The organism is Pseudomonas segetis (genome assembly GCF_900188155.1).
Taxonomy (GTDB): Bacteria; Pseudomonadota; Gammaproteobacteria; order Pseudomonadales; family Pseudomonadaceae; genus Aquipseudomonas; species Aquipseudomonas segetis.
The window spans coordinates 57,333-115,003 of the sequence record NZ_FZOG01000004.1; the positions used below are offsets into that span (position 1 = coordinate 57,333).

At 56.8% G+C, this 57,671-nt stretch carries 44 protein-coding genes and 2 tRNA genes (2 of these 46 cut by a window edge); 18 read left to right on the forward strand and 28 right to left on the reverse strand.

What is annotated here, in order from left to right; genetic code table 11:
* On the reverse strand, positions 1-1,714 hold the 5' portion of the coding sequence (locus CHB79_RS14190; protein WP_089360410.1) for a circularly permuted type 2 ATP-grasp protein. 782 nt of this gene lie to the left of the window's left edge; only the first 1,714 of its 2,496 coding nucleotides appear in the window; its start codon is at positions 1,712-1,714; its stop codon lies beyond the left edge, outside the window.
* A gap of 204 nt (positions 1,715-1,918) precedes the next feature.
* Positions 1,919-5,227, reverse strand: a complete 3,309-nt coding sequence (locus CHB79_RS14195) for a transglutaminase family protein (RefSeq protein ID WP_089360411.1) — start codon at positions 5,225-5,227, stop codon at positions 1,919-1,921.
* Positions 5,228-5,565: 338 nt separating this feature from the next.
* Here CHB79_RS14195 and CHB79_RS14200 point away from each other — a divergent pair, with 338 nt between their 5' ends.
* The 16 genes from CHB79_RS14200 (at position 5,566) to CHB79_RS14275 (ending at position 27,422) form a co-directional block, all read left to right on the forward strand.
* On the forward strand, positions 5,566-5,742 hold the full coding sequence (locus tag CHB79_RS14200; RefSeq protein ID WP_003244646.1) for a hypothetical protein: 177 nt from the start codon (positions 5,566-5,568) through the stop codon (positions 5,740-5,742).
* Complete coding sequence (locus CHB79_RS14205) at positions 5,726-8,680, forward strand: sensor histidine kinase (protein ID WP_029529543.1); 2,955 nt, start codon at positions 5,726-5,728, stop codon at positions 8,678-8,680. Before CHB79_RS14200 ends, CHB79_RS14205 begins: the two co-directional genes overlap by 17 nt.
* A gap of 34 nt (positions 8,681-8,714) precedes the next feature.
* Entirely contained in the window at positions 8,715-10,151 is a 1,437-nt protein-coding gene (locus CHB79_RS14210) for a sigma-54-dependent transcriptional regulator (protein ID WP_089360412.1), read from the forward strand.
* Positions 10,152-10,846: 695 nt separating this feature from the next.
* Positions 10,847-12,253 carry a polynucleotide adenylyltransferase PcnB gene (locus tag CHB79_RS14215; RefSeq protein WP_010487594.1) on the forward strand — a complete coding sequence of 469 codons (1,407 nt, stop codon included), beginning with the start codon at positions 10,847-10,849 and terminating at the stop codon, positions 12,251-12,253.
* Between the two features lie 6 nt (positions 12,254-12,259).
* Positions 12,260-12,766, forward strand: a complete 507-nt coding sequence (folK, locus tag CHB79_RS14220) for a 2-amino-4-hydroxy-6-hydroxymethyldihydropteridine diphosphokinase (RefSeq protein ID WP_089360413.1) — start codon at positions 12,260-12,262, stop codon at positions 12,764-12,766.
* Between the two features lie 239 nt (positions 12,767-13,005).
* Positions 13,006-13,806 (forward strand): 3-methyl-2-oxobutanoate hydroxymethyltransferase, encoded by an 801-nt coding sequence (panB, locus tag CHB79_RS14225; protein WP_010487590.1) that lies wholly within the window; start codon positions 13,006-13,008, stop codon positions 13,804-13,806.
* Positions 13,803-14,663 carry a pantoate--beta-alanine ligase gene (panC, locus tag CHB79_RS14230; RefSeq protein WP_089360414.1) on the forward strand — a complete coding sequence of 287 codons (861 nt, stop codon included), beginning with the start codon at positions 13,803-13,805 and terminating at the stop codon, positions 14,661-14,663. The genes panB and panC overlap by 4 nt, the downstream gene beginning before the upstream one ends.
* 225 nt (positions 14,664-14,888) lie before the next feature.
* Positions 14,889-16,553, forward strand: a complete 1,665-nt coding sequence (gene pgi / locus CHB79_RS14235) for a glucose-6-phosphate isomerase (protein WP_089360415.1) — start codon at positions 14,889-14,891, stop codon at positions 16,551-16,553.
* 171 nt (positions 16,554-16,724) lie between these two features.
* Entirely contained in the window at positions 16,725-18,662 is a 1,938-nt protein-coding gene (gene acs / locus CHB79_RS14240; protein ID WP_089360416.1) for an acetate--CoA ligase, read from the forward strand.
* Positions 18,663-18,769: 107 nt separating this feature from the next.
* On the forward strand, positions 18,770-19,642 hold the full coding sequence (locus CHB79_RS14245; RefSeq protein WP_089360417.1) for an oxygenase MpaB family protein: 873 nt from the start codon (positions 18,770-18,772) through the stop codon (positions 19,640-19,642).
* Between the two features lie 142 nt (positions 19,643-19,784).
* The gene (locus tag CHB79_RS14250; protein WP_089360418.1) at positions 19,785-20,966 is read left to right on the forward strand and encodes an acetyl-CoA C-acetyltransferase; all 1,182 of its coding nucleotides are present in this window, start codon (positions 19,785-19,787) and stop codon (positions 20,964-20,966) included.
* A 91-nt stretch (positions 20,967-21,057) separates the two neighbouring features.
* On the forward strand, positions 21,058-22,074 hold the full coding sequence (locus CHB79_RS14255; RefSeq protein ID WP_089360419.1) for a class I SAM-dependent rRNA methyltransferase: 1,017 nt from the start codon (positions 21,058-21,060) through the stop codon (positions 22,072-22,074).
* 102 nt (positions 22,075-22,176) lie between these two features.
* Positions 22,177-25,269: a DUF748 domain-containing protein gene (locus CHB79_RS14260; protein ID WP_089360420.1), complete on the forward strand. Its 3,093-nt coding sequence runs from the start codon at positions 22,177-22,179 to the stop codon at positions 25,267-25,269.
* Positions 25,270-25,280: 11 nt separating this feature from the next.
* Positions 25,281-25,568, forward strand: coding sequence for a DUF2845 domain-containing protein (locus tag CHB79_RS14265; RefSeq protein ID WP_010487574.1), 288 nt, complete (start codon positions 25,281-25,283; stop codon positions 25,566-25,568).
* A 32-nt stretch (positions 25,569-25,600) separates the two neighbouring features.
* Positions 25,601-25,900, forward strand: coding sequence for a DUF2845 domain-containing protein (locus CHB79_RS14270; RefSeq protein WP_010487572.1), 300 nt, complete (start codon positions 25,601-25,603; stop codon positions 25,898-25,900).
* A gap of 58 nt (positions 25,901-25,958) precedes the next feature.
* Complete coding sequence (locus CHB79_RS14275; RefSeq protein ID WP_176443192.1) at positions 25,959-27,422, forward strand: rhomboid family intramembrane serine protease; 1,464 nt, start codon at positions 25,959-25,961, stop codon at positions 27,420-27,422.
* A 51-nt stretch (positions 27,423-27,473) separates the two neighbouring features.
* Here CHB79_RS14275 and CHB79_RS14280 read toward each other — a convergent pair whose 3' ends face one another.
* The 4 genes from CHB79_RS14280 to CHB79_RS14295 all read right to left on the reverse strand — a co-directional run bounded on the left by CHB79_RS14280 (position 27,474) and on the right by CHB79_RS14295 (position 31,175).
* On the reverse strand, positions 27,474-27,671 hold the full coding sequence (locus CHB79_RS14280) for a CsbD family protein (protein ID WP_010487568.1): 198 nt from the start codon (positions 27,669-27,671) through the stop codon (positions 27,474-27,476).
* A 122-nt stretch (positions 27,672-27,793) separates the two neighbouring features.
* A complete protein-coding gene (locus CHB79_RS14285) occupies positions 27,794-28,162 on the reverse strand; it encodes a BON domain-containing protein (protein ID WP_010487566.1) in 369 nt (122 codons plus the stop codon).
* A 206-nt stretch (positions 28,163-28,368) separates the two neighbouring features.
* Positions 28,369-29,787 carry a tetratricopeptide repeat protein gene (locus tag CHB79_RS14290; protein ID WP_089360422.1) on the reverse strand — a complete coding sequence of 473 codons (1,419 nt, stop codon included), beginning with the start codon at positions 29,785-29,787 and terminating at the stop codon, positions 28,369-28,371.
* Positions 29,788-29,897: 110 nt separating this feature from the next.
* Positions 29,898-31,175 carry an MFS transporter gene (locus CHB79_RS14295; RefSeq protein WP_089360423.1) on the reverse strand — a complete coding sequence of 426 codons (1,278 nt, stop codon included), beginning with the start codon at positions 31,173-31,175 and terminating at the stop codon, positions 29,898-29,900.
* A gap of 73 nt (positions 31,176-31,248) precedes the next feature.
* Here CHB79_RS14295 and CHB79_RS14300 point away from each other — a divergent pair, with 73 nt between their 5' ends.
* A complete protein-coding gene (locus CHB79_RS14300) occupies positions 31,249-31,938 on the forward strand; it encodes an ArsR/SmtB family transcription factor (protein ID WP_010487560.1) in 690 nt (229 codons plus the stop codon).
* A gap of 97 nt (positions 31,939-32,035) precedes the next feature.
* On the opposite strand, the gene pnp is transcribed toward CHB79_RS14300, so the two are convergent.
* From pnp to rlmE, 15 genes are all read right to left on the reverse strand, one after another.
* Positions 32,036-34,141: a polyribonucleotide nucleotidyltransferase gene (pnp, locus tag CHB79_RS14305; RefSeq protein ID WP_089360424.1), complete on the reverse strand. Its 2,106-nt coding sequence runs from the start codon at positions 34,139-34,141 to the stop codon at positions 32,036-32,038.
* A gap of 235 nt (positions 34,142-34,376) precedes the next feature.
* Positions 34,377-34,646: a 30S ribosomal protein S15 gene (rpsO, locus tag CHB79_RS14310; protein WP_010487557.1), complete on the reverse strand. Its 270-nt coding sequence runs from the start codon at positions 34,644-34,646 to the stop codon at positions 34,377-34,379.
* Between the two features lie 199 nt (positions 34,647-34,845).
* Positions 34,846-35,763 carry a tRNA pseudouridine(55) synthase TruB gene (gene truB / locus CHB79_RS14315; protein ID WP_089360425.1) on the reverse strand — a complete coding sequence of 306 codons (918 nt, stop codon included), beginning with the start codon at positions 35,761-35,763 and terminating at the stop codon, positions 34,846-34,848.
* A 4-nt stretch (positions 35,764-35,767) separates the two neighbouring features.
* Positions 35,768-36,169 carry a 30S ribosome-binding factor RbfA gene (rbfA, locus tag CHB79_RS14320; RefSeq protein WP_089360426.1) on the reverse strand — a complete coding sequence of 134 codons (402 nt, stop codon included), beginning with the start codon at positions 36,167-36,169 and terminating at the stop codon, positions 35,768-35,770.
* A gap of 110 nt (positions 36,170-36,279) precedes the next feature.
* On the reverse strand, positions 36,280-38,781 hold the full coding sequence (gene infB / locus CHB79_RS14325) for a translation initiation factor IF-2 (protein WP_089360427.1): 2,502 nt from the start codon (positions 38,779-38,781) through the stop codon (positions 36,280-36,282).
* A 25-nt stretch (positions 38,782-38,806) separates the two neighbouring features.
* Positions 38,807-40,288 (reverse strand): transcription termination factor NusA, encoded by a 1,482-nt coding sequence (gene nusA / locus CHB79_RS14330; protein ID WP_010487553.1) that lies wholly within the window; start codon positions 40,286-40,288, stop codon positions 38,807-38,809.
* 47 nt (positions 40,289-40,335) lie between these two features.
* Complete coding sequence (gene rimP / locus CHB79_RS14335; protein ID WP_010487552.1) at positions 40,336-40,794, reverse strand: ribosome maturation factor RimP; 459 nt, start codon at positions 40,792-40,794, stop codon at positions 40,336-40,338.
* Between the two features lie 133 nt (positions 40,795-40,927).
* Positions 40,928-41,004, reverse strand: a tRNA-Met gene (locus CHB79_RS14340).
* A 98-nt stretch (positions 41,005-41,102) separates the two neighbouring features.
* Positions 41,103-41,188, reverse strand: a tRNA-Leu gene (locus CHB79_RS14345).
* 10 nt (positions 41,189-41,198) lie between these two features.
* Complete coding sequence (gene secG / locus CHB79_RS14350) at positions 41,199-41,582, reverse strand: preprotein translocase subunit SecG (protein ID WP_010487551.1); 384 nt, start codon at positions 41,580-41,582, stop codon at positions 41,199-41,201.
* Between the two features lie 3 nt (positions 41,583-41,585).
* Positions 41,586-42,341 carry a triose-phosphate isomerase gene (gene tpiA, locus CHB79_RS14355; RefSeq protein ID WP_089360428.1) on the reverse strand — a complete coding sequence of 252 codons (756 nt, stop codon included), beginning with the start codon at positions 42,339-42,341 and terminating at the stop codon, positions 41,586-41,588.
* A 64-nt stretch (positions 42,342-42,405) separates the two neighbouring features.
* The gene (gene glmM, locus CHB79_RS14360) at positions 42,406-43,743 is read right to left on the reverse strand and encodes a phosphoglucosamine mutase (protein ID WP_089360429.1); all 1,338 of its coding nucleotides are present in this window, start codon (positions 43,741-43,743) and stop codon (positions 42,406-42,408) included.
* Positions 43,744-43,763: 20 nt separating this feature from the next.
* Positions 43,764-44,615 (reverse strand): dihydropteroate synthase, encoded by an 852-nt coding sequence (gene folP / locus CHB79_RS14365; RefSeq protein WP_089360430.1) that lies wholly within the window; start codon positions 44,613-44,615, stop codon positions 43,764-43,766.
* A gap of 159 nt (positions 44,616-44,774) precedes the next feature.
* A complete protein-coding gene (ftsH, locus tag CHB79_RS14370) occupies positions 44,775-46,700 on the reverse strand; it encodes an ATP-dependent zinc metalloprotease FtsH (RefSeq protein WP_089360431.1) in 1,926 nt (641 codons plus the stop codon).
* A 241-nt stretch (positions 46,701-46,941) separates the two neighbouring features.
* A complete protein-coding gene (gene rlmE, locus CHB79_RS14375; protein WP_010487545.1) occupies positions 46,942-47,565 on the reverse strand; it encodes a 23S rRNA (uridine(2552)-2'-O)-methyltransferase RlmE in 624 nt (207 codons plus the stop codon).
* A 101-nt stretch (positions 47,566-47,666) separates the two neighbouring features.
* Between rlmE and yhbY the strand changes: the two genes are divergently transcribed.
* Positions 47,667-47,978, forward strand: a complete 312-nt coding sequence (yhbY, locus tag CHB79_RS14380; RefSeq protein ID WP_010487543.1) for a ribosome assembly RNA-binding protein YhbY — start codon at positions 47,667-47,669, stop codon at positions 47,976-47,978.
* 49 nt (positions 47,979-48,027) lie between these two features.
* On the opposite strand, the gene CHB79_RS14385 is transcribed toward yhbY, so the two are convergent.
* The 7 genes from CHB79_RS14385 to dnaK all read right to left on the reverse strand — a co-directional run.
* Positions 48,028-48,429, reverse strand: a complete 402-nt coding sequence (locus CHB79_RS14385) for a DUF4149 domain-containing protein (RefSeq protein ID WP_089360598.1) — start codon at positions 48,427-48,429, stop codon at positions 48,028-48,030.
* A gap of 43 nt (positions 48,430-48,472) precedes the next feature.
* Complete coding sequence (gene greA, locus CHB79_RS14390; RefSeq protein ID WP_010487541.1) at positions 48,473-48,949, reverse strand: transcription elongation factor GreA; 477 nt, start codon at positions 48,947-48,949, stop codon at positions 48,473-48,475.
* Positions 48,946-52,167, reverse strand: coding sequence for a carbamoyl-phosphate synthase large subunit (gene carB, locus CHB79_RS14395; protein WP_010487540.1), 3,222 nt, complete (start codon positions 52,165-52,167; stop codon positions 48,946-48,948). Before carB ends, greA begins: the two co-directional genes overlap by 4 nt.
* Positions 52,168-52,205: 38 nt before the next feature.
* Positions 52,206-53,354 (reverse strand): glutamine-hydrolyzing carbamoyl-phosphate synthase small subunit, encoded by a 1,149-nt coding sequence (carA, locus tag CHB79_RS14400; protein WP_089360432.1) that lies wholly within the window; start codon positions 53,352-53,354, stop codon positions 52,206-52,208.
* A 218-nt stretch (positions 53,355-53,572) separates the two neighbouring features.
* Positions 53,573-54,376 carry a 4-hydroxy-tetrahydrodipicolinate reductase gene (gene dapB / locus CHB79_RS14405; protein ID WP_010487538.1) on the reverse strand — a complete coding sequence of 268 codons (804 nt, stop codon included), beginning with the start codon at positions 54,374-54,376 and terminating at the stop codon, positions 53,573-53,575.
* Positions 54,377-54,510: 134 nt separating this feature from the next.
* Entirely contained in the window at positions 54,511-55,653 is a 1,143-nt protein-coding gene (gene dnaJ / locus CHB79_RS14410) for a molecular chaperone DnaJ (RefSeq protein WP_089360433.1), read from the reverse strand.
* A 205-nt stretch (positions 55,654-55,858) separates the two neighbouring features.
* Positions 55,859-57,671: the 3' portion of a molecular chaperone DnaK gene (dnaK, locus tag CHB79_RS14415; RefSeq protein ID WP_010487536.1), read on the reverse strand. It continues 104 nt past the right edge of the window; only the last 1,813 of its 1,917 coding nucleotides appear in the window; the start codon falls outside the window, past its right edge; its stop codon occupies positions 55,859-55,861.

A 57,671-nucleotide genomic window follows, 5' to 3' on the forward strand; every position in this document is an offset into this window, starting at 1 on the left:
TCTGGCCGCCCTCCCCATCCGGCAACAGGCCAAGGCGCTCGCCCAGGCTCAACACGGCCTCAAGCGCGCGCGGGTCATCGTCATCATCGACATAGCGCGACAGCATGATTCGCAACAACCGTGCATTGCCCTCACAGCGAGAGCTATAACGCCCGAACCAGAACAGGTTTTCGACGATTCGCGACGGGAGATACGGGTCACTGCGGACCAGGTCGGCAACGCCCAAAGGTCGCATGCCCTGCCAGGACTCACTGCCCGTACTACGACTGCCCAGTACCCAAGTGTCTTTACTGGCGCCGCCGCGCTGCATCGAAACGACTTCCGCATCAGCTTGCGCGGCAACTCGGGTCAAGCCTCCCGGCATAACCCGATATCCATTTGGCCCGGCAACCGCAAACACCCGCATGCCAATGGCGCGCGGCGCCAAGCAGCGCTTGTCACTCTGCCAGACCGGGGCCTGCGACAACTGCGCAACTTCTTGCGCAACATAGGCGTAAGGTCGATTCCTAAGGCGCTGCTCCAGGGCTTCGCGCTGCGGTTCGTCGAGGTCACGGGCGAATACCGGATCAAAACTTTGCGAGGGGAAACTCGGGCGAATCAACAGCTCAGGTAATTTGCCAAGCGCCTCCTCCAGCACTGGCGGCTCTCCGCACCACCAACTGGCAATACTCGGCAACAGCAAAGGCTCGCCCAGCAGTTTTTCACTGATAGCGGGCAAGAAGCCAGAGAACCCCGGGGACTCAAGCACGCCACTACCCAATGCATTGGTGACCAGCACCCGCCCCTGGCGCACGGCATCGAGCAGGCCAGGTACGCCGAGCGCCGAGTCGATACGCAACTCCAGCGGGTCGCAGAAATCATCATCCAGACGCCGTAAAATCGCATGAACCCGGCGCAACCCGGCGAGGGTTTTAAGGTACACCGTGGCATCTCGGACGGTTAAATCGGTACCCTCAACCAATGGATAGCCCAGTTGACGGGCCAGATACAGGTGCTCGAAGTAGCTTTCGTTGAGGCGCCCCGCCGTCAGCACCACGACCAGCGGTGTCTCGCCGTCGGCAGGCGCTTGCCTGGCAATGGTTTCTTGCAGTGTGCGGAAGAAACCAGCGAGATGCTGCACCCGCATGTCACGGTAAAGATCCGGAAAGGCGCGTGAAACAATCTGCCGGTTTTCCAAGGCATAGCCCGCGCCAGATGGCGCCTGGGTTCGGTCTGCGGTGACCCACCAACGTCCATCGGGAGCACGCGCCAGGTCAACCGCATAAATATGCAGGTAGGTTGCGCCTGGTACCTCGATGCCCTGGCAGGGCCAGAGAAAATTGTTGTGTCCAAAGACCAGCTCAGCGGGCAGCAAGCCATCAGCGAGCAAGGTTTGCGGCCCGTACAGATCCGCCAGCACCTGATTGAGCAACTCGGCGCGCTGGGCGACCCCTTTGGCGATCACCTGCCATTCATCCGCAGCAATTACATTTGGCAGCAGATCCAGCTCCCACGGGCGATCGGCGCCTTCCGGGTCGGCATAAACGTTGTAGGTAATGCCATTTTCCTGGATTTGCCGCGCCAGCAAGTCCTGGCGCAGTTGCAACTGAAACGGCGTGTTACGCTGCAATTGCTCGACAATCCGCCGCCAATGAGGTCGTACCTGCCCGTCGGTGTCGAGCAGCTCGTTGTAGGCAGCATCATTGAGCGAATAGTCGGCAAGCAGGTCAGCCATCAAAATCTCAGACAGTCATTAACATGCGCGAACTTTAGCATTTGCGCGTAGGTATTTTTGAAGCATATCCGTAAATGCACCACCGGCCAGCCCTCGCTCGACAGCGAATACAGGCTGAGCCCGGAGCTCCACTGGCGCAATAACCCAAGCCATGGTTGCTGATTCGGGTTATTGCGCGCGGATAAGGCGCCATCAAACTCAAGGTTAGTCTTTGCGACCAGAAGGGCTCAGACGCAAGTCCAGCGTCATCGGCAATTCACCATTTGCAATCACCGCCCCTGGCGCGCGCTTGCCTGGACTGTGGCCGAGCCTGAAGAAGCGCGCCAAACGCCGACTTTCAGCCTCATAGGCATTAACCGGCAGGGTTTCGTAATTGCGCCCGCCAGGATGCGCAACATGGTACTGGCAGCCACCCAGAGAGCGGCTCATCCAGGTATCCAGCACATCAAACACCAAGGGCGCATGCACGCCAATGGTCGGTTGCAGGCAGTTGGCGGGCTGCCAGGCACGATAACGAACCCCTGCAACGAACTCGCCCACCTTGCCGGTCGAATGCAAAGGAACGGGCACGCCATTGCAGGTAATCACGTAGCGATCCGGCGCCATGCCGCGCACCTTGATCTGCATGCGCTCAAGGGATGAATCGACATAGCGAACAGTACCGCCTGCCGTGCCTTCCTCACCGAGCACATGCCAAGGCTCAAGCGCCTGGCGCAACTCCAGGTCGATGCCTTTGACATTGAAATCACCGGCTTTCGGGAAGCGGAACTCAAAGTGCGGCGCAAACCACTCGGCGCGAAACCTGTAACCCTCGGCGTTCAACTCCTGCAAGACATCATTGAAGTCCTGCTCGACATAATGCGCGAGCATGAACCGATCATGCAGTTCGGTGCCCCAGCGCACCAACCTCGCGGGTTGATAGGGCTGTTTCCAGAAACGTGCGATCAGCGCACGCAGCAACAGCTGTTGAGCCAGGCTCATTTGCGCATGTGGTGGCATTTCAAAGGCGCGCAGCTCAAGCAAGCCAAGCCGCCCCGAGGCTGAATCCGGTGAATAGAGTTTGTCGATGCAAAACTCGGCACGGTGCGTATTACCGGTAACGTCAACCAGCAAGTTACGCAGCAAGCGATCGACCAGCCACGGCGCGCACTCCTTGCCGGGTTCAGGCATTTGTGCAAAGGCCACTTCCAGTTCATAGAGCGCATCGTTGCGAGCTTCATCCACGCGCGGGGCTTGCGAGGTCGGGCCAATGAACAGCCCTGAAAACAAATACGACAGCGACGGATGATTGTGCCAATAGCTGATCAGGCTGCGCAGCAAATCTGGCCGCCGTAGAAAAGGTGAATCCGCCGGTGTCGCGCCACCGAGCACGAAATGATTACCGCCTCCAGTTCCGGTATGGCGACCATCTATCATGAATTTTTCACTGCTCAGGCGGCACTGCCGGGCAGTTTCATAAAGAAACTCGGTACGCTCGACCAATTCATCCCAACTCGCGGATGGGTGAATATTGACCTCAATGACCCCCGGGTCGGGCGTAACCCTGAAAAACTGCAGGCGCGGATCGCGCGGTGGCTCGTAACCTTCGAGCAACACCGGGCAATCCAGCTCAGCGGCAGTGGCTTCAATGGCGGCAACCAGCTCCAGATAATCTTCCAGGCGGGCCAGGGGCGGCATAAATAGATACAAGCGACCTTCGCGGGGCTCAGCACATAAAGCCGTACGCACAATGTCCTGGGCGGATGTGTGCAATGGCATTGGCTTTGCGGGTGTTCTTTGATTGCCTTGCCAGACGCCACGCACCTGATTTTGAACCTGGGTAGCTTGCGGCAACGGCGCCATTGGCTGTGAAGGATCGACCGGGTTGACGTAGGGATAATCTGCTTTGCTGACCCAAGGCTGGGACTCCAGGGGCAAGCGATAGCCCAACGGCGAATCACCTGGAATCAGCCAGCAATGCTCATCGCGCAGCTGCCAACTGCCGGTCTGCCACTCGGTTTCAGCGGCGTTACGCGCCAAGGGCAAGACATGGCCAATAATCTTATCCAGCCCCTGCTCGAAGACCTTGCGCAGGCGTGCGCGATCCAGTGGGTCGGCCAGGCGCGGATCATCCGGGGTCACGTTGCTGGGTAATTTGCGCTCACGCCACAGGTAGTAAAAGCTATCTTCATAGGCGGGAAAGCGGTGCTGCGCTGACAGCCCCAGGCGCCTGGCGAGGGTGTCGAGGAATGTGGCGGCCAAAGCTTCATCGGCGCCGTAATCATTGTGTTCATCGGCATACAATCTGGCATCGCGCCAGATTGGCTGGCCGTCACGCCGCCAGAAGCAGTTCAACGACCAACGCGGCAACTGCTCGCCGGGGTACCACTTGCCCTGGCCAAAATGGACCAGGGCATTGGGCGCGTAATGCTCGCGCAAACGGTGAAACAAATCAGCGGCCAGCAACCGTTTGTTCGGCCCCAACGCCGCAGTATTCCACTCGGCATCGTCGGGGTAATCAAGCGCCACGAATGTTGGCTCACCGCCCATGGTCAAGCGTACATCCGCGTCTTTGAGCGCTTGATCGATCTGTTTGCCCAGGCTGTTGATCGCCAGCCACTGCGCTTCGGTATAGGGCTTGGTGACACGTGGTGCCTGCCAGATACGTTCAACGCGCATTTCGTGAGAAAACTCGCATTCACACTCATCAACTCCACCACTGATTGGCGCAGCCGACGAAGGCTCGGGGCTGCAGGCCAGCGGAATGTGACCTTCGCCAGCAAATAAGCCACTGGTAGGATCCAGGCCAATCCAACCTGCGCCAGGCAAATAAACTTCGCACCAGGCATGCAGGTCCGTGAAATCGACATCGGTGCCCGAGGGGCCATCCAGCGATTTCACATCAGCCGTCAGTTGAATCAGGTAGCCAGAGGCGAAACGCGCGGCCAGGCCCAGCTGACGTAACAGTTGCACCATCAGCCAGGCGGTATCGCGGCATGAACCCGATGCATTCTCCAGGGTTTGCTCAGGGGTCTGTACACCTGGTTCCATGCGGATCAGGTACTTGATATCGCCCGCCAGGCGCTGGTTGATCGCCACCAGAAAATCAATGCTCGGCAATGGCTCGCGGGAAATACCTGCCAGGTACTTCGCAAATAATGGTGTGCTTGGCAAGGTCACCAAATAAGGTGCCAGCTCGCGCTGCTCGCTTTCGGTGTACTTGAACGGGATTTTTTCCGCGTAGGGTTCCAGAAAGAAATCGAACGGATTGAAGACCGCCATCTCCGCAACCAGGTCGACCTCGACTTTCAGCTCGCGCGTTTTTTCCGGAAACACCAAACGCGCCAGGTAATTGCCCTGCGGGTCCTGCTGCCAGTTGATAAAGTGCTCGCCAGGCTCGACGTTCAGCGCATAGGAAAGCACCCGGGTGCGGCTATGCGGAGCTGGACGTAAACGCACAATCTGCGGGCCCAGGTTAACGGCCCGGTCATACCGGTAATGGGTAACATGATGTAATGCGATATGGATCGACACAGCGGGCCTCCTGCTAGCCTGAGCGATAAACATGCTGCGCAAAACTTATGCCAGGGCCCTACTCCGTGGGTGTTCGAACCCAGGGCCAAGCGTTGAAGCACCAGAATCGCGCAGCCACGCATCTGCCACCGATCATACGCACAAAATAAGGTCCACAACCGGCGACTTGGCTCGAAACACAAGATTGGCTGATGGCCATTGCAGTTTAAAGATACAACCCAAGCTGTTATTCGTATCAGGCTGGCGCGCCTTGACGATGTTAACCATCAAGCATTCGCAAACTACGCAGCCGCGCACGCATCCGGTAACATCAGCAGACTCACGAAAAGAGATGCGGCATGTATATCTATCGACTCGTGCTGATTCTGGTGGTGGGAATTTACCTGTTTTCCCCGGCCATCATGGATTGGTGGATTGACCCCAACGGTGCCTGGTACCGACCTTATCTGCTTTGGCTGATTCTGATCGTGGTGACATTTATTCTGCAGAGTCAACGAGATGCCGATGAGCTTTAGTCTTGGCCAGCTGATACTCATCAGTGCCGCTTACCTGCTCATGCTGTTTGGCGTGGCCTGGGCCAGCGAGCACGGTTTGATCCCGCGTAAAATCATCCGCCATCCGCTGACCTATACCCTTTCCCTGGGTGTATACGCCAGCGCCTGGGCGTTCTATGGCACGGTTGGCCTTGCCTACCAATATGGCTATGGTTTTCTCGCCAGCTACCTGGGGGTTTCGGGCGCCTTCCTGCTGGCGCCGGTGCTGCTCTACCCGATATTACGTATCACCCGGACCTACCAGCTATCCTCGCTTGCCGACTTGTTTGCCTTTCGCTTCCGCAGCACCTGGGCCGGCGCGCTGACCACCATTTTCATGTTTATTGGGGTATTGCCGCTTCTCGCCCTGCAGATCCAGTCAGTGGCCGACACCATCAGCATTCTTACCCACGAGCCCATGCAGGCACGTGTTGCGATCAGTTTCTGCGTGCTGATCATCCTGTTTACCATTCTCTTTGGCGCACGCCACATCGCAACGCGAGAAAAGCATGAAGGCCTGGTTTTCGCCATTGCGTTCGAATCGGTGGTCAAGCTGGTGTCGATCAGCGCCATCGGTCTCTATGCACTCTATGCGGTATTTAACGGCCCCCACGATCTGGAACAGTGGCTGGTGCAGAACCAGGCAGCCCTGACCAGCCTGCATACACCGCTGCAGGAAGGCCCTTGGCGCACCTTGCTGCTGGTGTTTTTCGCCTCTGCGATCGTAATGCCACACATGTACCACATGACCTTTACCGAGAATATCAACCCACGGGCAATGGTTAGCGCCAGCTGGGGCCTGCCGCTGTTTCTACTATTGATGAGCCTGGCCGTCCCCCTGATTCTCTGGGCGGGACTCAAGCTCGGTGCGACCACCAATCCCGAATACTTCACCCTTGGCCTGGGCATGGCGGTCAATAGCCCGACACTGGTACTGATCGCCTATGTCGGTGGTTTATCAGCCTCCAGCGGCCTGATCATTGTCACCACCCTGGCGCTCTCGGGCATGCTGCTCAACCATGTGGTGCTACCGCTGTACCAGCCCCCGGCCGAAGGCAATATCTACCGTTGGCTGAAATGGACCCGACGCGCCCTGATCGTCTTGATCATCATGGCCGGCTACGGTTTCTACGCCCTGCTGCGTGCCGAGCAAGACCTGGCCAACCTGGGCATAGTGGCCTTTGTCGCTACCCTGCAGTTTCTTCCGGGGGTGCTCTCGGTTTTGTACTGGCCAACGGCCAATCGACGCGGTTTTATAGCCGGGTTGCTGGCAGGCATCATCGTCTGGGCCGTCAGCATGCTGATGCCATTGCTCGGCAACCTGCAGAACATCTACCTGCCTGTCGTAGAAATAGTTTATGTGCTCAACGACAGCAGCTGGCACCTTGCCGCAACCGGCTCACTCGCCGCCAACGTGTTGGTCTTCACCCTGGTCTCGCTGTTCAGCGAAGCCAGCGAGGAAGAAAAAAGTGCCGCACAAGCCTGCGCCGTGGATAACGTACGCCGTCCACAGCGCCGTGAACTGCTGGCTGCATCACCACAAGAATTTGCCACACAGCTTGCCAAGCCCCTCGGTGCCAAGACTGCTCAACGGGAAATCGAACAGGCGCTGCGCGACCTGCACTTGCCCTTCGACGAAAGCCGCCCGTATGCCCTGCGCCGATTGCGTGACCGTATCGAAGCGAACCTGTCAGGCTTGATGGGGCCCAGCGTGTCACAAGACATAGTCGAAACTTTCCTACCCTTCAAAAGTGGCAGCGAAGCCTATGTGACCGAAGACATACACTTTATAGAGAGCCGCCTTGAGGACTACCACTCACGCCTGACCGGTCTTGCAGCAGAGCTTGATGCACTGCGCCGCTATCACCGCCAGACCCTGCAGGAGCTGCCAATGGGGGTGTGTTCGCTGGCAAAGGATCAGGAAATCCTGATGTGGAACAAAGCCATGGAGGAACTGACAGGAGTGCCCGCACAGCGCGTGGTTGGGTCACGCCTGGGCACCCTGGGCGAGCCTTGGCGCAGCCTGCTGATGGACTTCATCGAATTGCCCGACCAGCACCTGCACAAGCACCGCCTGAGTGAAGACGGCATGATTCGCTGGCTCAGCCTGCATAAAGCCGCCATTATCGAACCCCTGGCGCCCGGCAACAGCGGGCTGGTGATTTTGCTCGAAGACATGACCGACACCCAGGTGCTCGAAGACAAATTGGTGCACTCCGAACGTTTGGCCAGTATTGGTCGGCTCGCCGCCGGCGTGGCCCACGAAATCGGCAACCCGATCACCGGCATCGCCTGCCTGGCGCAAAACCTGCGCGAAGAGCGCGAGGAAGACAGCGAGCTGACCGAAATCAGCCAGCAAATCATCGAGCAAACCAAACGCGTATCGAGAATTGTCCAATCGCTGATGAGCTTTGCCCACTCGGGCTCCCATCAACACGCCGATGAACCGGTGTGCCTGGCTGAAGTGGCACAAGATGCCATTGGTTTGCTCTCTTTAAACAGGCAAAGTGTCGAAGTACATTTTTATAATTTGTGTGATTGCGATCACTGGGTCGTGGGCGACCCGCAACGTTTGGCACAGGTGTTGATCAATCTGTTGTCCAATGCCCGCGACGCTTCATCCGCGAATACTGCCATCCGGGTCAAGAGCGAGGCTTTCGAGCATACCGTTGACCTGATTGTAGAGGACGAAGGGAGCGGCATTCCCAAGGCGATAATGGACCGTTTATTCGAGCCGTTTTTCACCACAAAAGATCCTGGCAGTGGAACCGGACTCGGCCTTGCGCTGGTCTATTCCATCGTGGAAGAGCATTATGGACAAATAACAATCGACAGCCCGGCTGATACCGAACTGCAACGGGGCACCCGAATCAGGGTGACATTGCCGCGGCATGTTGAAGCGACGTCAATAGCGACTTAAACCAGCGACCTGAGACCGTCGAGAGACCGAATTAATGCCTCATATTTTGATCGTCGAAGACGAAACCATTATCCGCTCTGCCTTGCGCCGCCTGCTTGAGCGCAACCAGTACGAAGTAAGCGAAGCCGGATCCGTACAAGAAGCCCAGGAGCGCTTCAGCATCCCCGGCTTTGACTTGATCGTCAGTGACTTGCGCTTGCCTGGCGCGCCCGGCACCGAACTGATAAAGCTCGGTGAAGGCACGCCTGTACTCATCATGACCAGCTACGCGAGCCTACGCTCAGCCGTGGATTCGATGAAGATGGGCGCAGTCGACTACATTGCCAAACCATTCGACCATGATGAAATGCTTCAAGCCGTTGCCCGCATCTTGCGCGACCATCAGGCCCTCAAGAGCAACCTAGGTGCAACTCCTGAACACACAACTGGTGCGCAACCGGTCAGCGACAAGGCAACCGACACCAGCAACGGCGAGATCGGCATCATCGGCTCATCACCGTCAATGCTTGAGCTTTACAGCAAAATCCGCAAAGTCGCGCCTACAGACTCCAATGTCCTGATTCAGGGTGAGTCGGGAACCGGTAAAGAGCTGGTAGCCCGAGCACTGCACAACCTCTCCAAGCGCGCGAAAGCGCCACTGATCTCGGTCAACTGCGCTGCAATTCCGGAAACCCTGATCGAATCCGAGCTTTTTGGTCACGAAAAAGGTGCCTTTACCGGTGCCAGTGCTGCACGCGCGGGCCTGGTTGAAGCCGCCGATGGCGGTACCTTGTTTCTTGATGAAATTGGCGAGTTGCCACTCGAAGCGCAAGCGCGACTGTTACGCGTATTGCAAGAAGGTGAAATTCGACGGGTTGGCTCGGTGCAATCACAAAAAGTCGATGTCCGCCTGATTGCCGCCACCCACCGCGATTTGAAAACCCTGGCCAAAACAGGGCAATTCCGTGAAGACCTTTATTACCGCCTGCATGTAATCGCGCTCAAGCTTCCAGCCCTGCGCGAACGCGGCAAGGACGTACTGGAAATTGCCCAGGCATTTCTCCAGCGTCAATCGGCGCGCATTGGCCGTAGCGACCTGCACTTCGCCGCAAATGCCGAACATGCAATTCGCCAGTACCCCTGGCCGGGTAATGTGCGCGAACTTGAAAACGCCATCGAGCGTGCGGTGATCCTGTGCGAAAGCCCGCTGATTACCGCCGAGCTGCTGGGTATAGATGTTGAGCTCGATGATATGGAGGACGATGACTTCGACAGCAGCATGTCGAACAGCGCCCAGACCAGCAACAACAGCCATGAGCCGACCGAGGACCTGTCGCTGGAGGACTACTTCCAGCACTTCGTCCTCGAGCACCAGGACCATATGACCGAAACCGAGTTGGCGCGCAAATTGGGCATCAGTCGCAAATGCCTGTGGGAACGCCGCCAGCGCCTGGGGATTCCTCGGCGCAAATCCGGTGCGGTCAACGGCTAAGCGCACCAGGCCTGGAGAGACATTCGAAGGCTGACGGGGTTCCACAGACTGTTACCGTTTCAATACTTAGTAACAAAAGCCGGGAGTTACGGTAACGTCACCCCGGCTTTTTTGTATCTGCCCATGACCCTCAATAATCGTAAGTCGTTGATTTTAAAGGATTCACAAAAGCTGGCACGGCAAATGCTTTATCTATTGCACAACAACAATAACAAGCAGCAAAAAAGATAATAAAAATAAAACGTAACGACTCCAGTACAACAAAAACAACAGGACAGGAGGCGCAGAAAACTGATTCTTTTGGAGAGGATGTGCTTTTGGGGCTTGCCCCGCGACCAGGTAGAGAACAACAAAACTGCTTATAAGCAGCACCTGAACTGGTTGGATCACGGAACGATCATTGCAATGTCAGCATCCAAAGAAATCCGTTTGCTACTAACTCCCGACTTGGGAGATTTTCCTAAGGCCTCAGGCCAAAAGGAACGGGCAATTGAACAAAAACAACAAGCCCGAAATAATAATAACAATAAAGCACGTAACCATTTAAGAGGGAGCTTCGGCTCCCTCAGTGCTTTACGCATTTCGACAATGATTCACCTCCCTCCTACACCATATCCCCGCATAATGCTAGAATCCGCGCCAATCCTGCGGTCAACATTAATTCTGGCCGGCCATTTCGCTATACAGTGCATCCCATGCTGAAAAAGCTGTTCAAGTCGTTACGCCCTCCTGTACGCAATGCAAAGCATGCGCACAGCACTCCTGTTGTGCTCAATAGCAACCAACACCCTATCCAGCGCGGGCAAATCAGTCGCTACGCCATAAGTGTCGTCGAGCGCCTACAAAACGCTGGCTATCAGGCATTCCTGGTCGGCGGCTGTGTCCGTGACCTGCTGCTCGATGTCGAACCGAAAGACTTCGACGTCTCGACCAGTGCCACGCCTGAACAGGTACGCGCCGAATTTCGTAATGCCCGGGTTATCGGGCGCCGCTTCAAACTGGTGCATGTGCATTTTGGTCGCGAGATCATCGAAGTTGCGACCTTTCGCGCCAACCACCCACAGGGTGATGAAGAAGAAAACAGCAACCTGTCTTCACGCAACGAGAACGGTCGGATCCTGCGCGACAACGTATACGGCAATCTGGAAGACGATGCCCAACGCCGCGACTTCACCATCAATGCGCTGTACTACGATCCATCCAACGAGCGCATTCTTGACTACGCCAACGGTGCCCACGATATCCGCAACAACCTGGTACGCCTGATCGGCGACCCGACCCAACGCTATCAGGAAGACCCCGTGCGCATGCTGCGGGCGATTCGCTTCGCGGCAAAGCTCGACTTTGACATTGAGAAACACAGCGCTGCGCCAATCTACAAGCTGGCGCCGCTGTTGAATGAAATTCCTTCTGCCCGCCTGTTTGATGAAGTGCTCAAACTGTTTCTCGCAGGCTATGCGGTCTACACCTACGAACTGCTGGTCGACTACGGCCTGTTTGGCCAACTGTTCCCTGCCTCAGCTGCCGCACTCAAGCAAAACCCGGAGTACACCGACGACCTGATCCACAATGCCTTGGTCAACACCGACCAGCGCATCAAGCAGGGCAAGACCGTAACCCCGGCGTTCATCTTTGCCGCGCTGCTCTGGCCTGCACTGCCCGCCCGGGTTCTTCGCTTGCAGGAACGCGGTATGCCGCCGATCCCGGCCATGCAGGAAGCCGCGCACGAATTGATTGCCGAGCAATGCCAGCGCATCGCTATTCCCAAGCGCTTTACCATGCCTATCCGTGAAATATGGGACATGCAGGAACGTTTGCCGCGCCGCAGCGGAAAACGCGCCGATGCACTGCTGGACAACCCTCGCTTCCGTGCCGGTTATGACTTCCTGTTACTGCGTGAAAGTGCTGGCGAACAAACCAATGGCCTCGGCGATTGGTGGACTCTCTACCAGGACGCCAGTGACAGCGAGCGCCGCAACATGATTCGCGACCTCAGCGCCAAAGATGACAGCGCAGGCGCACCGCGCAAGCGTCGCCGGACCAACAATCGCCGCAAACGCAACCCGGCGGCCGACAACAGTCCCGCCCAAAGCAACGACTAACGACTAATGACACGCGTCTATATTGGCCTGGGCAGCAACCTGGCAACGCCGCAACAGCAACTCAATGTAGCGTTGGCGGCGCTCGCCAGGATTGAGCAAACGCAGCTGGTCGCACAATCGAGCTTCTACGCCAGCGACCCGCTGGGCCCAGCAGATCAGCCACGCTACCTCAATGCAGTGGCAGCGCTCGACACTCAACTGAGTCCGCTGCAGCTACTGGACGCCTTGCAGGCCATAGAGCTCGAACAGGGTCGTGAACGCAAAGATCAGCGCTGGGGGCCTCGAACACTCGACCTGGACATCCTGTTGTTCGGCCAGCAAAGGCTCAACGAACCCCGCCTGACCGTGCCGCACTATCATATGCATGCGCGAGCCTTTGTCCTGTATCCGCTCGCCGAGCTTGCCCCTGAGCTGCAATTGCCGGATGGTCGATCCTTATCCACCTTGCTTGCCCAGTGCCCATTCGAAGGCCTTGAACGCCTGCCAGGCACAGGCCAGTCGTCACCGAAGTAACACCTCTTGATAGCGAGCAAAATCGCAGCTTGGAGGCAGTGTTTACGGGCCCGGCAAGCCATCGAGACCGACATCGCAATACAACCTCGGTAACAAGCGGGTAACACCTGCAATTGACTTAGGGCTTCGTCATCAGGACTATAGGCGTCCCGTTGCCCAGCACCGGTGCAAACCGAGGCCAATGCAGGCCAAATTAGAGCAGCTATCTGCTTGATAATGCCTGAGTGAGGACAATCTAAATGCCTGATATCACCCTGACTACTCTGCAAAGCCTCAAGCAAAGCGGCGAAAAGATCGCCATGCTGACCAGTTACGATGCCACCTTCGCCCATGCGGCCAGCCAGGCTGGTGTGGATGTGATACTGGTTGGCGATTCGCTGGGCATGGTCCTACAAGGCCACGACAGCACACTGCCCGTAACCACAGCTGAAATGGCTTATCACGTGGCCTCTGTCAAACGCGGCAACCAGGGCGCGCTTATCGTTGCTGACTTGCCATTCATGGCCTACGCGACCACTGAACAAACCATGAGCAACGCCGCAAGCCTGATGCAGGCCGGTGCGCACATGGTCAAGCTCGAAGGTGCGCTCTGGCTGGCTGAACCCATCCGCCTGCTGGCCGAACGTGGCATCCCGGTGTGCGCGCACCTGGGCCTCACACCCCAGGCTGTAAATGTGTTGGGTGGCTACAAGGTACAAGGCCGCCAGGAGGCCCAGGCCCGACAAATGCGCGCCGACGCCATGGCCCTCGAACAAGCTGGAGCGGCCATGCTGCTTCTCGAGTGTGTGCCGAGCGAACTGGCGACTGAAATCACCCAGGCGGTCAATATTCCAGTGATAGGTATCGGCGCCGGTGGCGGCACAGACGGCCAGGTACTGGTGGTCCATGACATGCTGGGCCTGTCACTCACTGGCCGTGCGCCCAAATTCGTGAAGAACTTCATGGTCGGACAAAATAGCATCCAGGGTGCCCTGACTGCCTACGTCAGGGCCGTCAAAGACCAAAGCTTCCCAGCTGCCGAACATGGATTCTCTGCATGAACACGGTTAAAACCGTTCGCGAATTACGCGCTGCTGTTGCGGCCGCCCGTGCCGAAGGTAAACACATCAGCCTGGTCCCGACCATGGGCAACCTCCATGCAGGGCACGTGGCACTGGTCGAGAAAGCCGCTCAACGCAGCGACTTCGTGGTGGCGAGCATATTTGTAAACCCGCTGCAATTCGGGGCCAATGAAGACCTCGACAAATACCCGCGCACCTTGGCTGCCGATCAAGAAAAACTGATCAAGGCCGGTTGCAACCTGCTCTTCACCCCTAGCGTTGAAGAGATGTACCCACAAGGCATGAACGAACAAACCCGGGTCAGCGTCCTCGGTGTTTCCGAAGGCCTGTGCGGCGCCAGTCGCCCTGGCCACTTCGACGGCGTGGCGACTGTGGTCAGCAAGCTGTTCAACATGGTCCAGCCTGACCTGGCGATCTTCGGCCAAAAGGACTTCCAGCAACTGGCCGTCATCCGCACCCTGGTCAACGACCTGAACATGCCAATCCAGATTATTGGCGAACCGACGGTCCGCTCGGCCGACGGTTTGGCGCTGTCGTCTCGCAACGGTTACCTGAGTGACGAGCAACGCAAGGCCGCAACCGTTCTGTACCGCTCGTTGCAGGAGATGGCCGCGGCACTCAAAGCCGGCGAGCGCGACCTTGAAAAGCTGATCACTCATGCACAAAGCCAGCACACAGCGGCTGGCTTTCGCCCGGACTACCTTGAAGTGCGTGAGGCCAATACTTTGCGCCCGGTCACCGCAGAAGACCGTCATCTGGTTATTCTGGTTGCAGCCTTTATCGGTAATACCCGACTGATCGACAACCTGTTGGTCGATCTCGACACGCCCGCATAAGCATCCCGCTCATGGATGAGCCTACCCCTGCATCAGTGGCGGGTCTCTAGACAAGTTGCCAGGATAAGCGGCTAAGCTAAAAGCTGCTTGTGCGGCTGGTAACAAGGCCCGTTCTAGCAGTAACGTAGCAACTTGCAGTTGGCTGGGGTCAACGCAGGATGCAATGAACCTGTGACCGCAACCCTGGACAAACCTACAATTCTCCATAAAAGGAAGCCCGCGCCAATGCCGTATTACCAGCAGCCTCTCGATGTTACTGCCCAGCCCATTTGGCAAGCGCTCCAGGCACATCGAACCAGCTTGCAGAACTTCAGCATGCGCGAAGCATTCGCCAACGACCCCCAGCGTTTCTCGACTTTCAGCCTGAGCGGTTGTGGCCTGTTCCTCGACTATTCGAAGAACCTGATGACCACTGAAACCCGCGACCTGCTGGTCAAGCTGGCACGCGATGTTGACCTGCAAGCCGCCATCGATGCCATGTTCCGCGGCGAACACCTCAATGCCTCCGAAGGCCGTCCCGCCCTGCATACCGCCCTGCGCCGCCCTATCGGCGACAAGGTGCTGGTCGAGGGCGTCGATGTCATGCCTCAGGTCCAACAGGTACTCAACAAGATGACCGCTTTGGTTGGCAGCGTGCATGACGGCCTGTGGCGCGGTTACACCGACAAGCCAATCACCGACGTGGTCAACATCGGCATCGGTGGCTCCTTCCTCGGCCCGCAACTGGTCTCCGAAGCCTTGCTGCCCTTTGCCCAGCGCGGCGTACGCTGTCACTACCTGGCCAATATCGACGGCAGCTCATTTCACGACCTTGCAGCCAAGCTGCGCGCCGAAACCACACTGTTTATCGTCTCGTCAAAATCGTTCAGCACCCTGGAAACCCTGAAGAACGCGCAAGCGGCGCGGGCCTGGTACCTGGCCCAAGGCGGCAGCGAGGCGGAGCTCTACCGCCACTTCATTGCGGTGTCGAGCAACACCACGGCCGCCGTGGCCTTTGGCATTCGCGAAGAAAACATCTTCCCGATGTGGGATTGGGTAGGCGGTCGTTACTCGCTGTGGTCGGCGATTGGCTTGCCGATTGCGATGACCATCGGCATGTCCAACTTCAAGGAATTACTCTCCGGTGCCTACAGCATGGACCGGCACTTCCAGACTGCGCCGTTTGAACAGAACATGCCGGTTCTCATGGCGTTGCTCGGTGTCTGGTATGGCAACTTCTGGGGTGCCCAGAGCCAGGCGATCCTGCCGTACGACCACTATTTGCGCAACATCACCAAGCACTTGCAGCAGCTCGACATGGAGTCCAACGGCAAGTCGGTGATGCAAGATGGCAACCCGGTGAACTGTGCGACAGGCCCGGTGATCTGGGGCGGCGTCGGCTGTAATGGCCAGCATGCCTATCACCAACTATTGCATCAGGGCACCCTACTGATTCCGGCAGACTTCATCGTGCCAGTGGTCAGCTATAACCCCGTGGCCGACCATCACCAATGGCTGTACGCCAACTGCCTGTCGCAAAGCCAGGCACTGATGCTCGGCAAGAGCTTTAGCGAAGCCCAGGCCGAGCTGCGTAACCAGGGCATGGATGAGGCTAAGATCGCCGAACTGGCGCCGCACAAGGTGATTCCCGGCAACCGCCCCAGCAACACCTTGGTGCTGGAGCGTATCAGCCCACGTCGCCTCGGCGCGCTGGTTGCCTTGTATGAACACAAAGTCTTCACCCAAAGCGTTATCTGGGGCATCAACGCCTTCGATCAGTGGGGTGTGGAACTGGGCAAGGAACTGGGCAAGGGGGTTTATTCGCGCCTGACGGGCACCGAGCAGAATGGCGCAGAAGACGCCTCGACCCAAGGCTTGATCGACTTCTTCCGCGCCAGGCATCGCGGCTAAATGCGTCTTGCAGCTCCCCATAGACCCCGGCAATTGCCGGGGTTTTGCTTATCCGCACAAAGATTGTATGCAGAGGTTACCGCCTGGCCTTGAGCGCCATACCTATCGACAATCACTGCTCATGGGGTGCTAACCTAAAACAATCGCGGATAAAAAAATAAGGAGCCCGCCATGTTTGAAGTCACTCGCCACCCGGTTGCCGATGATGTTCGCCAGCGCGCGCACATCAATAACGACGACTACTTGCGCCTGTACCAGCAATCGATCGAGCAGCCTGAAACCTTCTGGGCCGAACAGGCCAAGGCATTCCTCGACTGGTTCGAGCCCTGGCAAAGCGTGCGCAAGGTCGACATGCGCAAGGGCCATGCGAGCTGGTTCAAGGGCGGTAAGCTCAACGTCAGCTTCAACTGTATTGATCGTCACCTTGCCGAGCATGGCGAGCAAATTGCGCTGATCTGGGAGGGTGACAACCCGGCAGAGTCGGCCAACATCACCTACTCCAAGCTGCACCACAACGTATGCCGCCTGGCCAACGTGCTGAAAAGCCGTGGCGTGGAAAAAGGTGATCGGGTCTGTATCTATATGCCAATGATCCCGGAAGCCGCCTACGCCATGCTGGCCTGCACACGCATTGGCGCCGTGCACTCGGTGGTGTTCGGTGGTTTCAGCCCCGATGCCCTGCGTGACCGGATTCTCGACGCAGACTGCCGCACCGTGATCACCGCCGATGAAGGGGTACGCGGCGGAAAGTACGTGCCGCTCAAGGCCAATGTCGACAAAGCACTGCAAAGCTGCCCGAACGTCTCCACCGTGATCGTTGCCCAGCGCACCGAAGGGGACGTGCAATGGGTTAAAGGTCGTGACATCTGGTATCACGAAGCCATGCACGACGCGAGCGCCGACTGCCCGCCAGAGCCGATGGATGCCGAGGATCCGTTATTCATCCTCTATACCTCCGGCAGTACGGGCAAGCCCAAAGGCGTATTGCACACCACCGGCGGCTACTTGCTGCAGGCCGCAATGACCCACAAATATGTGTTCGACTACCATCCGGACGATGTCTACTGGTGCACAGCCGATGTCGGCTGGGTCACGGGCCACAGTTATATCGTGTATGGCCCACTGGCCAATGCCGCAACCAGCCTGATATTCGAAGGCGTGCCCAATTACCCTGATGCCTCGCGTTTCTGGCAGGTGATCGACAAGCATCAGGTCAATATCTTCTACACCGCACCAACGGCCCTGCGCGCGCTAATGCGTGAAGGTAACGACTTGGTCAAAAGCACTTCGCGCAGCAGTCTAAGGTTGCTGGGCAGCGTCGGCGAGCCGATCAACCCGGAAGCCTGGGAGTGGTATTTCAATGTGGTCGGGGACAGGCGTTGCCCGGTGGTGGACACCTGGTGGCAGACCGAGACAGGCGCCATCATGATAACCCCACTGCCAGGTGCCACTGACCTGAAGCCCGGTTCAGCCACTCGCCCATTCTTTGGCGTGCAACCGGTGCTGCTTGATGAGCAGGGCAAGGAAATCGACGGCGCCGGCTCGGGTGTCCTGGCGATAAAAGCCAGTTGGCCAAGCCAGATCCGCAGTATCTACGGCGACCACCAGCGCATGATTGATACCTATTTCTCGGCCTACCCCGGCTATTACTTCAGCGGCGACGGTGCACGCCGTGATGAAGATGGTTACTACTGGATCACCGGACGGGTCGATGACGTCATCAATGTCTCCGGCCACCGCATTGGTACCGCAGAAGTCGAAAGCGCGCTGGTGCTGCATGACGCGGTCGCAGAAGCCGCAGTTGTCGGCTACCCGCATGACCTCAAGGGCCAGGGCATCTATGCCTTCGTCACGCCAATGAATGGGGTGGAAGTCAGCGACGCCCTGCAACAGGAACTACTGGCGCTGGTCAGCAAGGAAATTGGTAGTTTTGCCAAGCCGGAGTTAATGCAGTGGGCGCCCGGCTTGCCGAAAACCCGTTCAGGCAAAATCATGCGCCGCATCCTGCGCAAAATTGCCTGCAATGAGCTCGACACATTGGGCGACACCTCAACCCTGGCGGACCCATCGGTAGTCGACGATCTAATCGACAAGCGCCTCAATCGCTAAAGGTCAGGCGCGCGCCCCGTTGAAACCCATTGCCAGGTTTTAAGGGGGCCAAGCGCCATATTGCCGTCTATCTTGTAGCCCTGGCGGATAAACCGCACACTTGCGCCATGGAATATATTCGCCGAAAAATCGAAACTCAGGTTCTAGGGCTCAGCGGCATAGCGCTGGGGCAAATCGACTTTGAGAATCCCAAGGGCGACCCCGGCCTATTTGGCCCCGAATCGATCAGCTGGCAGGTGCATGGCGACTTCACCAGCATGCTGGTCGGCGGTATCAGTGCCCTGTTATTGCAGGCGCTGCATCCATTGGCCCTGGCTGGGGTGTGGGATCATTCGAACTTTCGTGAAGACTTGCTTGGCCGCTTGCGACGTACCGGCCAGTTCATATCCGGCACCACCTTCGGCGCCAAGGCCGATGCCGACTGGTTGATCGAAAAGGTCAAGACCATTCACTTGCACGTCACAGGTGTTGCCCCCGACGGACGCCCTTACGCGGCCAGCGACCCGCAGCTTCTGACCTGGGTTCACGTGGCCGAAGTGCACAGTTTTCTGCAGTCGCACCTGCGCTACCGCAACCCGTATTTATCCGGCGCGGACCAAGACCGCTACTACGCCGAAGTGGCACTGATTGCCGAACGGCTGGGCGCAACCGAGGTTCCGCGTTCACGTGCAGCAATTACCCAGTACCTCGAAGACATACGACCGCAGTTACTGTGCGATGAGCGCTCACTGGAAATTCTGCGAATCCTGCTCAATGCCCCCGCGCCAAGCGTGCTCGCGGGATTTGCCGCAAAGCTCTTTATGCAAGGCGGCATTGACCTGCTGCCGGGCTGGGCCCAGGACATGCTGGGACAGTCAGTCAGCAAGCGACGAAGCCGCCTGATTCGTCTGGGCATCCACCGCCTTGCGCCTCTGCTGCGCTGGGCTGTACGCAACGGTTCGATACATCGCGCGCGCCGCCGCCTGGGCATTGCCAACTAAGCTCAAGGCTGGTCGCACTTCCAGGCGATGTGCCAACATAGGGCCCATCCACGCACCAGCGCCCACTACGGCACATGCGTAAATCCGAAATTACGGTGAACAAGCCTCGCCTTGTTCACCCTTTGGAAATGAGGACAGAACCATGCAAGAAGTCGTAATTGTCGCCGCCACACGTACAGCCATTGGTAGCTTTCAAGGTGCGCTGTCGGGCATTCCAGCGCCAGAACTGGGCGCAGCAGTGATCCGTCGCCTGATCGAGCAAACCGGACTGCCCGCCGCAGAAGTCGATGAAGTCATCCTCGGCCAAGTGCTGACCGCAGCCTCGGGGCAAAACCCCGCCCGCCAGGCCGCGATCCTTGCCGGGCTGCCAAATGCAGTACCGGCGCTGACCCTGAACAAGGTCTGCGGCTCTGGCCTCAAGGCCCTGCATCTGAGTGCCCAGGCGATTCGCTGCGGTGATGCCGAGGTGATCATTGCCGGCGGCATGGAAAACATGAGCCTGGCGCCGTACGTCATGCCGGGCGCTCGCACTGGCTTGCGCATGGGCCACGCAAAGATTATCGACAGCATGATTACCGACGGTCTTTGGGATGCGTTCAACGACTACCACATGGGTATCACCGCCGAAAACCTGGTCGAGAAATATGACATCAGCCGCGAGCAGCAAGATGCGTTCGCTGCCGCGTCGCAACAAAAAGCAGTGGCGGCCGCCGAAGCCGGACGCTTTGAGGCTGAAATCACTCCGATCATGATCCCCCAGCGCAAGGGCGATCCAATTGCCTTCGCCAAGGATGAAGGCCCGCGTGACGGAGTGACTGCCGAATCACTGGGCAAACTCAAGCCCGCGTTCAAAAAGGACGGCACGGTAACAGCAGGCAATGCCTCGAGCCTCAACGATGGCGCGGCAGCGGTCATGTTGATGAGTGCTGACAAAGCCAAGGCACTGGGCTTGCCTGTGCTGGCACGTATCGCCAGCTATGCCAATGCGGGTGTAGACCCGGCGATCATGGGCATAGGCCCGGTTTCGGCCACCCGTCGCTGCCTGGAGAAAGCCAACTGGGCAATTGAAGACCTCGACCTTGTCGAAGCCAACGAGGCCTTTGCCGCGCAAGCCCTCTCGGTTAACAAGGAGTTGGGCTGGGATGCACAGAAGGTCAACGTTAACGGTGGCGCCATTGCCCTCGGCCATCCGATTGGTGCATCCGGCTGCCGGGTGTTGGTGACCTTGCTGCACGAAATGATCAAGCGTGATGCCAAAAAAGGCCTGGCCACCCTCTGCATTGGTGGCGGCCAGGGTGTTGCCCTTGCCATTGAACGCGATTAAGTAACACCCTTCGCCTAAATGCCGGTGCTGTTGCTCAGCACCGGCATTTTTATTGATAAACTAGCCTACTTCCCTTCTTGAGTCGTCGCGCATGTCCGCTCTCACATTGGCGCTGCGCGCCGCACTGGCAACCCGCCAACCCTTGATCGAACAGCTGCACAGCCAGGGCACCGACTGTTATCGCCTGTTCCACGGCAGCCAGGAAGGCGCCGGTGGCTTGACAATAGACCGCTACGGCCCGCAACTGTTGGTTCAGAGCTTTCATCAGAGTCTGGCGACAGAAGAACTCCTGCAGCTCGCGGATACGTGCAATGAGTTTCTCGACCAGCCGCTACTGCTGGTCTACAACGACCGCTCGAAGGGTAATTCGCGGATCGACCGCCAGGACCCGGTATATAAGGCCCAAGACGCAGCACTCGAAGATCTGATCGGTCACGAATGGGGGCTTAACTACCGGGTGCGCGGACGCCACGCCGGGCAGGACCCGCTGCTGTTTCTCGACCTGCGCAACACGCGCGGCTGGGTCAAGCAACACAGCGCAAGTAAAAGCGTGCTCAACCTCTTCGCCTACACCTGTGGCGTTGGCTTGGCTGCAGCCGCTGGCGGGGCTAAAAGCGTTACCAACCTGGACTTCGCCGAAGGCAACCTGGCCGTTGGCCGTGAAAATGGTGCGCTCAACCCGCAGTTGCTGCCCATGCAGTTTATTCAATCGGATTATTTCCCGGCTATCCGCCAGCTCGCAGGCTTGCCTATTGCCCAGCGCCGTGGACAAAAACTGCCAAGTTATCCGCGACTCGCCCCACAACAATTCGACCTGGTCTTGCTTGATCCTCCCGCGTGGGCCAAAAGTGCGTTCGGCACGGTCGACCTGCTGCGCGATTACCAAAGCCTGCTCAAGCCTGCGATCCTGGCCACTGCCGACAATGGCGTTCTGATCTGCTGTAACAATCTGGCCAAGGTGGCGATTAGCGACTGGCGCGAGCAAGTGCTGCGTTGCGCAAACAAACTGGGGCGCCCCGTGCGTGACTGCCAAGTAATCAGCCCTGCAGCGGACTTTCCATCGACTGACGGCCAGCCGCCCCTGAAAACCCTGATCCTGCAGTTTTAAGCCATCGGCCGGTGCGGGCGAAAAGACGCACCGATTTCATTGAACCCATTCAGGCGTGCCATACTCATAAGCATTTCTTGACGGGACAGATGACGCTTAGCTATGTACAAAGGACTGAAATACACCGCTGGCACCCTTATCTTTGGCATCGGCCTGTATGCCTTGCTGGGTTTTTTGATCATTCCGGGCGTCGGCCTGCGCGTGATCAATCAACAGCTGGCACAGTACGCCACCCAACCGGCCAAGCTCGAACGCATGCAGTTCAACCCCTTCAGTCTGGAACTGAAGCTCTGGGGCATGAGCATTGGCGCCGGAGAAACCAAGCACATTGCCTTCGAGCGCCTGTATGCCAATGTCGAGACCGACAGTGCCTGGACCAAAGCCCTGCACCTGGCTGACATTGAACTGGACAAAGCCCACAGCGAAATTCTTTTCGACAAGCAAGGCGGGCTGAACCTGACCCAATTGTTCAAGCTGCCGGAAAGCCAACAGCCTGAAGTTCAAGAGCCGCCCAGCGAACCCTTTCCAGTGCGTATCGACAGGATCAAGCTGGTTGACGGCTACCTGCACTTCCAGGATCTGCGCCCCAGCGAGCCGATCAATTTCGTATACGATGCGCTAAACCTTGAGCTGAACAACCTAAGCACCCTGCCCGATGACAACGCCGCGATGACCCTCGCGGCCACTGGCCCGCACGGCGGGCGTATCGACTGGACCGGAAAAGTCAGCCTGGTGCCGATCACATCAACCGGCAGCATCAAGGTCACCGATGCTCAGATGCAAGGCTTCTGGCCCTATGTGCGCGATGCCGTGCCGCTTGATCTTGAAAAAGGCGTGCTCAGCCTGTCGAGCGACTACAGCCTCGACCTGTCCAAAAGTACGGAGCTGCGCCTGGACAAGATCAAGCTGAAAGTCTCACCCTTCGCCATCAAGGCGCCAGACGGCCGTCCACTGGTTAACCTTGAAAACCTTGAAGTCAGCGATACAACCCTCGACCTGGCAAAGCAGGAAGTTGTAGTCGGCAAGATTCGTAGCCAGAAACTTGAAACCTGGGCCAGCCGCGAAGCCGATGGCGAGCTCGATTGGCAAAAACTCTTTGCCAGCCAGCCTGCGCTGAAGAAAACCCCGGAAAAACCAGCAGCTGCGCCAACCGCCGAACCAACTGACACGGCGGCGAGCAAGGCAGAAACCGCACAGTCCGTGGCCGAAGTTGCGCCAAGCAGCGAACCCGCCCCGGCAGACAAGGATGCAGCGAAATCCGCCAACACGCCTGCCACCACAGACAAAGCCAGCCAAGGTGAACAGCTTGCTTCCACCCCGCAAACCAAGCCCGCTGCAAAGGCTGACACCCAGCCCGAAGCAGGCAAGCCCTGGATCGTGCTGCTCAAGGATGTGCAGCTACGCGACTATCAGGTGCATCTGGCCGACAAAGTGCCTGAAAAAGACCTGGCCCTCGAGCTTGGCCCGCTCAATCTGGACATCAAGAACTTCAACAGCCAGGGCACCACGCCGTTCGATATCAAGCTCGACACCGGCATAGGCAAGCAAGGCAAGCTCCAGGCAGAAGGTAAGGTTCAGCTGACGCCAACCACCGCCAACCTGAACGTCACCACCAACAATATCGACCTGCGCGTGGCGCAAGCCTACATGGACCCATTTGTGCGCCTGGAACTGCGCAGCGGCATGCTTGGCAGCCAGTTGAATGTTGCGCTGACCAGCACCGACCCATTGCAACTGAGCGTTACCGGTAACGCCCAAGTGACCCAGCTGCACACCCTCGACACCATCAAGCAGCGCGACTTTGTGCGCTGGAAAACCCTTGATCTTACCGGTGTTAATTATCAGCACGGCGACAGCCTGAGCATCGACAAAGTCAGCCTGGACAACCCTTATGCGCGCTTTTTGATCAACGAGGACCTGACCACCAACGTCGGTGAACTGGTGATCCCACAACCTGCTGATCCCAATGCCAAAGCCGAACCGGCAGGCAAACCGCTGGGTATCCATATTGGCGCAATCAATATTGCCGATGGCTCGGCCAACTTTGCCGACTTCAGCCTGACACCCAACTTCGCCACAGCTATCCAGCAACTCAACGGCCAGATTGGCACCATCGATAGCCGGGCGCCCAAACCTGCAAAAATCAATATTGCCGGTAAAGTCGACAAATACGCCCCCGTTAGCATCAAAGGCAGCCTGAATCCTTTTGATCCGCTGGCCAGCCTCGATATCGCGACCCAGTTCAAGCGCGTCGAGCTCACCACGCTTACGCCCTACTCCGGCAAGTTTGCCGGTTATCGCATTCGCAAAGGCCGGCTCAACCTGGACCTGCATTACAAGATCAATAACGGCAAGCTCAATGCCGAAAACAGCGTGGTCGTAGAGCAACTGCAACTGGGTGAAAAAGTAGACAGCCCAAGCGCCGTGGACCTGCCGATCAAACTGGCGGTGGCACTGCTCAAAGACAGCGATGGCAAGATATCCCTGGCACTACCGGTTCAGGGCGATCTCAATAACCCGCAGTTCAGTGTGATGCCCATCGTCTGGCAGACCCTGCGCAACCTGGTGGTTCGCGCGGCAACTGCGCCCTTCAAGTTCATTGGCGGCCTGGTTGCCGGCGGCAGTGACGTCGACCTGAGCAATGTGCAGTTTGCCGCAGGCAGCAGCAAGCTCGACAAGTCCGCGAAAAGCTCCCTCGACACCCTGATCAAGGCCCTCGGCGAACGCCCTGCCTTGCGCCTGGAAGTGGAAGGCATGAGCGCGCAAACCGCTGACGGCCCTCTGCTGGCCGAACAGCGGCTGCAAAGAGAATATCAATCGACTTACTACAAAATGCTCCAGCGCCGCGGTGATACCGTGCCTGCCGATCCCGACGAGCTTGAGGTGCCAGATGACATCAAAGGCCCCATGCTCGAAGGCATTTACCGGGCTCGCCTGAAAAAGCAGCCCCCCGCGCAGTGGGCTGAACTGGATGACGAACAGCGCACCAAGATGCTCAGCGACGCAGTTCTCGCGCAATGGAGCACCAGCGAATTGTTGCTGCGCAAACTGGCGCAAGAACGCGCGGCTAGCATCAAGGATTACCTGGCCCAGAACGGCCTGAGTGATGAGCGTATCTATCTGCTGGACGTTAGCTTGGGCAGTGCCGAAGCAGACGGCCGTGTAGCCACACCACTGCAACTGGGTAGCGAATGACTGGAAAGTTGATGCAAAGCCTGATTCTGTTGGCGCTTGCGCTCAGCGCGGGTGTCGTCCATGCCGACGACACCATGCGTTGCGGCAGCCAATTGATCAGCACCGGGGACCGCGCATTCGAGGTCGAGAGCAAATGCGGAGCCCCGGCCTTTCGGGATGTAGTCGGCTACACCCTGGGCCCTTATGAGCGCCGCGAGATGAAAATCGAGGAATGGGTCTATGGCCCCAACAACGGCGTAAACAGCATCCTCACATTCGAGGGCAGCCGCCTGCTGCGTATTGAGCGCAAGCGCCAATAGAACTGCGCCCAATTTCTGGACAAGGAATAGATGTGAAGCGATTTCTGGCAGCCTCGGTGTTACTCAGTTGCAGCAACCTGGTCTTGGCCGACAGCCTGCGTTGCGGCAGCGCTCTGGTCACCACTGACGACACGACCAGCGAAGTCTCCGCCAAGTGCGGCGAACCTGTCAGCCGCGACTTTCTCGGCTATAAACAAATCGTCGACTCATTCGGCTATACCAATGAGGTGGCCATTGAGGAGTGGGCTTACGGGCCGCGCAGCGGCATGTATCATTTTATTCGTTTTGAGGGCAACCGCTTAAAACGCATCACCAGTAAACGCGGTAACTGACAGCATAAACAGCGGGTGCTAGGCTCCAAGCCAAAATGCCATCACGGATCGATTGCTGATGCTAATACTCCCCGCTGAGCACCCGCTGGACTGGAAAAAACCTCCGGTCATGACCTTGCTGCTTATCGCCCTTAATGTGCTGATTTACTTCGGCTACCAAGGGGGCGACAGCGCTCGCGAAGCCAAGGCGGTCGACAGCTACCTGCAAGCAGGCTTGCTGAGCCGTGAGCGTCCACTTTTTGTTGAATCTTTCAGTGCCCGGCATGAACTGAGCGCCAGCGAAACCACACAACTCGAACGCGTACGCCGCAGCCAGATGGCGCGCATGGTGCTCTACGACCTTCAGTTTGAAAACGCTATTCACCACAACCCTGACTATCTGGCCGACAGCAACTGGCAAGCTCAACGCAGCAAGGTCGAGCAACTGCGCGACCAAATCAGCAGCATGCGTTTCGGCTTTATTCCAGCGCGCTTTAGCCTTGAAGGCCTGTTCGGCGCCATGTTCCTGCACAGCAGTTTTTCTCACCTCGCGGGCAATATGCTGTTTCTGTTTATCTTCGGCTTTGCCCTGGAGATCGCCCTTGGTCGCTGGCTCTATCTTGGCCTTTACCTGACTTGCGGCGTCGCCTCCCACCTGCTCTGGTGGATCATGGACCCGGCGTGGGTCACCGGTGTTGGCGCCTCCGGAGCGATTTCAGGCTTGATGGGCATGTACCTGGCAATCTACGGCCTGCGCAGGATCAACTTTTTCTACTGGCTGGGGCCATTGTTTGGCTATTTCCGAGCGCCCGCACTGTGGATTCTACCGGTGTGGATGGGCAAGGAACTCTATGGCTTGCTCATGGCCAACGACAACACCAACTACTACGCACACCTGGGCGGGCTGGGCGCGGGCTTTCTGGCCATCTACCTGAGCCAGATGGGCGGTAAACTCAGGGTTGATCAAGACTACCTGAATAAAACCGATCCAGACGCACAGTTCAAACGTGAGCTGGGCAGCCTCGACAAGCTCATTGCCGACTTTGAACTGGAACGCGCCAGCACCCGGGGCCTGACACTTGTCGAGCAGTATCCTAACCGCCCCCAATTGCTCGAAAAGCTGTACGCACTGGCTCTCACCCGCCAGGATAAAACCTTGCTCAGCGCCGTACTGAAGCAGGCTTTCAAACTGCCTGACTCAGCGCAGAGCCTGGCACTCTTCAAGCGGATGGTGGCTGATAGCAGTGGCACGCAACAGCGCTTGCTCAGGCATCCAAGCGTGCAACTGCATATATTGCAGCGGCTTCTTCGTGTGGATCAAGGCCCTTGTGCTCTTGGCCCCTGGCGCCTGCTTAGTCAAGCCAAGCAACGCCCACCCATGCTGCCGGCGATGACCCTGCAACTGGCAAAACAACTGGGTCGCCACCAGGACCTCAAGGCACTGGCCGAAGTCTCGCAGTTTCTTAATCGTGTCTACCCCGATGCCGAACAAACAATGCAAGTGCATATCTATCGCCAGCATCTGAATAACCAGCCGAGCTGAAACGACAAAGGCCCAGGGCATTCAACCCTGGGCCTTTGTCGCTAGCCTGACTTACAGCTTGTCGCTGAAGTCACGCAATTCTTGCTGAGCTTTTTCCTTGGTCCAGCCATAACGCTCTTGCAGCTTCCCTGCGAGGTATTCGCTGTGACCTTCAGCTACATCAAGATCATCATCTGTCAGGTTGCCCCAACGCTCTTTGATGCGGCCATTGAGCTGCTTCCACTTACCTTTGATTACATCAGAATTCATGGTGTGCTCCTGTTCGAGACCGCTGAAAAAGCGGCTGCACTCCCTGCAGCTCCAGAGGTCTCTAAATTGCGAACATTAACTAGCGTTGAAGACAATTGCACTTGGCAACCTGGCAAGCTGAATTAGTCAGCTGTTTTCAGGCCATCAGCCGAAACGTCTTTAACACCGTTGATTTCCTTGGTTTTGGCCACTGCCAGATCACGCTCTGCATCGCTGGCCACGACGCCGGACAACGACACAACACCTTTGTTGGTCTCGACCTTGATATCCAGGGCGCTGAGGCTATCGTCAGCCAGGAAGGTCGACTTAACTTTGCTGGTGATCCAGGTATCGGTTACAACTTCACCGGCTTGGTCCATGGTGTCGTTGGCGGCCAGCATGGTTGGCTGCATGGCGCTTGAGGTATCGGCAAATGCGGTACCCGCCAGCGGCAAGCTCAGGGCGGTCGCGGTGATAGCGGCAAAGGCGAACTTATTAATTGGCGTTTTCATGGGTATCGCTCCTGTACATTTTGATTATTCTGCATGCCAGATCCTAGCTGCAGTCTCACCAGTACTATTGCAGGCCCTGTGCCAACTTTTTAAACAGATAAAAACCCTTTTAAATCATATACTTAACAATCAAACCAATTTTCAGCTTTCGTGCAATGCGCATGTTCGATCAAATTCTACCGGGCATATTGCACGATATAATCGGATCAACCCGGCATGCCGGATAATTTGGCCAGGGTCGCCTCCAGGTTGGCCACCTCGCCGAGCAAGGGCGACTGTGGATAGCGCAGGCGAACGAACTGCAGCAATTTTTGCGCTTGCTCAACCTGCCCAAGCCCTTCGGCAAAAATGCGTGCCGCCAGCAGATAAGCCCGCGGAATTTGTGGGTAATCAGGTGCCCGTTGATGCAGGTTACGTAGCAGGCTCAAGGCCTCACGATTCTTGTGGCGCATAGCCAGGGCCTCGGCAATACGCTCACAGACCAGAGGATCATCAGGCAGGTAATCGGCCTTGAACCGACGGGCATTAAGCAAGGCCGTCGCTCCCAGTGCCGGGTTAAGCCGCGCAGCCAGCGGCATATAATGCTGAAGATGGCGCAAGCAGCGCTCGCCTGAATTGAGATTGAAAAGCAGTTGGTGAAATCGCTCATTGAGCTTGAGATCGTCAGGATGCTTCTCAAGTGCCGCGGTCAGCGTTTCAAGAGCATTATCACTCTGCCCTTCCTTCAAGCGGATCTCGGTTTCAGCCAGCGCCTTGCGCCGCTGGTATTCATCTGCCGCAAACCCTGCCTGGCTATCTTCATCGACGATCACGTAGCCCAATGCACCTTGGTACTGGAACACGACGTAGCCCATCATCGCGCACATCACCACGCCGAAATAGGCGAAGGCAAAGGCCATGACCGGCAGCAAGATCACTCGGGGCAAGCCATGTGCCAGCATATAAGCGACCCAGCCCGGTGACTGCCAGAGGATGAACAGGAATGCGCAAAGAATCAGATAGCGCCAGCCCATGGCGGTGATGACCTGCCCGACCTGCTCCGGACTCAATGCCGAAGAGAGGTCCTTATCCAGCGCCAAACGTATGATGCTCGCGGGCATAACCAGCAACAGGCCGATGTTCACACACCAATAAAGCGCTTCGCTGTTGAAGTCCGCCGCGAGCCAAAGGATCGCAAAAGCGATGAGGAATACCGCCAGCTGCTTGAAAAACAGGCTGAAGCCCTCGCCAGTAAAAGCACTGGTCAAACTTGGCGCAGCCTTTACCGCAAGGCTGTTGGCCTCAATGACGCTGTGAAAATACTTGGTGGCGATACTGAACAGAATCACCCACAAGATAATCGAACGCGGCATAAAGATGCTGGCAACAGCCAACAGCGCGGCAAATGCCAGCGGCCCGGGCTGCAAGGCGTAGAGGAAAAATGCTGGCAAACGCTGCCAAAACGGCTGCGCAGTATTGGCAGCCCCCAGAAACTCCAGCTGGCTGCTGCACATGGGACAACGTGGCGCGTCATCCGGCGCATCCATATTCAACGGAATACAACAATCGCCATAGCTGCGCTCGCACGAGCGACACAACCAGGTCGCTGGCTGTTCGGGGTGATAGCGGCAAGCGGTCTTGTCCATAAGTTATATTCCTGAGAGCTCGATATGTACTTAGCCATCCACCGCGATAGCCTAATGCCAGCGGGTATTATCTGCACCTGGAAAACACCAGAGCCATGCAGCGCATCACGCTAGGCACTTGGGTTTGCCCCATTACTGCCTGGTGACTTGAACATTATTCCTGATTGTTCTGAACCTTTGCTCCCGACAAACAGGGCGAATATTGCAAGACCTTGAAAGCATCCAGCCATAGCCAGTATGAACAACTCCCCCGCTTCCCCTGCAAACAATGATCTGGCCCCGCCAAAAACTACCGGAGCGAAAGCGTAGCAACCTTGTGCAGTCGCAACGATCAGCGTCACCACCCGTTGAATCTGCTGGCGAGCAAACTCTGACTGAGCAATAAGCGGTGGCAAGGACGTTGCATTACCAATGCCCAGGCCGAAAAGGACCATGCCGACCCAAAGCAGCTCTGGAAAAGCACCTATGCCCATCAAGCTCAAGCATCCGGCGAACTGGCAGCCATAGCTCATGCCAGCAACCCTACGGCGACTTGCGCTTGGCGATAGCAGCCAGCTGGACAAAAACCTGCCCGCTATCGCGCTTACCGTTGCCAGCCCCATTGCCAACCCCGCCTGTTGTTCCGCGACGTGACCAACCAATAGCAAGAACAGCTGGCTGATCAGCCCAATCTGAGCGAACAGCCCGAGTGACATTGCCACCGTTAACGTGAGGAACTGCCTATTGTTCCATAGTGATATCACTGCCGGGCTTGACGATTGGGCCTGCTCAATTGGCGCATAAGACTCACCATCCGGGTATTGGCCTATCTGTCCAGGCCGAACCCTGAAAACGTAAAAGCAGAGCAGTGCGATAACGAACACCGACAGAACCCCGACGCCAATTGAGGCCTGTGAAAATCCAAACCGGCCAATTAGATAGACCCAAACAGATGAAAAGATGACACCACCGATGCTCGCGCCGTTGTAGGCCATTGCCAAGGCACCTGGGCGCTTGCTGACGAACCAGGGGGCAATAATTGCATTAACCGCTGCAGCGCCCATGGTGACCCAACCGAACCCGCTGAGGATTGCGGCTATGAACAACTGATACGGCTGGCTGGCTATCGACCACCCGTACACACCCAAAGCAAGGGTCATCGCGCCGAAAAGCGTCGTTAAGGGAATACCTGCACGTTTATATAGAACAGGTAGCTTCACGACTACCAAGGTGCCTGCCAGAAAGTGCAGGGTCACAGCTGCCGAACACAGCGCCAAGGACCAGCCTGTCCTCTGCATCACGGCATACATGAATATCGGCGGGCCATAAAAACCAATACCCCAGCCGAAGACAGCCATCAAAAAAGTTGCAGCCACTACCTTTTTGCCAAAAAAACTTGATGCGTTCATCAACCTGTTCCTTCCTATGCTTTTGCCGAAGTATGATGATTTCGCACATGGACACTTCGGGAAAAGCTGAACTATGGATGCTGAATCTGCAGATCTTTCTCTGGCGGCGGTAGCAGGTGCAATCGCTGACCCTGCCCGCTCAAAAATGCTTTGCGCGCTACTGGACGGCTGTGCTCGCACGGCGACTGAACTGGCCGCGCTGGCCGATGTTGGCGCCTCGACAGCAAGCGCTCACTTTGCGCGACTTCGCGAGCAGGGCTTGGTAGAGATGCATGTTCAAGGTCGCTATCGTTATTACCGGCTAAGCAATGCCCAGGTGGCCAAAGCGTTGGAGTCGTTATTGTCGATAACGGATCACCAGGCAATGAGGTTCAAACCCAGCACGCCTTCAGCCTTGAGGCATGCGAGAACCTGTTATGACCATTGCGCAGGCGAGATTGCGGTCGGGCTGCACGATGCACTGCTGAATGAGGGCTGGATTTATCTACAAGACAAGGATTACTGCCTGAGCGAACAAGGAGCAGACAGCCTTGCCCGACTGGGGCTTGATGTAGACAGCGCATTAAGCCAACGCAGGCGTCTGGCCTATCCCTGCATGGATTGGAGTGAGCGCTCTCCACACATCGGCGGTGCATTGGGAGCAGCATTACTTAACTTGATGCTTAAACAAGGCTGGATGAGCCGTCACCTCGACTCCAGGGCGCTCACCTTGACCCCAAAAGGGGCCGCCAAGCTGAGCAAAACATTTGGCATTCAATGCTGAGCAGCCGCGCCCACCCGACACAATCAAAACCACAATTATCACAGCGCAAAAAAAAGGGCCCGCAAGGGCCCTTTTCTAGACTACAGACAGCTCGCGATTAAACGCCCGATGCCTTGGCAGCGGCAACGTCCTTGATCGACAGCTTGATACGGCCGCGGTTGTCCACGTCCAGTACCAGCACTTCAACTTCCTGACCTTCCTTCAGAATGTCGGTGACCTTCTCAACGCGAGCATCGCTCAACATCGAGATGTGCACCAGGCCGTCTTTGCCCGGCAGGATGTTTACGAAGGCGCCGAAGTCAACAATACGCTCAACCTTGCCGACATAGATCTTGCCGATTTCAGCTTCTGCGGTGATGCCCAGGACACGCTGCTTAGCGGCTTCAGCTGCGTCCTTGGTTTCGCCGAAGATCTTGATCGAACCGTCGTCTTCGATATCGATCGAGGCTTTGGTTTCTTCACAGATCGCACGGATGGTCGCGCCGCCTTTACCGATCACATCACGGATCTTGTCCTGATCGATCTTCATCGCGATCATGGTTGGGGCATTTGCCGACAACTCAGTACGCGACTGGGCGAGAACCTGGTTCATCTGGCCGAGGATATTCAGGCGCGCTTCCAGGGCTTGGCCCAGAGCGATTTCCATGATTTCTTCGGTGATGCCCTGGATCTTGATGTCCATCTGCAGCGCGGTAACGCCTTTGTCGGTACCCGCTACCTTGAAGTCCATGTCGCCCAGGTGATCTTCGTCGCCGAGAATGTCGGTCAGGACTGCAAACTTCTCGCCTTCCTTAACCAGACCCATGGCGATACCGGCAACCGGAGCCTTCATCGGAACACCGGCATCCATCAGCGCCAGGGAAGCACCGCAGACCGAAGCCATGGAGCTGGAACCGTTGGATTCAGTGATTTCCGATACCACACGGATGGTGTACGGGAACTCATCGGCGTTTGGCAGCATGGCGGCAACCGAACGGCGTGCCAGGCGGCCGTGACCGATTTCGCGACGACCCGTAGCGCCCATGCGGCCACACTCGCCAACCGAATACGGTGGGAAGTTGTAGTGCAGCATGAACGGGTCTTTACGCTCGCCTTCAAGGGTGTCGAGCAACTGTGCATCACGGGCGGTACCCAAAGTGGCCACGACCAGCGCCTGGGTTTCGCCACGGGTGAACAAGGCCGAGCCGTGGGTCTTGTCCAGAACACCGACTTCGATGTTCAGGCCACGCACGGTACGGGTGTCACGGCCATCGATACGCGGCTGACCGTTAACGATGTTCTCGCGTACGGTGCGGTATTCGATTTCACCGAAGATGTCTTTGACTTCGCCGGCAGTCGGCTGGTCTTCTTCACCGGAGAACTTGGCAACGACTTCATTGCGCAACTCGCCCAGGCGCGCATAGCGCTCGTGCTTGACAGTGATGGTGTAAGCCTGGGAGATAGCATCGCCAAACTCGCTACGAATAGCGTTAAGCAGTGCAGTGTTCTCGGCTTTCGGCTGCCAGTCCCAGGTTGGCTTGGCGGCTTCTGCGGCCAGTTCGGCAACAGCGTTGATCACGACCTGGAATTCATCGTGGGCAAAGAGCACAGCGCCCAGCATCTGGTCTTCGGTCAGCTCTTTGGCTTCCGACTCAACCATCAGTACGGCGTCTTTGGTACCGGCTACAACCATGTCCAGGCTCGAAGCCTTGAGCTGCTCGTAGTTAGGGTTCAACAGGTAGCCTGTTTCCGGGTGGAAAGCCACGCGCGCAGCACCGATTGGGCCGTTGAACGGGATGCCCGAAATCGCCAGGGCAGCCGAAGTACCGATCATCGCAGCGATATCCGGATCAGTTTTCTTGCTGGTGGAGATAACGGTGCAGATTACCTGCACTTCGTTCTGGAAGCCTTCTGGAAACAGCGGGCGGATCGGACGATCGATCAGGCGCGAGGTCAGGGTTTCTTTCTCGGAAGGACGTGCTTCACGCTTGAAGAAACCACCAGGGATTTTACCGGCAGCGTAGGTCTTTTCCTGGTAATGCACGGACAGTGGGAAAAAGCCCTTGCTCGGATCAGCGGTCTTGGCGCCAGTTACAGCAACCAGGACAGTTACGTCGTCATCAACTGTGACCAGCACAGCGCCGGAGGCTTGACGGGCGATACGGCCTGTCTCGAGGGTAACGGTCGATTGACCGAATTGAAATTTCTTGATTACCGGGTTCACGGTGTTTTCCTTCTCTATATTGCCTTGGGGGAAACCTGAAGGGGCTGCGAAAAGCGACGGCGTCAGACACGCACATGGGGCTTTGCGAAACCACCTGAATGTTGCATAAAACAATTCGTGGGCAGCTGCGGGAGTCGGCCCGAGACTGTCCAAAATGCATGTAGCTGAAACACAAAAGCTGGAAGTGGGGTAAACCCACTTCCAGCTTCAGCATTCAGCTACGCGCAAGCATCGCTTAGCGACGCAGACCCAGGCGACCGATCAGGGCGCTGTAACGGCTAACATCTTTACCCTTCAGGTAGTCCAGCAGCTTACGACGCTGGTTAACCATACGGATCAGACCACGACGCGAGTGGTGATCTTTACCGTTGGCCTTGAAGTGGCCTTGCAGCTTGTTGATGTTGGCAGACAGCAGTGCAACTTGCACTTCCGGGCTACCAGTATCAGTTTCAGCTTGCTTGTAGTCGTTTACGATTTGGGCTTTTTCTTCAACGCTGAGTGCCATGTTGGCTTCCTCTCATTCAAGCAACCGCAGAGCGGTCGCAATAGGCTGGGAACTGCTTCCCATGTTTTAAAGTGAGGAGTGACCGTGCCTATTAACAGCCATCCTCGGTGTGAGAGCCCCTTATAGCTAAGCAGCTCTCAAATTCTGTCTCAAACTTAGATCACTAAATTCTCTGGCCGCGCATTCTACTACGGTTTGTTCACTCAGCGCGAATCAACCGACGTGGTGCAATACGGCCATCTTCGCTGACTTCGCCAATCCCGATGAAGCGACCGTTGTGATCCTGAACCCGAACCATGCCGAACTTTGGCGCATCTGGAGCGCGTACCGCCTGGCCCTGTAACCAGTAGAACGCGCTGTGCTCGGAAAACTGCAACAGCGGCCAGTGCTCCAGACCGCTATCGACTGGCTGCAAGAAGCGGTCAACGGCTTCATTACCGCCATCTGCATGGACAGCTTCAAGCTCTTCCAATGTGACGGTTTGAGTCAGATTGAACGGGCCGGCCTTGGTTCTGCGCAATTCGGCAACATGAGCGCCACAGCCCAGCAGATGGCCGATATCCTCGACCAATGTGCGGATGTAGGTGCCCTTGCTGCAATCGACAGCCAGGCGCGCAACTTCTGCCTCGCAGGACAACAACTCCAAGTGGGAGATGGTCACGTCACGCGGTTCACGCTCGACGACCTCACCGGCACGAGCAAGCTTGTACAGCGGCTGGCCATCACGCTTGAGTGCCGAGTACATCGGTGGAATCTGCTTTATGTCACCGCGAAACTGCGGCAATAGCGCTTCAATATCGGCGCCTTGGACATTAACCGGCTTACGCTCGATGACTTCACCCTCGGCATCGGCCGTGGTGGTGGTCACACCCAGTTGCATCAGGGTTTCATAACCCTTGTCGGCATCGAGCAAATACTGCGAAAACTTGGTCGCCTCACCAAAGCACAAGGGCAATACACCCGTAGCCAATGGATCAAGACTGCCGGTGTGGCCAGCTTTCTCGGCATTGAGCAACCAGCGCACCTTTTGCAGGGCTGCATTGGAGCTAAAGCCCTTTGGCTTATCCAGCAGGATGATGCCGTTGACCTTGCGGCGAATACGCTTTACCTGAGCCACGCACTTACTCCTTGGCGTCAGTTGCTTCGTCATCGTGCTGACGATCTTCAGTCACGGCACGCTCGATCAACGCCGACAACTGGGCACCACGAATGACGCTTTCGTCATAGTGGAAGCGCAGGTTTGGCACGCTACGCAATTTCATTGCCTTGCCTAGCTGCATCCGCAGAAAACCGCTGGCATCGTTAAGCACCTTGACGCTCTGACGAATGCTCTCGGCATCGATCTCGGCGCCCATCACAGTGACAAATACCTTGGCGTGGCTTGCGTCGCGGCTTACCTCGACGGCGGTCACAGTCACCAGGCCACTGACGCGGGGGTCTTTGACTTCGCGAAGAATTAACTGCGCCAGCTCACGCTGCATCTGGTCGCCGATACGCTGGGCACGGCTGTATTCTTTTGCCATTTTTACTACCTAATTACCCGCCTGAGGCCACATAAGCATCAGACTCAAAAGCGGCAAACGCCCGGCCGTGCTTGAGCAGGGCCGGGCGTTGCATGTTGCAGCAGGCTGCCTTACAGGCTGCGAGCCACCTGGACTTTCTCGTACACTTCGATCTTGTCGCCGACCTTGACGTCGTTGTAGCTCTTGACGCCAATACCGCACTCCATGCCGTTACGCACTTCGGCCATATCGTCTTTGAAGCGACGCAGCGACTCGAGTTCGCCTTCGTAGATCACCACGTCGTCACGCAGTACACGGATTGGACGGTTACGGTAAACAACACCTTCAATAACCATACAACCGGCAATGGCGCCGAACTTAGGTGAACGGAACACATCACGCACTTCGGCAGTACCGAGGATATTCTCGCGAACATCGCTGCCGAGCATGCCGGTCAGGGCCTTCTTGACGTCTTCGATGATGTCGTAGATCACGTTGTAATAACGCATATCCAGCGACTCTTGCTCGACGATCTTGCGCGCACCTGCGTCGGCACGCACGTTGAAGCCGAACAGTACCGCGTTGGAAGCCAGCGCCAGGTTGGCATCGCTCTCGGTGATACCACCGACGCCGCCACCTACTACACGCACTTGCACTTCGTCGTTACCCAGGCCGCTAAGCGAGCCTTGCAAGGCTTCCAACGAACCACGAACGTCAGACTTGAGGACGATGTTAAGCGTCTTCTTCTCTTCCTGGCCCATGTTCTCGAAGATGTTTTCCAGCTTGCCTGCGTGAGCACGCGCCAGTTTCACTTCGCGGAACTTGCCTTGACGGAACAGAGCCACTTCACGGGCTTTCTTCTCGTCAGCAACAACAGTCATGTCGTCGCCAGCTTCAGGAGTACCGTCGAGACCAAGGATCTCAACCGGAATCGAAGGACCTGCCTCCTTAATCGATTTGCCGTTCTCGTCGATCATGGCGCGAATGCGGCCGTAGTTCGAACCGACCAGAACCATATCGCCCTGACGCAGCGTACCGTCCTGTACCAGCACGGTTGCAACTGGACCGCGACCTTTATCAAGGCGCGATTCAACCACTACACCGCGACCTGGAGCCGACGGAGTTGCCTTGAGTTCCAACAGCTCGGCCTGCAGCAATACCGCTTCAAGCAGCTCATCGACACCAGTACCTTCTTTAGCCGAAACCGGCACGAATTGAGTGTTGCCACCCCACTCTTCCGGCACAACTTCACGGCCTGCAAGGTCGTTCTTGATACGATCAAGATCAGCGCCCTGCTTGTCGATTTTGTTGACGGCTACAACCAATGGGACGCCAGCAGCTTTAGCGTGCTGAACAGCTTCCTCGGTTTGTGGCATTACACCGTCGTCGGCAGCAACAACCAGAATAACGATGTCGGTCGCCTTGGCACCACGAGCACGCATTTGGGTAAATGCAGCGTGACCCGGAGTATCGAGGAAGGTCACCATGCCACGATCGGTTTCTACGTGGTAGGCACCGATGTGCTGGGTGATCCCGCCGGCTTCGCCAGAAGCCACCTTGGCACGACGAATGTAGTCGAGCAGCGATGTCTTACCATGGTCAACGTGGCCCATTACGGTCACAACCGGCGCACGAGAGATGGATTCACCGTCGTACTTCAACGATGCGGCCAATTGCTCTTCAAGTGCGTTATCGCTGACCAGCTTGACCTTGTGGCCCAGCTCTTCGGCGATCAACTGGGCAGTTTCCTGGTCCAGTACCTGGTTGATGGTCACCGGAGTGCCCATCTTGAACATGAACTTGATGACTTCAGCGGCTTTAACCGACATCTGTGCAGCGAGTTCGCCAACAGTGATGGTTTCGCCAATGGCAACTTCACGAACAACAGGGCCCATCGGGCTCTGGAAACCGTGCTGATTGCGTTTTTTCAGTTTCGACTTGCCACGACCACCGCGACGGTGACCATCGCTCTCTTCGTCGACTGTACGAGGCGCAACGCGTGGAGCCGGTGCTTTCTCTTTAACAGCTGGACGATGCGAACCGGCCTTACGCTCGGCACGACGGTCATCGTCATTGCGCGTTTTATCTGGACGACGAGGCTCGTCTTTCTTGCGCTCTTCAACCACCGGAACATCGACCGGCATCGGAGTCGCAACAGGCTCAGGCACTTCAGCTGCGGCAGGCGCAGGCGCGTCAGCAACAGTTGGCGTTGCCGCAGGAGCATTCTTGGCTTCTTCGGCAGCTTTACGCTTGGCTTCTTCCTCAGCTTTCAGGCGAGCAGCCTCGGCTGCAGCACGCTGCTCTTCGAGCTCACGCTGCTTCTCGGCTTCGATCTCTTCAGCGCTGCGCTTAACGAAGGTTTTCTTCTTGCGCACTTCAACACTGATGGTCTTGCTGCCAGCTACACGTAGCGTGCTGGTGGTTTTGCGTTGCAGAGTAATCTTGCGCGGCTCTTCAGCCTTTTTATCGCCGTGACTACTCTTGAGATGAGCAAGCAATGCTTGCTTCTCGTTATCGGTGACAACTTGCTCGGCACTGCTGTGCGGCAATCCCGCCTCACGCATCTGCTGCAGCAGGCGCTCTACCGGTGTGTCGACCACTTGGGCCAGTTCTTTCACCGTGACTTGCGTCATGCACTTCTCTCCTCAGGCCGTAAAACTACTCGAACCAATGGGCTCGGGCGGCCATGATCAGCTTGCCGGCACGATCTGCGTCGATGCCGTCGATGTCGAGCAGGTCGTCAATCGACTGCTCGGCCAGGTCTTCGCGGGTAACCACACCGCGTACTGCCAGTTCCTGGGCCAGGCCTTTTTCCATACCCTCTAGCGAGAGCAGGTCTTCGGCTGGCTGGGCGTCTGCCAGTTTTTCTTCTGTAGCGATGGCGCGAGTCAGCAGGCGGTCTTTAGCCCGCGAACGCAGCTCATTGACGATTTCTTCATCAAAACCGTCGATACTGAGCATCTCTTCCATCGGTACATAGGCGATTTCTTCCAGGCTGGTAAAACCTTCTTCAACCAGCACCTGCGCCAACTCCTCATCAACTTCCAACTCATCGATGAAGCGCTGCAGAATATCGCCAGTCTCTGCCTGTTGTTTCTCTTGGATATCCGCCTCGGTCATCACGTTGAGCGTCCAACCAGTCAGCTGACTTGCCAAACGCACGTTCTGACCGCCACGCCCAATTGCTTGAGCGAGGTTGTCTTCGCCGACGGCGATGTCCATGGCATGGGCATCTTCGTCGACAATGATTGCAGCAACTTCGGCAGGAGACATCGCATTGATAACGAACTGCGCAGGATTGTCATCCCACAGCACGATGTCGACACGCTCACCAACCAATTCACCAGATACCGCCTGAACGCGTGAACCACGCATACCAATACAGGCGCCTTGCGGATCAATACGCTTGTCTTTCGAGCGCACTGCAATCTTGGCGCGCGAACCCGGATCACGGGACGCGGCCATTACTTCAATCAACCCTTCGGCGATTTCTGGCACTTCAATGCGGAACAACTCGATCAGCATTTCAGGCGCAGTACGCGAAAGGATCAACTGGGGACCACGGTTCTCGGTGCGAATTTCCTTGAGCAGTGCACGCAGGCGCGCACCGACACGGAAGGTCTCACGCGAGATGATATCTTCGCGAGCCAACAGCGCTTCAGCATTGTTGCCCAGGTCGACAATCACGTTGTCGCGGGTCACTTTCTTGACCGTACCCGAGACGATCTCGCCCAGACGCTCGCGATAGGCTTCAACTACTTGAGCACGTTCTGCTTCGCGAACCTTTTGCACTATGACTTGTTTTGCAGTCTGTGCAGCGATGCGACCGAATTCAATCGACTCAATCTTCTCTTCAAGCACGTCACCGACTTTGGCGTCGGATTTCATTGCCTGCTCCATATCTGGAGTCAGTTGATGTGCCGGATCATCCAGCTCTGCATCTTCAACAACCGTCCAACGACGGAAAGTCTCATAGTTGCCAGTGTGGCGATCAATCGCTACACGCAAGTCGACTTCGTCTTCGAATCGTTTTTTGGTCGCCGTGGCCAAAGCCAACTCCAGCGCTTCAAAAATCACACCGGCCGGTACACCTTTTTCGTTGGATACCGACTCAACAACCAGCAATACTTCTTTGCTCATCGTACGCCTCGCCTTTCGCAATCCATTGGATCCGCGGGATCCGCGTCTCAATCAAACCTAGGGATAATGTTGGCCTTGTCGATCATATCGATCGGCAAAAGGAATTCATGATCATCAACCTGCACCACGACATCCTGCTCTTCAATACCGCGCAGAAGGCCTTGAAAGTTACGGCGCCCTTCGAAAGGCGAACGCAGCTTGATTTTTACTTGTTCACCGGTGAATGCAGCAAACTGCTCCAGGGTGAAAAGTGGTCGATCCATACCTGGAGATGAAACTTCCAAGGTGTATTCAGCCGTGATCGGATCTTCTACATCCAGAACACCACTGACCTGCCGGCTTACTTTCTCGCAGTCTTCGACGAGAACACCATCGGCATGATCAATATAAATTCTTAGCAGCGAATGCCGCCCCTGAGACAGAAACTCAATGCCCCAGCACTGATAGCCGAGTTCCTCGACTATCGGGGCCAGCAAGTCCTGCAACTGTTCTAGCTTGCTCGACACTCGAACCCCTCGCGCATGCTGTGCAAATAAAAAATGGGCGAAACGCCCATCCATTTAGCTTACCTCTTCGCAAGGCAAGTAAAGCTGTCTCTCAGCTAGCAAAAAGCCCCTTGGAAAGGGGCTCAGCTACTACTGGTTGCGGGAGCTGGATTTGAACCAACGACCTTCGGGTTATGAGCCCGACGAGCTACCAGACTGCTCCATCCCGCGTCAAAGCTGGGGGCCGGATTATACGGCTGAACCTTGCTACGGGTCAACCAGAGCCCCATCGACAAGAAAGCCCGCATGTAGCGGGCTTTCTTGAAAATTGGTACCGAGAAGGGGACTCGAACCCCTACACCCTATGGGCACAACCACCTCAAGGTTGCGTGTCTACCAATTCCACCACCTCGGCAAATTACGTTTTACTGCTGCTCTGGAGCTTGAGGTACATCAGCGGCCTTATCGACTGCTTGCGGCTCTTCGAGCACCGGCACATCTTCAACTGCCGGTTTGGTCTGAGGCGTTTCCAAGACTGCCGGATCTGGCAAACCTACCTGGGTCAACGCATCAGCTTTTTCATTAGCTAAGTAGCCTAAGCCCAAGCTAGTTATGAAAAAAGCGGTGGCGAGTATAGCAGTAACTTTACTCAAAAAGGTAGAGGAACCTTGGCTACCGAATACAGTAGCTGAAGCGCCCGAACCAAAAGATGCACCCGCATCGGCACCTTTGCCCTGCTGCAGCAAAACCAGCACAACAACGCCAATAGCGCCCAACAGATGAAGTACTACTATGACTGTTTCCAGCATTTTTCAGTTTCCCGCGGCGCGACAGATCGCACCGAATTCATCCGCATTCAGAGAGGCTCCACCTACAAGCCCCCCATCGATATCTGGCATGCCGAATAACTCGGCTGCATTGGCGGCCTTGACACTGCCGCCATATAAAATTCTTACGCCGCGAGCCACTTCAGCGTTTTCTGCTGCGAGCTGTGCGCGTATCGCTGCATGCACGCTTTGCGCTTCATCCGGCGTAGCCGTCAAGCCGGTGCCAATTGCCCAAACAGGCTCATAAGCGATCACAGCCTGGGCAAAAACCCCAACCCCCAGCGACTCAATAACACTATCAAGCTGGCGACTGACTACTTCCAACGTCTTGCCTGCCTCACGCTGCTCGCGGGTCTCCCCCACACACAGGATTGGCGTCAAGCCACATGACTGAGCCGCTGCAAACTTGCGCGCCACGGCCTCATCAGATTCACTCAGCAACAAACGCCGCTCGGAGTGCCCAACCAAAACCATTTTGCAACCCGCATCATGCAACTGGCTCGCAGCCACTTCACCTGTCAGCGCGCCTTGCAATGGCTCATACGCACAGTTCTGCGCACCTACAACCATCGACTTACCAGCCAAACCTTCAACAACCTGGCTGACGTACAAACAAGGTGGAAACACCGCGACATCCACGCCAGTCGACAACGCCAACTGACGAAGACCCTTGATCAGCTCTGCGACGCTGGCGCGGGTACCGTGCATTTTCCAGTTACCAGCTACCATGGGGCGACGCATGCAATACCTCGTCGATCAAAGAGGGCGCAGATGATACCCAGCGCGGTCGTGACTGGCAAGCTGTTCAACCACATACTTGTGCAACAATTTTAGATAATTCATCGGCATAGCCGCGAACCAGGGCTTCATCCTCACCCTCGACCATGACTCTAACCAGCGGTTCCGTACCCGATTTGCGCAGCAAAACGCGCCCACGGCCTGCCATTTCCTCGGTCACGCGCGCGCAGGCATCCTTAACCAATGGATCCTGCAATGGATCCACACCACCCTTGAAGCGCACATTAATCAAGACCTGAGGGCATTTGCGCATACCTTGACGAACTTGCGCCAGCGGCTGTCCACGTCGACGCACGGCGAGCAATACCTGCAAGGCAGCGATAATGGCGTCCCCGGTCGAGGTGTGCTGGAAACACACAATATGACCCGAGTTTTCGCCACCAAGCACCCAATCGCGCTCAAGCAACTCGGCAATCACATAGCGGTCACCGACATTGGCCCGCTCAAATGGAATATTCAGCTCGGAACAGGCCAGCTCAAGCCCCAGGTTACTCATCAGCGTGCCGACCACTCCACCCTGTAGCTTGCCCCGCTCCTGCAGGTCACGGGCGATGATAAACAGCAGCTCGTCACCATCGACCAGAGCACCTGTGTGATCAACCATCAATACGCGATCAGCATCGCCATCGAAGGCAATGCCCAAATCAGCTTCACGGGCGACCACCTCAGCCTGCAGTGCTGAAATATGGGTGGAGCCACAGTTGTGGTTGATGTTCAAACCATTTGGCTCGGCTGAGAGCGTGATCACTTCCGCACCCAGCTCACGAAACACACTCGGCGCAACCTTGTAGGCTGCACCATGGGCGCAGTCGAGCACCACCTTGAGCCCTGCAAAGCTGGTGCTGCTGGGCACACTGCTCTTGCAGAATTCGATATAGCGCCCAGCGGCATCATTGATTCGCGACACCTTGCCCAACTTGGCGGACTCAACCACTGTCATTGGCGTATCCAGCAAATCCTCGATCAACTGTTCGACTTCATCTGGCAGCTTGGTACCCTGCCCCGAGAAAAACTTGATGCCGTTATCGTCGTGCGGATTGTGCGAAGCGCTGATTACGATGCCCGCATCGGCATGAAATGTACGTGTCAGATAGGCAATAGCCGGGGTCGGCATTGGCCCGAGCAGCATTACATCGGCTCCGGCAGCAGACAATCCCGCCTCCAGCGCCGACTCGAACATATAACCTGAGATACGCGTGTCTTTACCAATCAGGATGCGGCACGCCCCCTGCTTGCGAAAGGCCATGCCAGCCGCCCAGCCAAGCTTGAGCATAAAGTCAGGAGTAATGGGATAGTCACCCACACGGCCACGAATACCATCGGTGCCAAAATATTTACGTGCCATAAATCGTCTTCCCTAAATAGTTATTCTGCAGCCTCAACCGCAGTAATCATCCGCACAACATCAACTGTTTCAGCGACATCGTGTACCCGCAGGATATGCGCGCCCTTGGCAACAGCGAGTGCGGCCAGCGCCAGGCTGCCATGCAAACGCCCATCGACCTCGTGCCCTAGCACCCGACCGATCATACTCTTGCGCGAAACGCCCACCAGCAGAGGGCGCCCCAAAGCATGTAGCGACTCCAAACGCTTGAACAAACCCAGATTGTGCTCAAGGGTCTTGGCAAAGCCAAAGCCAGGGTCCAGCAGCAGTTTATCCTGGCCGATACCAACTGCCGTGCAAGCGGCCATGCGCTCAAGCAGGAAGCCCTCAACCTCGGCAACCACATCAGGATATTGCGGGTTCTGCTGCATGGTCGTCGGCTCGCCACGCATATGCATCAGACACACTGGCAAACCTGTTGCAGCCGCAGCCGCCAAAGCACCTTCACGCTGCAATGAGCGCACATCATTGATCAAGCCTGCGCCCAGGCGCCCTGCCTCGATCATAACCTGCGGGGTTGAAGTATCGACCGAAATAATCACATCCAGCTCGGCCGCAACAGCCTCAACCACCGGCGCAACGCGTTCGAGCTCCTGCTCGACAGAGACAGCCTGCGCTCCGGGGCGAGTTGACTCACCACCAATATCGATCAGCGTAGCGCCTGCGCGCAACATTGCCTCAGCGTGACGCAAGGCTGCATCTCGCTGGCTGAAACGCCCGCCATCTGAAAACGAATCCGGCGTTACATTGAGAATACCCATCACCTGGGTGCGAGTCAGATCAAGAAACCGGCCACCACAAGGCAGCGGGCTAAATTTGTGTTTTAGCGTCATGTATAACCCGAAAACCCCGCGAGCGATTCAAGCCAGGCATTTTACCCAGCCTGCATCAGCGAGCAAATTTTCCTGACCAGCAAAACAAAACGCCGGAATACCCCTCATCGAAGTATTCCGGCGCTATAAACCTAACCGCTATGAAACAGCAACCGAGTCTTAGACTTCTGTTGCGGGCCCACCAATCGGCTTCTCAGGTGTATCTGGCTTGTTATCCGCGCCCAGGGACGGATCAACTGGCGTACCTGCATCACCACCGCCTGTCCAGTCACGAGGCTCACGAGGAGCACGACCACTCATGATGTCCTCAATCTGATCGGCGTCGATGGTTTCGAACTTCATCAGCGCCTCGGCCATCGCCTCGAGCTTGTCACGGTTTTCCTCAAGCAATCGCTTGGCCGTGTCGTAGCAGCCATCAATGATGCTGCGAATTTCCTCGTCAATCAGCTTGGCCGTATCGCCCGAAACGTTGCTGCCCTGGCTGCCCATGCTGCGACCCAGGAAGACTTCACCTTCTTCCTCGGCATACATCAGTGGCCCAAGCTTCTCCGACAAGCCCCACTTGGTCACCATGTTCCGCGCCAACTGCGTGGCACGCATGATGTCGTTGGAAGCGCCGGTGGTAACGCCATCAAAGCCCAGTGTCATTTCTTCGGCAATACGACCACCGAACAACGAGCAGATCTGGCTGATCAAGGCACGCTTGCTCAGGCTGTAGCGATCTTCCTCGGGCAAGAACATGGTCACGCCCAAGGCACGACCACGCGGAATGATCGAAACCTTGTAAACCGGGTCATGCTCAGGCACCAGGCGACCCACGATGGCGTGGCCAGCCTCATGGTAAGCCGTGTTGAGCTTTTCTTTATCCGACATGACCATGGTTTTGCGCTCTGCGCCCATCATGATCTTGTCTTTGGCCAGCTCGAATTCCTTCATTTCAACCAGGCGCTTGCCCGCTCGCGCAGCAAACAGCGAGGCTTCGTTGACCAAGTTGGCCAGATCAGCACCGGAGAAGCCAGGAGTACCACGGGCAATAACCGCGGCATTGACATCTTCCCCCATTGGCACTTTGCGCATGTGCACCTTGAGAATCTGCTCACGACCACGAATGTCCGGCAAGCCCACGACCACCTGACGGTCGAAACGACCTGGGCGCAGCAAGGCAGGGTCGAGCACATCGGGACGGTTGGTCGCGGCAATCACGATGATGCCGTCATTCATCTCAAAGCCATCCATCTCGACCAGCAACTGGTTGAGCGTCTGCTCGCGCTCATCGTGACCGCCACCCATGCCAGCACCACGGTGACGACCGACCGCATCGATCTCATCGATAAAAATGATGCACGGTGCGTGCTTCTTGGCCTGTTCGAACATGTCACGAACACGCGAGGCACCCACACCGACAAACATCTCGACGAAATCAGAACCGGAAATGGTGAAGAACGGCACCTTTGCCTCACCGGCAACAGCCTTGGCCAGCAGGGTTTTACCCGTACCCGGCGAACCGACCATCAGTACGCCGCGCGGAATACGTCCGCCAAGGCGCTGAAACTTGCCCGGGTCACGCAGGAACTCGACCAGCTCACTAACCTCTTCCTTGGCTTCGTCGCAACCGGCAACGTCAGCAAAGGTGGTTTTGACCTGATCCTCGGACAGCAGGCGTGCCTTGCTCTTGCCAAAGCTCATTGGCCCGCCCTTACCGCCGGCACCGCCTTGCATTTGGCGCATGAAGAACATGAACACGGCGATGATGACCAGAATCGGGAAGCTGGCGACCAGCAACTGGGTCCAGATGCTCTGGCGCTCAGGCTGCTTGCCCACGATATCGACCTTGTTGTCGATCAGGTCCTTGATCAGGCCATTGTCCTGAATAGCCGGACGCACGGTTTCAAAGGAGCTGCCATCGGTATGCACGCCGCTGATGATGTAGCCATCAACAGTTACGCGCTTGACCTCGCCCTCTTGAACCTGCTGGATAAACTCAGAGTAATTGAGCTTATTCGACTCGTTCGGACTCGAAAAATTATTCATCACGGTCACAAGGACAGCCGCGATGATCAGCCACAAGATCAGATTCTTTGCCATGTCGTTCAATTACCTACCCTCTGAAGCAAGCCCGTGCGCGAGCATGCCTCGCATGACGACCAGTTATGTACCGATCTAACTTACTACACAACGCGCCTTTCTTGCAGGCACTGTCTGTAACCCTTTATGAGCCGCCAACAGCGACTCGCGAAAACCCAATCCGTAAACCCTTGTAATACCTGGGTTTGGTTAAGACTGGCAAGCCCGACCTAGGTTTCATAGCGCCAGTCTCTCAAGCCGATTAATTACCGCGATAGCCACGCCCGAGCAGGTACTGCTCGCGCGAACGGTCACGCGAAGACAACGGCTTGCGCATTTGTACCTTTTCAAACATCTCGCGCACTTGCTTGTGGTATGCATCAAAACCTTCGCCCTGGAAGATTTTGATCAAGAAATCACCGCCAGGCTTGAGCACGCGTGCGGACAAATCCAGAGCCAGTTCGCACAAATACATTGCACGGGCCTGATCTGCAGTCCTTACCCCACTCATATTGGGGGCCATATCCGAAATCACAAGGTCTACCGGATTATTACCGATGGCATCGAGGATCTGCGCAAACACATCGTCTTCGGTAAAGTCACCCTGAATGAAGGTCACATCAGGGATGCTGTCCATTTCCAGGATATCGGATGCTATCAAAGTGCCCTTGTCGCCAATCACCCGACTGGTCACCTGCGACCAGCCACCCGGCGCCGCACCCAGATCGACCACAGTCATGCCCGGACGCAGGATTCGATCCTTTTCCTGGATTTCCAGCAACTTGTAGCTGGCACGCGAGCGATAGCCGTCCCGTTGCGCCATTTTGACGTAGGGATCATCGAAGTGTTCTTTCAGCCAACGCTGGCTGGTTTTGGAACGCGCCACGTGGCACCTCTAATAACAATCGTGAATTTCTGGGCGAGCATTACAGCGCTCGGGTAAACTGGGCGCCATATTTTCACCAGATCAGACGCAGGGATCAGATTATGCCGCTCACTCAAGAGCAGAAGAAACAGTACAAGTCTATCGGCCACCACCTGAAACCGGTAGTAATGATTGCCGACAATGGTTTGACCGAGGGCGTCTTGGCCGAGCTAGAACGCGCGATTAACGACCATGAACTGATCAAGGTACAGGTTCGCATCACCGAACGCGAAAGCCGCATCAGCGCAATTAATGAGCTATGCAAGTCAGCTAACGCCGAACTGGTGCAGATCATCGGCAAAATGGCGTTGATCTACCGCAAAAATCCAAAAGCGAATAAAAACCTGTCGAACGTCAGCCGCTTTCAAGGTTGATGCATAGAGCCCGGTTGCCCACCGCAGCCTGCGGTGGGTGGGTAGAACCTCACCCACCCTGCCTGGCAGGCACCGGCTGCAGCACCAGCAGCAAGCCACAGAATGCCAGCACCATGTAGTTGAACAGCTGCCAGCGTGGCGCCTCCAGCCCGAGCCAGTGCACGCCAAAGTAGCCAGCAACCATCAGCATTGTCGTCAGCAGCAATTGCCCGCGAATATCGCGCCACAAGGCAGGCAAGCCCAGCGCTGCCACCAGCACAAGCGCCTGCAATCCAGCACAAACTGCCGCCAAACCCAGCAGCAATGGCTTGAGCGTCGCCGCCAAATCATCGACCAGCAATGGCGCCAGCCCCAATTTGCTCAGCGCGGGCAACACCAGGAACTGCAGCAACCAGATACCGCCGACCCAGAAGGTCTGGGCGATCAACCAACTGATCGCCCCCGCACTCAGTCGCGAAGCAGCCCCTTGCGGCACTGCACGCGCATCGCCCGACTTAAATATGACGGACTTCGACAATTTCGTACTCAATCAAGCCGCCAGGCGTCTTGACCACGGCTACATCACCTTCTTCCTTGCCGATCAAGGCACGAGCGATAGGCGAACTGACCGAAATCTTGCCCAGCTTGATATTGGCCTCGTCATCACCAACGATCTGGTAGGTGACGCTTTCGTCAGTTTCGCAGTTTGCGATCTCAACCGTAGTGCCGAAGATTACCTTGCCGGTGTGCGCGATGGTGGTGACATCGATGATCTGTGCGTTCTGCAGGCGGCCTTCAATATCACGAATACGCGCTTCAACCATGCCCTGCTGCTCGCGAGCTGCATGGTATTCAGCGTTTTCCTTGAGGTCCCCCAGCTCACGCGCCGTACCGATGTCTTCACTCAGCTTGGGGCGCACGACCTTGGTCAGGTGCAAATGTTCTTCTTCCAGGGCGCGCGCGCCCTGGACGGTCATTGGGTATTTTGTCATGCCTTGATTCCTGCATGGAGATCCTGCAAGCGGCGCACGGTCTTCTCGGGACCAAACTTCAGCGCTTCACAGATCGCCGCACCCGCCGCCAGGGTGGTTGTGCAGCAAATCCGGTGTTGCAGGGCGTTACGACGGATCGAGTAGGAGTCAGCAATAGACTGACGCCCCTCAGTGGTATTGATGATCAAGGTAACTTCATCGTTCTTGATCATATCGACAACATGCGGACGACCTTCGGTCACCTTGTTGACGCGGCGCACAGGCAAGCCTGCAGCCTCGATCACTTTAGCAGTCCCGGCAGTGGCCACAACCTCGAAGCCCAGCGCAATCAGGTCACGTGCAACATCAGCCGCCTGCGGCTTGTCATCATCACGCACGCTGATAAAGGCACAGCCAGAGTTTGGCAGGATTTCACTGGCACCCAGCTGAGCCTTGCCGAAGGCTTCGCCGAAGCTGTCACCAACGCCCATCACTTCGCCAGTGGACTTCATTTCCGGGCCAAGGATAGGGTCGACACCCGGGAACTTGGCGAATGGGAAGACCGCTTCCTTGACGCTGAAGAACGGCGGAATGATTTCCTTGGTGAAGCCGATCTCGGCCAATGTCTTGCCCGCCATTACCCGGGCAGCCACTTTAGCCAGCGACTCGCCGATGCACTTGGAGACGAACGGCACGGTACGCGATGCACGCGGATTCACTTCGATGACAAAGATGTCTTCGCCCTGCACAGCCATCTGCACGTTCATCAGGCCGACTACGTTGAGTTCGAGGGCCATTTTCTTGACCTGATCACGGATCTCGTCCTGGATGTGCGCAGGCAGCGAGTACGGCGGCAGCGAGCACGCCGAGTCACCGGAGTGAACACCGGCCTGCTCGATGTGCTGCATGATTGCGCCGATTACCACTTGCTCACCATCACTGACCGCATCGATATCAACTTCGATTGCGCAGTTGAGGAAGTGATCAAGCAATACCGGGCTGTCGTTCGACACCTGAACCGCTTCGCGCATATAGCGACGCAGCTCGTCTTCCTGGTAGACGATCTCCATGGCCCGACCACCCAACACATAGGATGGACGCACCACCAGCGGATAACCAATGGCTTTCGAGGCCGCAAAGGCTTCGTCTTCACTGCGCGCAGTGGCATTTGGCGGCTGACGCAGGTTCAGGCGCTCAACCATTTGCTGGAAGCGCTCACGGTCTTCAGCGCGGTCGATGGCATCCGGGCTGGTACCAATGATCGGCACGCCAGCTTCTTCAAGGGCACGGCACAGCTTCAACGGGGTTTGCCCGCCGTACTGCACGATGACGCCTTTAGGCTGCTCGACACGGACGATTTCCAGCACGTCTTCCAGGGTCACTGGCTCGAAGTACAGGCGGTCAGAGGTGTCGTAGTCGGTCGATACGGTTTCCGGGTTGCAGTTGACCATGATGGTCTCGTACCCGTCTTCGCGCATCGCCAGGGCCGCATGTACACAGCAATAGTCGAACTCGATACCCTGGCCAATACGGTTTGGACCGCCACCCAGGATCATGATCTTGTCGCGCGTCGACGGATTCGCTTCGCACTCTTCCTCGTAGGTCGAGTACATATAGGCAGTGTCGGTGGCAAACTCGGCAGCACAGGTATCAACACGCTTATACACCGGCAGCACTTTGAGCTTATGGCGGTGGCTGCGCAGGTTTTTCTCGGTTACACCCAGTAGTTTGGCCAGGCGCGCATCCGAGAACCCTTTGCGCTTGAGCTTGAACATCACATCACGGTCGATGCTGGTCAGCCCCTGGGTCTTGATCCGCTCTTCATCCTTGATCAGGTCTTCGATCTGAACCAGGAACCATTCATCGATATTGGTCAGGGCAAAGACTTCTTCAACTGTCTTGCCCGCACGGAAAGCATCACCGATATACCAGATGCGATCCGCACCCGGCACTGTCAGCTCGCGCTTGAGCGTGCCTTCGCTTTCCGGGTCCTTCAGGTCCAGCTTGGGATCAAGCCCGACGACACCCACCTCAAGGCCGCGCAAGGCTTTCTGCAGGGATTCCTGGAAGGTACGGCCAATCGCCATGACTTCGCCCACGGACTTCATCTGGGTCGTCAGGCGCGCGTCGGCTTTCGGGAATTTCTCGAAGGCAAAACGCGGGATCTTGGTCACGACATAGTCGATAGCCGGCTCGAACGAGGCAGGCGTACGACCGCCGGTGATGTCGTTCGACAGCTCGTCGAGGGTGTAGCCGACGGCCAGCTTGGCAGCAATCTTGGCAATCGGGAAGCCAGTAGCTTTCGAGGCCAGAGCCGAGGAACGCGACACGCGCGGGTTCATCTCGATCACGACCATGCGGCCAGTGTTCGGGCAAATACCGAACTGAACGTTGGAGCCCCCGGTTTCCACGCCGATTTCGCGCAGGACAGCCAGGGAGGCGTTACGCAGAATCTGGAATTCTTTGTCGGTCAGGGTCTGTGCCGGCGCCACGGTGATGGAGTCACCGGTGTGCACGCCCATAGGGTCAAAGTTTTCAATGGTACAGACGATGATGCAGTTGTCCTTTTTATCGCGGACAACCTCCATTTCGTACTCTTTCCAGCCGATCAGGGATTCATCGATCAACAGCTCGCGGGTCGGCGACAGGTCCAGGCCCCGGGCGCAGATTTCTTCGAACTCTTCGCGGTTGTAGGCAATACCGCCACCGGTGCCGCCCATGGTGAAGGACGGACGAATGATGCATGGAAAGCCAACCTTTTCCAGCACCGCGTAGGATTCTTCCATGCTGTGCGCGATACCGGAAACCGGGCACGCCAGGCCGATGTCTTTCATCGCCTTGTCGAAGCGCGAGCGGTCTTCTGCCTTGTCGATGGTGTCGGCATTGGCACCGATCATCTCAACGCCGAACTTTTCCAGCACGCCGTGTTTTTCAAGATCCAGCGCGCAGTTCAGTGCAGTCTGGCCGCCCATGGTTGGCAGCAGTGCATCCGGACGCTCCTTCTCGATAATCTTGGCCACGGTCGACCACTTGATCGGCTCGATATAGGTGGCGTCAGCCATCGCCGGATCGGTCATGATCGTCGCTGGGTTGGAGTTCACCAGGATGACCCGGAAACCCTCTTCTTTAAGCGCTTTACAGGCTTGAGCACCCGAATAATCGAACTCACAGGCCTGGCCGATAACAATCGGGCCAGCGCCGAGGATCAGGATGCTTTTTATATCAGTACGTTTTGGCATTTTTACTCACTCGAATCCGTTGGTCACAGTCTGCAGGCTTAGCGGCGCTTGGCCATGGCTTCGATGAAGCGGTCAAACAGAGGCGCGACGTCGTTCGGGCCCGGGCTTGCTTCGGGGTGGCCCTGGAAGCTGAACGCGACCTTGTCGGTACGCTCGATGCCCTGCAGCGTGCCATCAAACAACGATTTGTGAATCGCCCTGACGTTAGTTGGCAAGGTCGCCTCGTCCACAGCAAAACCGTGGTTCTGGCTGGTGATCATCACAACCCCGGTATCGAGGTCCTGTACCGGATGGTTAGCGCCGTGGTGGCCATGGCCCATTTTCAGGGTCTTGGCGCCCGAGGCCAGGGCCAGCAGTTGGTGACCGAGACAGATACCGAAAACCGGGATTTCGGTTTCCAAGACTTCCTTGATCGCCTGGATCGCGTAGTCGCAAGGCTCTGGATCACCCGGGCCGTTGGACAGGAACACACCATCAGGATTCATTGCCAACACTTCGCTGGCTGGCGTTTGCGCCGGCACAACAGTCACACGGCAGCCGCGAGCCACCAGCATGCGCAGGATGTTCAGCTTGACGCCATAGTCGAAGGCAACCACGTGATAAGGCAATTCACTGGCAGGCACTTCAGCGTGGCTGTCGGTTTTCAGGTTCCAGACGGTTGAGCGCCATTCGTACTGCTCGGTGCAGCTCACCACCTTAGCCAGGTCCATGCCCTTCAGGCCTGGGAAACTGCGCGCCAGCTCCAGGGCTTTTTCCTCGGTGGCATTGTCGCCAACCAGGATGCAGCCATTTTGCGAGCCCTTTTCACGCAGAATACGGGTCAGGCGACGGGTATCGATATTGGCGATTGCGACAGTACCGTTTTCTTTCAAGTAATCAGGCAGCGATTGCTTGTTGCGCCAGTTACTGGCGATCAGCGGCAGGTCACGAATAATCAAACCAGCAGCCCAGACGCGGTTCGACTCGGCATCTTCCGGCGTGGTGCCGGTGTTGCCGATATGCGGATAGGTCAGGGTTACGATTTGCTGGGCATAGGAAGGATCTGTAAGGATTTCCTGATAGCCGGTCATGGCGGTGTTGAAAACCACCTCTCCAATTGTGTGGCCGTCGGCACCGATGGCCTCGCCACGAAAAATGCTGCCATCAGCAAGGGCCAAAATGGCAGCTTTAGGGGCTGGCTTACTCAAGAAAACCTCCGAAAATCAAAGCTTGAAGCAAACGCAGATTGTAAAAAAGCGGGATGACGTGTGAACCGTCATCCCGCTTTTTTTATGAATTCATTCTGCGTAACTTTTAGTGGGCACACTAAAGCAGAAAGCTTACAGGAAACTGCATTTTTGGTCCACCCAACTTGAGCTAAAAACCTCAGGATACAGTCAACTTTTTGCCAAGCCCGCCAAAGCGCCTAGTTAAGCTCCAGCACATCCTGCATATCGTAAAGTTTTGCCGGCTTGCCCTGCAGCCACAAAGCTGCCCGAACGGCGCCCTTGGCGAAGGTCATGCGGCTGGATGCCTTGTGGGTAATCTCGACGCGCTCGCCTTCTGCGGCAAACAGGACCGTGTGGTCGCCCACCACGTCACCAGCGCGCACAGTGGCAAAACCGATGGTTTCACGATCACGGGCACCCGTCTGGCCTTCACGACCATAAACGGCGACCTTCTGCAGGTCACGCCCCAGCGCACTGGCGACAACCTCGCCCATGCGCACCGCAGTTCCAGAGGGTGCGTCCACCTTGTGCCGGTGATGCGCCTCGATGATCTCGATATCAACCTCGTCACCCAGCACCCGCGCTGCGGTGTCGAGCAGCTTCAGGCACAGGTTCACACCCACGCTGAAATTTGCCGCGAACACAATGGGAATCTGCTTGCCCGCTTCGCTGAGCAATTGCTTTTCTTCGACGCTGAACCCGGTAGTGCCGATGATCATCGCCTTACCGGCCTGGCGGCAGATTTCGAGGTTTTTCAGGGTGACCGTTGGATGGGTGAAATCGATCAACACGTCGAAATCATCAACGACACTGCTTAAGTCGCCAGACAACTGCACGCCGATCTTGCCCAATGCAACCAATTCGCCGACATCAGCGCCAACCAGACTACTATCCGGACGATCGACAGCAGCACTCAGGCTAGCGCCATCAGCCTGCGACACCGCTTCAATCAGGGTTTTGCCCATACGCCCGGCGGCGCCCATCACAGCAATACGTTGCATATCCAACCACTCCAAACTGAAAACCTACGAGACCAGCTCCTGCGCGGATGCTGCTCAAACGAAAAAGCCGCTTAACCCGCAGTTTACTGGGTAAACCTGCACATTAAGCAGCTTTTTCAATACCAGCGACAGAGTTACAGGTCGCCAAAGAAACGCTTAACACCCTCAAACCAGCCATTGGCCTTGGGGGAGTGCGAGCTGTCGCCGTCTATCGACTTGCGGAACTCCTCAAGCAGCTCACGCTGACGGCGATCCAGGTGCACCGGTGTCTCAACCGCGACACGGCACATCAAGTCACCAGCGCCACCGCCACGTACCGGGGCAACGCCCTTGCCGCGCAGGCGGAACAACTTGCCGGTCTGGGTGCCTTCAGGAATCTTCAGCTTGACCCGACCATCCAGCGTCGGCACTTCAAGCTCACCGCCCAAGGCCGCATCAGCAAAGCTGATTGGCACTTCACAATACAAATGCTTGCCATCACGCTGGAAAATCGCGTGCTCGCGCACATTCACCACAACGTACAGGTCACCTGCCGGACCACCCATCGCGCCCGCTTCGCCCTCGCCCGAGAGCCGGATACGATCACCAGTATCAACACCCGCCGGAACCTTGACCGACAAGGTCTTGTGCTCTTCTACACGGCCCTGGCCATGACAAGAATCACATGGATCAGTAATCATCTTGCCGCTGCCGTTACAGCGCGGACAGGTTTGCTGCACCGAGAAGAAGCCCTGCTGCATGCGCACCTGGCCGATACCGCCACAGGTGGTACAGGTCACAGGCGTCGTGCCCTTCTTCGCGCCGGAGCCATCGCAGGTCTTGCAGTTTGCCAGCGTCGGCACGCGAATGGTCACGGTAGTGCCGCGCACGGCTTCTTCAAGATCCAGCTCAAGGGTGTAGCGCAAATCGCTGCCGCGCTGTGCACCACCACGCCCCCGGCCGCCAGCTCCCGCCGCACCGCCGAAGAAGTCGCTGAATACATCACCGAAAATATCGGAGAAGTTGGCACCGCCAAAGCCTGCACCACCAGCACCAGCGCCACCCATGCTTGGATCAACACCGGCATGGCCGTACTGATCGTAGGCGGCGCGCTTGCTCGAATCGGACAGGACTTCGTAAGCCTCGTTGGCTTCCTTGAACTTTTCTTCCGAGACTTTATCGTCAGGATTACGGTCCGGGTGATGCTTCATCGCCAGGCGTCGGTAAGCTTTCTTCAGCTCAGCTTCGCTGGCGCCGCGCTCAACACCGAGCACCTCGTAATAGTCACGTTTAGACATAAATCCTCAACACCTCGAACAAATCGTTAAAAAGCTATCGCACCTGCGTCTCTGATTAACGCCTTGCAAATCATTCCCTCCAGACACGCCAACGCGGGAGCAAGCTCCCGCGCGGCGGATCATACAGGTTGTGACTCACGCCACAACCGGCTGGAGCCTTAACGCATCGTTGAAACCACCAAGGATGCGCCTAGCAAGCTTGCGCTTACTTGTTGTCTTTAACTTCTTCAAACTCAGCATCAACAACGTCATCGGCAGCGCCTTGATCATTGCCTTCTGGCTGGGCTTCAGCACCAGGCTGTGGCTGCTCGGCATACATCTTCTGCGCCAGTGGTGCAGTCGCTTCCGAGAGTGCCGCCACCTTGGCGTCGATCTCTTCCTTGCTGTCGCCTTTGACTGCAACTTCGAGTTCGCCAATGGCTTTCTCGATAGTCGCTTTTTCTTCCTCGGTGGCCTTGTCGCCAGCCTCGGTGATCATTTTGCGGGTTGCGTGAACCAGTTGGTCGCCCTGGTTACGTGCAGTGGCCAGCTCTTCAAACTTGCGATCTTCCTCGGCATTGGCTTCGGCATCACGCACCATTTGCTCGATTTCTTCCTCGGACAGACCCGAGTTAGCCTTGATCACGATCGACTGAGTCTTGCCAGTCGCCTTGTCTTTGGCGCCTACGTGCAGGATACCGTTGGCATCGATGTCGAAGGTTACTTCGATCTGCGGCACGCCACGTGGAGCTGGTGGAATCTCGGCCAGATCGAACTTGCCCAGCGACTTGTTCTGCGAAGCTTGCTTGCGCTCGCCCTGCAGCACGTGAATAGTCACCGCGCTCTGGTTGTCATCAGCAGTCGAGAACACTTGCGACTTCTTGGTCGGAATCGTGGTGTTTTTCTCGATCAAGGCAGTCATCACACCGCCCATGGTTTCGATACCCAGGGTCAGAGGCGATACGTCGAGCAGCAGCACGTCCTTGACGTCGCCAGCCAGAACCGCACCCTGAATTGCCGCGCCCATGGCAACAGCTTCGTCCGGGTTGACGTCCTTGCGAGCTTCTTTACCGAAGAAGTCAGTTACCAACTTCTGTACCAACGGCATGCGAGTCTGGCCACCGACCAGGATCACGTCGTTGATCGCACCGACATCAACGCCTGCGTCTTTCAACGCCATGCGGCAAGGTTCGATGGTGCGCTGAACAAGGTCTTCAACCAGCGACTCGAGCTTGGAGCGCGAGATCTTCACGTTCAAGTGCTTAGGACCGGACGCATCTGCGGTGATGTACGGCAGGTTTACGTCAGTCTGCTGGCTCGAGGACAGCTCGATCTTGGCCTTCTCGGCAGCTTCCTTCAGGCGCTGCATGGCCAGCGGATCACCTTTGAGGTTCATGCCGCTTTCTTTCTTGAATTCGTCGACGAGGTAGTCGATCAAACGAATATCGAAGTCCTCACCACCGAGGAAGGTGTCGCCGTTGGTCGCCAACACTTCGAACTGGTGCTCGCCATCAACTTCGGCAATTTCGATAACCGAAACGTCGAACGTACCACCACCCAAGTCATAAACGATGACAGTGTGGTCACCCTTGGCCTTGTCCATACCGTAGGCCAGAGCGGCTGCGGTTGGTTCGTTGATGATGCGCTTGACGTCCAGACCCGCAATACGGCCGGCATCTTTGGTCGCCTGACGCTGACTGTCGTTGAAGTAGGCCGGAACAGTGATCACGGCTTCAGTGACCGCTTCACCCAGATAGTCTTCGGCAGTCTTCTTCATCTTTTTCAAGATTTCAGCCGAGATCTGTGGCGGCGCCATTTTCTGATCGTTTACTTCAACCCAGGCGTCCGCATTGTCAGCTTTGACAATTTTGTACGGCACCATCTGGATATCTTTCTGTACAACTTCTTCGTCAAAACGACGACCAATCAAACGCTTGACCGCGTACAGGGTGTTATGCGGATTGGTCACTGCTTGACGCTTGGCCGACTGGCCCACCAGGATTTCGCCATCGTTTGCATAAGCAATGATCGATGGAGTG

Coding starts and splice junctions, on each gene's coding strand:
- CHB79_RS14265 (WP_010487574.1), top strand. CDS start 25,281: ATGCAAAGCCTGATTCTGTTGGCGCTTGCGCTCAGCGCGGGTGTCGTC.
- CHB79_RS14275 (WP_176443192.1), top strand. CDS start 25,959: ATGCTAATACTCCCCGCTGAGCACCCGCTGGACTGGAAAAAACCTCCG.
- CHB79_RS14205 (WP_029529543.1), top strand. CDS start 5,726: ATGCCGATGAGCTTTAGTCTTGGCCAGCTGATACTCATCAGTGCCGCT.
- CHB79_RS14285 (WP_010487566.1), bottom strand. CDS start 28,162: ATGAAAACGCCAATTAATAAGTTCGCCTTTGCCGCTATCACCGCGACC.
- glmM (WP_089360429.1), bottom strand. CDS start 43,743: ATGGCACGTAAATATTTTGGCACCGATGGTATTCGTGGCCGTGTGGGT.
- CHB79_RS14245 (WP_089360417.1), top strand. CDS start 18,770: ATGGAATATATTCGCCGAAAAATCGAAACTCAGGTTCTAGGGCTCAGC.
- secG (WP_010487551.1), bottom strand. CDS start 41,582: ATGCTGGAAACAGTCATAGTAGTACTTCATCTGTTGGGCGCTATTGGC.
- panB (WP_010487590.1), top strand. CDS start 13,006: ATGCCTGATATCACCCTGACTACTCTGCAAAGCCTCAAGCAAAGCGGC.
- rpsO (WP_010487557.1), bottom strand. CDS start 34,646: ATGGCACTCAGCGTTGAAGAAAAAGCCCAAATCGTAAACGACTACAAG.
- dnaJ (WP_089360433.1), bottom strand. CDS start 55,653: ATGTCTAAACGTGACTATTACGAGGTGCTCGGTGTTGAGCGCGGCGCC.
- CHB79_RS14255 (WP_089360419.1), top strand. CDS start 21,058: ATGTCCGCTCTCACATTGGCGCTGCGCGCCGCACTGGCAACCCGCCAA.
- carB (WP_010487540.1), bottom strand. CDS start 52,167: ATGCCAAAACGTACTGATATAAAAAGCATCCTGATCCTCGGCGCTGGC.
- CHB79_RS14280 (WP_010487568.1), bottom strand. CDS start 27,671: ATGAATTCTGATGTAATCAAAGGTAAGTGGAAGCAGCTCAATGGCCGC.
- dapB (WP_010487538.1), bottom strand. CDS start 54,376: ATGCAACGTATTGCTGTGATGGGCGCCGCCGGGCGTATGGGCAAAACC.
- folP (WP_089360430.1), bottom strand. CDS start 44,615: ATGACGCTAAAACACAAATTTAGCCCGCTGCCTTGTGGTGGCCGGTTT.
- tpiA (WP_089360428.1), bottom strand. CDS start 42,341: ATGCGTCGCCCCATGGTAGCTGGTAACTGGAAAATGCACGGTACCCGC.
- CHB79_RS14260 (WP_089360420.1), top strand. CDS start 22,177: ATGTACAAAGGACTGAAATACACCGCTGGCACCCTTATCTTTGGCATC.
- CHB79_RS14295 (WP_089360423.1), bottom strand. CDS start 31,175: ATGAACGCATCAAGTTTTTTTGGCAAAAAGGTAGTGGCTGCAACTTTT.
- panC (WP_089360414.1), top strand. CDS start 13,803: ATGAACACGGTTAAAACCGTTCGCGAATTACGCGCTGCTGTTGCGGCC.
- rbfA (WP_089360426.1), bottom strand. CDS start 36,169: ATGGCAAAAGAATACAGCCGTGCCCAGCGTATCGGCGACCAGATGCAG.
- CHB79_RS14300 (WP_010487560.1), top strand. CDS start 31,249: ATGGATGCTGAATCTGCAGATCTTTCTCTGGCGGCGGTAGCAGGTGCA.
- nusA (WP_010487553.1), bottom strand. CDS start 40,288: ATGAGCAAAGAAGTATTGCTGGTTGTTGAGTCGGTATCCAACGAAAAA.
- greA (WP_010487541.1), bottom strand. CDS start 48,949: ATGACAAAATACCCAATGACCGTCCAGGGCGCGCGCGCCCTGGAAGAA.
- CHB79_RS14210 (WP_089360412.1), top strand. CDS start 8,715: ATGCCTCATATTTTGATCGTCGAAGACGAAACCATTATCCGCTCTGCC.
- pgi (WP_089360415.1), top strand. CDS start 14,889: ATGCCGTATTACCAGCAGCCTCTCGATGTTACTGCCCAGCCCATTTGG.
- CHB79_RS14250 (WP_089360418.1), top strand. CDS start 19,785: ATGCAAGAAGTCGTAATTGTCGCCGCCACACGTACAGCCATTGGTAGC.
- CHB79_RS14215 (WP_010487594.1), top strand. CDS start 10,847: ATGCTGAAAAAGCTGTTCAAGTCGTTACGCCCTCCTGTACGCAATGCA.
- CHB79_RS14290 (WP_089360422.1), bottom strand. CDS start 29,787: ATGGACAAGACCGCTTGCCGCTATCACCCCGAACAGCCAGCGACCTGG.
- ftsH (WP_089360431.1), bottom strand. CDS start 46,700: ATGGCAAAGAATCTGATCTTGTGGCTGATCATCGCGGCTGTCCTTGTG.
- yhbY (WP_010487543.1), top strand. CDS start 47,667: ATGCCGCTCACTCAAGAGCAGAAGAAACAGTACAAGTCTATCGGCCAC.
- CHB79_RS14200 (WP_003244646.1), top strand. CDS start 5,566: ATGTATATCTATCGACTCGTGCTGATTCTGGTGGTGGGAATTTACCTG.
- folK (WP_089360413.1), top strand. CDS start 12,260: ATGACACGCGTCTATATTGGCCTGGGCAGCAACCTGGCAACGCCGCAA.
- infB (WP_089360427.1), bottom strand. CDS start 38,781: ATGACGCAAGTCACGGTGAAAGAACTGGCCCAAGTGGTCGACACACCG.
- acs (WP_089360416.1), top strand. CDS start 16,725: ATGTTTGAAGTCACTCGCCACCCGGTTGCCGATGATGTTCGCCAGCGC.